This is a genomic window from Paenibacillus silvae (assembly GCF_014639235.1).
In the GTDB taxonomy this organism is placed as follows: Bacteria; Bacillota; Bacilli; order Paenibacillales; family Paenibacillaceae; genus Paenibacillus; species Paenibacillus silvae.
Window position 1 is genome coordinate 693,933 of sequence record NZ_BMFU01000004.1, and the last position, 50,082, is coordinate 744,014.

Consider the following 50,082-nt stretch of genomic DNA (forward strand, 5'->3'; position numbering starts at 1 on the left):
AAACTACATCAGCTGCTTAATCAAAAGTCACTTCATATCAACAAGAGCAAAATTTTGGTTTTGGGTGTCGCGTACAAACCGGAAGTCAATGACGATAGGGAGTCTCCTGCTTTGGAACTGATCAAGTTATTAATAGACGAGGGTGCTCATGTTGATTTTTACGATCCTTATGTAGAATATATCGAGCTTGAAAATGGTCGTACCTTGTTTTCAGTCGATTACGATGTTAACGCATTTAAACAGTATGAATGCTGCATTTTAATGACCGCGCACAAGGCTTTCCGTTATGAAGAATTGAAAGACTTGCACGTGCCTATTTTTGATACGCGGAATGCATTTTCTTCCTTTGATGACAGTCATATTTATAAACTTGGAGCCGGTTTGCTCCATGCTGGGAAGGATCAGGAGCAAGAGGAAATGCTTCAAAAAGTAACTGTTGCCCAAGGCTAACATAAATGTGAAAAAGGGTGAGCATTGTGAGTCAAGCGAGTGTCATTATGCCAACATATAACAAGGCAGAGTATCTAAAGCTAACGCTTGCTTCGTTTGCAAGTCAATCGGTTCAGGATTTTGAAATCATCATTATTGATGACGGCAGCACAGATGATACAAAGCAGGTTGTTGATAACTATAAAAACCTGTTAAATATTCGATATGTTTTTCAACAAAATAAGGGAAGATCCAGAGCAAGAAACACAGGTCTGCAGTTAGCTGAAGGGGATATTATCATTTTTAACGATGATGATCGCATTGTGCTACCGGATTATATCGCCAGCCACATCGACCAGCTTACGGAACAGGACGAAAGAACAGTCGTCATAGGCTGGAAAAAAAATATGTTATCTATCCTCAAGCCTCGCTTGCCCTTTAGTGCAGAGGATATGCTGGTGCTTGTTCGCCAGAATCCTGAGTTTGCAGCTATGGCAACGGATGTAAAACCGGGAGTATCTGTTCCTTTAATTACAGAAGAACATTTGAATCCATATCACAGTGAGCGGGTTGAACGATATACAACCGTGGACGGTTATGATAGTTTTCCTGAGATTTTCGCCGAATATGGAGAAGATCTGAAAGATTTTCAGCTTAAATGGGTTTTGGGTACAACCGCCAACATGTCGCTGTATCGTTCTTTTCTTCAGGAGATTGGCAGTTTTGATGAGCAATACAAAGGCTGGGGAATGGAAGACACGGATCTATCTTATCGTCTGTATAAAGCTGAAGGCTTCTTTCGCTTCTGTTCAAACCTGGTCAATTTGCATCAGTTTCATCCGAGAGGGAACGCATTCCAGGCAGAGAAGGATTTCAGAAGGAATTCTTTTTATTTTTGTAATAAGCATAAGAGTTTGGAGGCGTATCTGTTTTACCGATGGACTCATGAAGAAATCGAATTAAAGACTGCTAACAATATACTCCAACTAGCCAATCATGATGAATCTGTTGCGGAAGAGCTGACAAATCTGTATGCGAAAGGGTTTGCTTCCGGTAGGGAAGAGTTGTATGGCAATAAATAGCTAAACTTCTAATGAACAAAATACACTAGATAAAGGTGGTTCCGCTTATGATAAGAAAAGCTATTATTCCTGCAGCAGGTCTAGGTACACGTTTTCTTCCAGCCACAAAGGCCCAACCGAAGGAGATGCTTCCCATTGTAGATAAACCGACAATTCAATATATCGTGGAGGAAGCCATAGCCTCAGGGATCGAGGACATCATGATTGTAACCGGTAGAAATAAACGGGCTATAGAGGACCACTTTGATCGCTCTGTTGAACTGGAGCTCGCTCTTCAAAAAAAAGAAGAACTGCTTGAAATAGTTCAGGAAATTTCCAAAATGGCAGATATTCATTATATACGCCAGAAGGAGCCTCTCGGATTAGGACATGCCGTTTTGTGTGCCAGGAAGTTCGTTGGAAACGAGCCTTTTGCTGTACTGTTAGGGGACGATATTATTGATAGTGAAGTTCCATGTTTGAAGCAATTGATTCGAGTATATGAACAGGAACACAAATCTGTGGTGGGTGTACAACGAGTTGACTGGAATGAAACTCATAAATATGGAATTATCGAGCCGGGAGCTCAAAAATCAAATCAGAGTGAGGTGCTGGATTTAATTGAAAAACCTAAGGTCCAAGCGCCTTCTAATATTGCAATAATGGGACGTTATATACTAGATCCACAAGTATTCACTTATTTGGAACATACTTTACCTGGGGCTAATGGAGAAATACAATTGACAGATGCTTTGCGCGGAATCGCTCATAATCAAGGATTAATTGCTTTGCAGTTCCAAGGCAGCAGATACGATGTGGGTGACAAATTTGGTTTTCTTCAAGCAACTGTGGACTTTGCGTTAAAAAATAATGATTTGCAAGGAAGGTTCAGGGAATATCTCATCGAGCTTAGTCGAGAATTTTCAAGTATATCATCATAACAATTATTATTCTCTTTTGGGTTGACCTGAATGTCACATATGTGGCTACAGGTCAACCCATTTCTGTATATGCGTGAAATTCTCCTTATAACGTCTCTGTGTTATGATGGAGGACAGGATGCAGTGGAACATTAACGGTTTGGAGTGAAGAAGTATGCTCGTTGCAGAACGATATGAGAAAATTGTGGAATGGGTGGACGCGCAGGGAAGCATGCGTGTAACCGAGCTAAGTGAACGCTGCGGCGTAACGGAAGAGACGATTCGCCGTGATCTGGACAAGCTGGAGCAGGCGGGAAGGCTCAGGCGCTCACATGGCGGAGCGGTAAGTGTGAAGTACAAGGACGAGCTTCAGTCAGAGATTCCATATCCAGAACGTGCTGTTGCGCATGCAGAGGAGAAACGCCGGATTGCAGAGGAAGCGGTGAAGCTGGTGGAGCCCGGAGACCGAATAGCTCTGGATGCCAGCACAACGGCATGGTATATGGCGGCGGGACTGCCGAACATTCCGCTAACGGTACTGACCAACTCGATCAAGGTTGCGGCCGAGCTGAGCTCAAAGGAGCAGATTCGTGTTATTGCCACAGGCGGGCAGCTTGCGTCGAAATCGCTGTCTTTTGTCGGGCCGCTCGCCGAACGTTCATTGGATGCGTATCACGTAGATAAAGTGTTTTTGTCCTGCAAAGGTGTGCATCTGAGTAAAGGCATCAGCGAGTCAAATGAACTACAGGCTCTGGTGAAGCAGAAGATGATTCATATTGCAGATGAAGTGATTCTGCTGGCAGACTCGAGCAAGTTTAACATTCAGGCGTTCACCCGAGTGGCGGCGATGGAAAGTGTGCATAAGGTGATTACGGATCAAGGCGTACTGGAAGAGCATGTTGATGCACTGAATGAGCTTCATATTACGTGTATACGTGTGTAGCCTGAATGCTTTTGAAGAATGACAACGAATATGCGAAAGCTCAATATAGAAAGGATCGATAGCAATGAAACATCCGTTTCACTTGAAAGCCGTATGGAATGGCGGGCGTAACAGTGAGGGTACGATTGATGCAGGGGGGTTGAAAACGGTCATTTCCATCCCGCAGGAGATGGGCGGGCCGGGCACTGGAACCAATCCTGACGAAATGCTGCTGGGTGCAGCGTCAACCTGTTATCTGATTACTTTGGCTGCAATGCTGGAGCGTTCAGGCATTACCCCCGATGAGCTGACGCTGGAGTCGGAGGCTACGGTGGATGTAACAGATAACGTATTTACGTATGAACGAATTGTTCATCGGCCGCGGATTGTGCTGCCGCTGGAAGCATCCGAGTCCGATCAGAGCAAGGCAGAGCGTCTGGCGCACAAAGCGGAAGCCTCCTGTATGATATCCCGCGCTGTAGCAGGTAATGTGGTGATGGAAACGCAGCCTGTGATTATAACCACTGGTGCTGACGCAGTGTGATATAATGGGGGATAGGCGACAATATTCGTCATTTGTGCAAAATAAGGAGAAATTCAGGATGAAAAACCGGAAGCGCAAACCTAATCGACTGGCACGTTTGACTCGTGCGATGAAGCTGAATTTTCTCAAACTTTTACGTGCTCCGGGTGGTGCTCACAAGGTGTCTACCGGATTTGCCATAGGTTTCGGTCTTGAACTGATTGTGATCTCGACCGCATCCCTCATTTATCTTGTGTTTTATCCGATTGTGCGTTTGTCTGGAGGTTCCATGCCAGCAGCCATTGTGGGCAATGTCGTGGGCAAGCTGACGTTTCTGCCTATTGTTCTGATGCCGCTTGCGAAGCAGATTGGTTCATGGATTTTGCCAGCTCACAGTATGGGGCAGGGTCCTGTGCATGAGAGTGCATGGATGGAATTGTTTCGTGGTAACTGGTCAGCAGTAAGTGAACTGCTGCTGGGCGGGCTGGATATTTTGACGGGCATGAGTGTGTTTGGCCTGATTCTGGGCATCATTTCGTACTTCGTCGTTAAATTCTTCTATGTCAGAGCATTGCATCGGCGGCACGAACGCCGGGTGGAGAAGCGCCGCCAAGCAGCGAACGCTTCCGGTGCTGCCACAGCGCCTGTGCTGATCAGGAAAACATCACAATCATAATCGGCAGGATGAGCATGGATGCTGCGGTTGTCCACAGAATGCAGCGAGAGACAAACTGCGGGGATGCTCCGAACTGTTCAGCCAAAATAACCGCGTTCACTGCCGTTGGCATAGACGCCAGAATAAGCAGCACCGGGAACAAGGTTCCCTCGACGTGCAGTGCTTTCAGAATAAGCCAGGACAGGAGCGGTGCTGCCGCCAGCCGCACGACGAGTCCGGCCCAGAACGCCCGGCGAACGTTAGCCTGCCATGGCTCGCGGTCTCCTTTGGAACGCAGCATCTGCGCGCCCAGAATGGCAAGCACGATCGGTGCATAACCTGTGGCAACCATGGACACGCCACCATCCAGTGCCTCAGGTAAACTGATGCTGAAGGTTCTCAGCAGGATCGCAATCACAGCTGCATATATTGTGGGCATGCGGAATACGGACCCGATGGCCTTTTTGACCGTGAATTCCGATCTTGCCGCGAAGAAAATACCTACGGTATTTACGATAATCATCTGTCCAATAACATATACCGAAGCCTTGTCCAGTCCAAGCTTACCGAAGGCAAGCAGCACGAGCGGGAGCCCGTAATTGACACAGTTCGTAAATGTCGATACGAGGGTGAGGCCTGCTTTTTCCGGTGCACCCAGACCAAAAATCCGGCTCAGCAGCTCGGCAAGGGCCCAGAGGGCAATCAGATTAAGAATCGAGAACCAAAAGGTGCTGGTGACATCCGTCCATGTGATCTCTGCATGCAGCAAGGTATGGAAAATGAGCGCAGGACTCAAAATATAGAGTGAAAATGCCGATAGCGGCCGCGTATCCCAGGCTTTGAAATGTTTTAACAGCATTCCGCCTATGACAGGCAGGGATATGGGGAGAAATACATGGTAGAGCGTCACTACAAATGAGGTAAACAATCTGTTCAGTCCTTTCCGGTTGAAAAACCTATCTTATCATATCAGGAATTGCATTTCAGTTGAATGCCTGACTGTTGACACGTACGGAGAATACCCTTGTTTGGCGCTGGAAATAGACTGACTGAGGGCAGTGAGCACCGTGCCTCTGATTGCTATTTTGATATGACAGATTTATTATAGAAGAGGTGCAGCAAGACTACATACACATAAAGGAGGAAACTGTAATGAGTGAATCAAAACGTTTGCTTGTATTAGTGGGCTCTTATGCCGAAGCGGAAAATGAGGGCATTTACGCATATGAATTAAATGAGGACACAGGCAGTCTGGCGAAGCTGGACGGCATTGCAGGTGTGAAAAATCCGACATTTGTTAACGTGAACGCAGAAGCGAACAAGCTGTATGCGATTGGTGAAACGGCATCTGCCGAAGGCAATAAAATGTCAGAAGCGGTGGCGCTGAGCGTTGATCCTTCGACAGGCAAGCTGACGCTGCTGAATCGCAATGATTCCATCTCTGCTCCGCCTTGCCATATTCAACGGGACCCCTCCGGTAAATATTTGATCCTGTCCAGCTATCACGGCGGACTGGTAGGACTTCAGGAGCTGACGGACAACGGCGAGGTTGGTGCGCTTCTGGACGAAAAGAAACATGAAGGTCATGGCGCACATCCTGAACGTCAGGACAAGCCGCATGTGCACTCCGCATTTTTCAGCCCGGACGGCAAATATATGATGGTACAGGATCTGGGCGCAGATAAAATTGCGATCTATTCCATCGATGCAGCGAGTAACGAGCTTGTGCTGCACAATGAAACGAAGACACATCCAGGTGCAGGACCACGTCACTTGGCGTTCCACCCGAACGGTCAGTTTGCGTATGTGATCAATGAAGTGGATTCTTCGATCACATCCTACAAGTATGATGCGGCGGCGGGCACGTTGACAGAGATCTCTAACATTTCCACTCTGCCTGACGGTTATGATGGCGCGGAGAACACAACAGCAGAGATCACTGTTTCCAATGATGGTCGCTTTGTGTATGGTTCCAACCGTGGACATGACAGCATCGTGGTGTTCGCGGTAGATGCAGACAAAGGCCATCTGACCCTGGTGGAGCATGTCTCCGCAGAAGGACAGCACCCGCGTCATTTCGCTTTGACACCAAACGGTAAAATGCTGATCGCAGCCAACCGTGATACGAACAACATGGTCACATTCACTGTGGATCAAGAGAGCGGTCGTCTGAAATATACAGGTCACAGCACAGGTGTATCCAAGCCGGTATGTGTAAAGCCCGTTTATCTGTAATTTGAAACAGGTTTAAATTCAATAAAATCAATCTCTATACATTAGGCTTGTACAGGTATAGAGATGCAACGTGAACCCCGCCTTGAACATAGGCGGGGTTTTCTTTCTTCTAAAGGTTATCCGACTTGAGGTGATCAACAAGAAGATTACTGGATATTGTTCATCTGTGATTTGCAAGTCATCGTAAGAGACATAAAAGATTCATAAGTGATTCATAAGTAGGTCGGATGTAGTTTCGATGAAGCGCTCGGTTTAATCCTAAAAAATCATATGAAGTTCATTTAAGTTCATATAACAAGGTATTAATTTCATTGGTTTCTTCCACGTAACTACCTCACTTCAAAGTGCGTACTTCCTGAAAAGACTGCTGGGGTCTACAATTTAGTCATACTTGAACAACAAAGGAGAAAAAAATAATGAAATTGCAGCTCGCACTTGATTTGGTTAACATCCCTGATGGAATTGCACTGGTTAAAGAGGTTGAATCCTATATTGATATCGTCGAGATCGGTACACCGATCATTATTAACGAAGGGCTGCACGCTGTTAAGGCGATGAAAGAGGCCTATCCTAATCTGCAGGTGCTGGCGGACCTGAAAATTATGGACGCTGGTGGTTATGAGATTATGAAGGCAGCCGAGGCGGGTGCAGACCTCATCACCGTTCTGGGTGCAAGCAACGATATGACGATCAAAGGCGCAGTCGAGGAAGCAAAAAAACAAAACAAGGAAGTTCTCGTTGACATGATCAACGTTCCTAACCTGGAACAACGTGCACGTGAAGTTGACGCGCTGGGCGTAGACTACATCTGCGTTCATACGGGGTATGATCTGCAAGCGGTTGGACAAAGCCCGTTCGAAGACCTGCAAACGATCAAAGGTGCGGTAAAAAACGCAAAAACCGCAGTTGCTGGCGGTATTAAGCTGGACACATTGCCAGAAGTAATCAAAGCACAGCCTGATCTTGTTATTGTTGGCGGTGGTATTACTGGACAAGCGGATAAGGCAGCAGTGGCCTCTGAAATGCAGCGTCTTGTAAAACAAGGGTAAGCTCATGAGCAGCAGACAATACGCCGAAGTGATCCTCAAGGAATTGGGACGCACGTTAAGTCAGCTTGATGATACGGAAATGCAGACGTTGGCGGAGCAGCTGCTGGCGGCGAAGCGGATTTTTGTAGCCGGTGCAGGCCGTTCGGGTCTGATGGGCAAGGCATTTGCGATGCGATTGATGCAGATGGGACTTGAGGTGTACGTAGTAGGTGAGACGGTGACGCCAGGCATCAGTTCAGCGGATTTTCTGCTGTTATGCTCCGGTTCCGGAGAGACGGGCAGTCTGGCATCTATGGCCCAGAAAGCGAGTGGAGCGGGTGCATCCGTAGGTTTAATCACAATTAAGCCTGAGTCCACAATTGCCCGGTTGGCGCAGACGGTTGTTGTTGTTCCAGCTTCGGCCAAAGAGGATACAGCAGCAGCCGGAGGAGATGTGACGATGCAGCCGATGGGCTCTTTGTTTGAACAAAGTCTGCTGATCGGTATGGATGCCCTGATTCTCACCATCATGGAGATGAAAGGCATGACAGGTGCCGACATGTTCAGCAAACATGCCAATCTGGAATAGCTTTTAGAAAGAAACCCCTGACTGAGATGAGGCTATAAAAATAAGAAGCAGGTCGTGATCTTTGCTGATGCAAAGGTTGCGGCCTTTTCTGGTGAGAAGGGGGGCCTCGCTTTTCATTACGAAGCTGCTATAGTACAATAAATGATTAGACATGAAGTAATAAAGATGAAGTAATAAAGATGCTGTACAGCGGGCGTGCGGAAAGCAGGCTTGGAATTCAGCATGGTTTAAATCTGAATTATTTCAGAATTACTATAGAGGTATCCGTTTAAGAGAATAAAGGGGGCTTGGATGATGGCATCTGAGGTCAAGGAACGTATTAATCTGAAAGAAATCAACTGTGAGAAGGAACTGACGCTGGCGGTGATTGGCGGCAAGTGGAAGCTCATTATTTTGTGGCATCTGGGTCTTGAGGGCACGAAGCGATTCAGTGAGCTGAAACGTCTGATTCCCCATATTACACAGAAGATGCTGACCAATCAGCTGCGTGAGCTGGAGGAGGACAAACTGGTGGAGCGCAAGGTGTATGCCGAGGTTCCACCGCGAGTGGAATATTCCCTGACGGATCATGGGGAGAGTCTGATGCCCGTACTGCACGCCATGTATAACTGGGGCAAAAACTATGGAGAGAATGTGATTTGGAAAGACCTTTAAAAGAAGGATTTAACCCAATGTCATGAAGGGACTTAACTCTTTGTCATGAAAAGAATTAATAAATGTCATGAAGGGGGTTAACCTAGTGTCGTGGAAAGATCTATTTAAATTTCACGAAAAGTTTTAACCAAACGTCAGGGAACTGGACACGTCCAGTGCTTGGCGTTTTTTTATCTTTTTAGAGGGAATGAAAAGAAACGGTTGGTTGGAATCTGAAAGCATAGCCGTTTAATAATTATCAAAAGTCCTTTCATAATCTCGTCCATGAATTGCCGCCACGTTATTGTGATACGTTGCTGACCCCGCTAACGAATCCAGGAAACGTTATTTACACAATTTAGACCCTCCTGAAATTCTAACGATTTCACGAGACGCTATTTGGCCAAAATGACGTCATTCCCGCCACTTTTGCATGGTTTCCAGCGAAATAGCGTTCCTACAAATCGTTAGATTTTCAAACGACCCAATTTGCACGGAATAAGGCTTCTGGGAATCGTTAGCGGCCTGAGCGAGTCACATCACCTGATATCGGCGGGCTTGAGATGGCTCACATCCACCTAACTGCTCTGATGCTCAGCCGTGCGGCCAAGCCTACATGCTTTTTACCAAACTGACTGCTCTTTCCTGCCAAACTGGCTGACAACCAACGAACAACAAATGCTGTTGGTTAGTTCGATTGAACGCAGCTGAAGCAAGCCGACTAATCCAGCTTGATCTTCTATTAACGAACCCGGCTCGACCTTCTACAAACGAACTCAGCTCACTTCTGTATAAGATGAACGATTCATTTTCACGTAACGGAGAGGAGGAGAGGACAAAAAAACTAAAAAACTGAGCGGACACCTGAAAGGTTTCTGTAAGAAAGCTACATTTAAAGCATAGCATGCGCTTATCACCGGATCTTCCCCTGTGGAAAAAGAATTGAAAAATACCGGGGATAACAGCTACTCTCCAGGTTGTTCTATCATCGGAGTGATGCCGTAAAAACCTCAGAGTGGATTGTATAAGATCTCGGAGTGGATCGTGTAAAATTTTTAGTTCAACTCTTATAGCCGGGATTGATTTGTACTTGTAAACCAAAAGACTCATTCTCAGTTCATGTCATGTATAGATAAGCAGAGTATGATACGATGAGAGATATTGGAAAAGTTTGAAAGAAGAAGCTTATGATTTTAAGTATGATGTGAAGAAGTATGGTGGAATGTTGAGAAAAAGTATGGAGGAATGTTAAAGAAGAAGTATGATGGACTGTTGAGAAAAAGTATGATGGATTGTTGAAGAAGAAGTATGTAAGGAATGTTGAAAGAGTATGAAAGCATGTTGAGGAGGATTATGTTATAGATTTCAAGAAGAAAAACGATGAAGGATGAAGAACGAAGGAGCAAGCTGATGATGAATATAGGGAAGGAGACAGTGAAAATGGTGAAAATACGTACACGTGCCGAGGTTATGGAGGAAGCTACCTGGGATCTGCGAGACTTGTTTGCAACAGATGCGGAATGGGAGCAGGAGCTCATGTCCCTGCCTGAGGCTGCTGCTCATATCGAGACATTCCAGGGTTCATTGGGTCAAGGTGCACAGCAACTGCTCGCTTGTCTGGAAGCTCGTGAAGTTCTGCAGGAGCGGATTGGCAAAGCTGCTGCCTATGCCCGTTTGAAGCAATCGGAGGACAGCATCAACCCGGCAAACATTGTGAATGCTGCCAAAGCAGGAGATATTGTGTCCAGTCTGTCTTCAAGTCTGTCCTTTATCTCTTCCGAGATTGTCTCGCTGCCGGACGGTACGATCGAGCGGTATGTAGAGGAGCTCCCGGCTCTGGAGCCGTACAAGCGCAGCCTGGAGCGATTGATTGCGGAAAAAGCACATCGCCTTTCACCGGAAACGGAGAAGGTGCTTGCTTCACTCAGCGAGGTCTTGGATTCACCATATCGAATCTATCAGCGCGGTAAGCTGGCAGATATGACGTTTGAGGAAGCGCTCAATGGTGAGCATGAATCCCGTCCGCTATCCTGGTCTTTATACGAAAATAATTATGAGATGTCAGCAGATACAGAGCTGCGTCGATCGGCTTATGCTGCATTCAGCGAATCATTGAATAGCTATAAAAACACATTTGCCGAAGGATACGCCGCCGAAGTGAAGAAACAAGTGGTGTTATCCCGGCTGCGCGGATATGACGACGTAACGGATATGCTGCTTGCTCCGCAGCAAGTGAGCAGGGAGATGTACAATAACGTGCTTGATATTATTCAAAAGGAGCTTGCTCCGCATATGCGCAGACTGGCTGCGCTGAAAAAGCGTGAGCTTGGACTCGACAAGCTGATGTTCTGTGATCTCAAGGCTCCGCTTGATCCCGAATTCAGTCCGGCCATTACATATGATGAGGCCTGCACGCTGATTCGTGAAGCTTTGGAAGTGCTCGGTTCCGAGTATGGAGAGATTGTAGAACGGGCCTTTACTGAACGTTGGGTGGATTACGCGGAAAATGCAGGCAAATCTACGGGAGCATTCTGTTCCTCCATTTATGGTGCACACTCTTACATTTTGATCTCTTGGGCGAATAACATGCGCGGGGCGTTTACGCTGGCCCATGAGGTTGGGCATGCAGGTCATTTCATGCTGGCTGGCAAGTATCAACGACTGATAAATACACGTCCATCTCTTTATTTTATAGAAGCGCCTTCGACGATGAACGAGATGCTGCTGGCAGATCACCTGCTCAAGCGTTCCGATAACCCGAGAATGCGGCGTTGGGTCATTTTACAATTGCTTAATACGTATTATCACAATTTCGTTACCCATCTGCTCGAAGGTGAGCTGCAGCGCAGGGTGTACGCACTTGCCACCGAGGATACACCCATCACGGCGAAGACGTTAAGTGAGCTGAAAGGTGCAGTCCTCTCGGAGTTCTGGGGTCCTGAACTCATTGTTGACGAAGGAGCCAAGCTCACCTGGATGAGACAGCCGCATTATTATATGGGTCTGTATCCGTATACATATGCAGCCGGTTTAACCGCGTCAACAGCAGCTGCCCAGAAGATCAGGGAGGAAGGTCAGCCTGCGGTAGAGCGCTGGCTTGAAGCACTGAAAGCTGGCGGCAGCCTGGAGCCGCTGGAGCTGATGAAGCTGGCAGGGGTGGACATGTCACAGCCTGAGCCGATTCGCACAGCTGTTGCTTATGTTGGCACACTTGTTAACGAACTTGAACGTCTGTATTCGTAATCCGGCTCATATAGTATAAGGACAAGGCAGAGCGGGTTATCTGCATGCACTGTTCTCTGAGCGGGGATTGGTGAACTGTAATTTTGCAGATGGAAAGGAACGATGTATTATGGCGGTGACGGACTTATTCTCATCCTTGGGCCGATTGAGTATAGATGGCTTCGGAGGTTTTGATGATATGAGTGGTGTACCGGGATTTGAGGGCAATCAGAGCGGCTTTTTTTCGGGCTTTAATGAATTTGGAGCCATGGGTGCATTTGTTCAAATTGTTATCGCCATTGTGTTTCTGGTGGTAGCGGGCGGCATCGTTTATGCTATTTTTTCCGGTGTTCGCACTTGGTCCTCCAACAATGCGGCTACGGTGCTGACACTGCATTCCAGAGTGGTGACCAAACGAACCGAGGTTAGTGGGGGAAGCGGAGACAGCAGCGCTACAACGAGGTACTATGCAACCTTTGAGTTTGATAACGGGGAGCGGGTGGAGCTGAATGTTGGCGGGCAGATGTACGGTATGCTTGTGGAGCAGGATCGTGGCATGCTGACGTATCAGGGCACCCGCTTCAAACATTTTGAACGGGATATCCAGCCGCAGTCCGGGCAAACCGAAACCAGAAGTGGGCAGTTTTATATGTAGAAGCATGCAGCGGCTCCTCCCCAACAGGGAGCGGGCCGTTTTGTTGTGGGAGCAGAAAAGCGAATTCATGGGTATTCAAACGCTTACAATGATGATATACTCAGAAAATAAAACTAAACAGTATTAAACAAACATAAACAAACAATTTTCGAGGTATAAGTAAAGAGTTACGGGCGTTGATGCTTGAAACTATAACGTGCCGAAAAGGTGGGAAAAGCATTGAGTGTACTTGCTTATGATTTGGGTGCAGGCAGCGGCAGGGCCATACTCGGGCATTTGAACGATCGAGGCATGGAAACCCGCGAAATTCATCGTTTCAAAAATGAACCGGTGAAGGTTGGCGAGCGTATGCATTGGGATATTTTGCGGCTGCATCATGAAGTGCTTCAGGGATTGACGCTTGTAAAACAGCACGGTGAAGTGCCTGAAAGTTTGGGAATCGACTCCTGGGGTGTGGATTTTGGTTTGCTGGGCAGCGGCGGCGAACTGCTTGGCAACCCCTATCATTATCGTGATATACAGTTTAATGGCATGATGGATCAGATTTGTCAGGAAGTATCGGCAAAACGTATTTTTGAACGTACAGGCATACAGTTTCTGCCGTTTAACACCTTATATCAGCTGGCAGTGCTGAAACGGAGTGCGTCTCCGCTGCTGCGTGAGGCTGAGCGTTTTCTGATGATTCCTGATCTGCTGCGTTATTTCCTCACTGGAGAAGCGGTGAATGAGTTCACCAATGCTACCACTACCCAGCTCTACAATCCGATGCTTGCCGAGTGGGACGGGGAATTGCTTGACCATATTGGTGTCTCCAGGCAATGCTTCGGTGAAGTTGTAATGCCGGGTACTTCGGTTGGACAGCTGCGCAGCAGCATACGCCATGAACTGGGTCTTGCATCCATTCCTGTCATTGCAGTAGCAGAGCATGATACCGGCTCCGCTGTCGTGGCGGTTCCGGCGACGGAACGAGCGTTTGCTTACCTTAGCTGCGGAACATGGTCACTGATGGGCACCGAACTGAATCAGCCTGCGATAAGTGCCGAGAGTCTTGCGCTGAACTTTACCAATGAGGGTGGAGCGGGAGGCACGTATCGCCTGCTCAAAAATATTATGGGGCTCTGGATTTTGCAGGAAAGCATGCGTCAGTGGGAGCGCGAAGGAAAAGGCATCAGTTATGCAGCTTTGCTGGCGAAGGCAGAGGCAACGCCTCCGTTTGCGAGCTTGTTTGACCCGGATGATGATCTGTTTCTGCCCGCAGGAGATATGACGGAGCGCATTCGTCAGTATTGCCGCAACACGGGGCAGGTGGTACCCGAGGATCAAGGTAGTATAGCTCGTGCCATCCTGGAGAGTCTTGCGCTCAAATACCGCAGAGTACTGGAATGGACAGAACAGCTGTCAGGTCAGTCCTTCCATGGTTTACACATGGTGGGCGGAGGCATTCAGAACCAGCTGCTGTGCCAGTGGACGGCAAACTCGATCGGCAAGCCGGTATGGGCCGGGCCAGCGGAGGGGAGTGCCATCGGCAATATGGCCGTGCAATGGATGGCGAGTGGGGCATTCAAGGATATATGGGAAGCACGCCGCGTCATTCGCGATTCATTTCCGGTAGCGGAATATGAGCCACAGGACAGATCCGTATGGGCGGAAGCTTATGAGCGATTTATGCGAATCACGGCTGCCGCATCCCCTGTATCACCAGATTCAGACAGCGGGAGCGAGGTGTAGAGATGCTGGCGGCAGAGCGATATGACCGAATTGTGGAACTTGTGAATATCAAGGGCAGCATGCGTGTATCAGAGCTCAGCGAGCGCTGCAGTGTAACGGAAGAAACCATTCGCAGGGATCTGGACCGGCTGGAGCAGGCCGGGCGACTGCGCAGGTCACACGGAGGCGCCGTCAGTGTGAAGGAGGATCAGCCGGAGATTCCTTATCGAATTCGGGAAACGACACATGCGCTGGAGAAAAAACGGATTGCAGATGCAGCCTTGGCCTTCATTGCAGCGGGAGATCGTATTTTGCTGGATGCCAGCACGACGGCAGGGTACATGGCAGCCAATATGCCGGATATACCGCTGACGGTGCTGACCAATTCCATTCAAGTCGCTACGGAGCTGAGCAGCCGGGACAACATCGAGGTCATCTCCACTGGAGGACAATTGGCGGCTCGCTCTTTATCCTTTGTTGGCCCGCTGGCAGAGCGTTCACTGGAAACCTACCATGTTGACAAACTGTTCTTGTCCTGCAAGGGGGTTCATGTGGAGAGCGGCGTCATCAGTGAATCAAGTGAACTCCAGGCCAGATTGAAACAGAAGATGGTGGGAATCGCGGATCAGGTGATTCTGCTGGCGGATGCAAGCAAGTTTGGTATTCGGGCTTTCGCACGTGTAACGGGACTGGAGGCGGTGCACACCATCATTACGGATCAGCCTTTGAGTGAAGAGCAGAAGTCCTTGTGTAGTGCCTATCATCTGGAGGTCCATACGGTGTAACGGAAACAGGATGCGGCTGGCTTGATTCGGACATTCGTTGATGTCAATAAAGCAATGAGCGGCTGCTTTTCAGTATAAGCGGCATGAACAATATATTGGTTAAGTCGGAGGTGGGATGATGAAGGTTTCGAAGCAAGAGAAGATGAAGGTTTCCTTGTTTATAACCTGTCTCAGCGATGCCATCTATCCCCAAGTGGGAGAGGCGATGGTTCGTTTGCTGGCGGCCTACGGTGTTCAATTGGAATTTCCGCAGGTGCAGACCTGCTGTGGGCAGCCCTCCTATAACAGTGGATACTGGGATGAGACAAGAACAGCGGCCAAAACCATACTGGAAGCGTTTGATGACAGTGATTTTGTTGTCTGTCCATCAGGCTCATGCACTTATATGATTCACCATTATCCCGAGCTGTTTGCAGAGGAGCCGATCTGGCTGGAAAAAGCGAAACGGCTTCAGGACAAGGCGTATGAATTTACGCAGTTTCTTGTGCAGGTGCTGGGCATTACCGATATCGGAGCTTCCTTTCCCCATAAAGTAACATACCATCCTTCTTGTCATGGCAGTCGTCTGCTCGGCGTGAAGGATGAACCGCTCGCCTTGCTTGCCAATGTCAGGGGACTGGAATTGGTTCCACTGCCTCACGCTGAAGATTGCTGCGGATTCGGAGGTACGTTTGCTATTAAAATGTCTGATATCTCGGGAGCGATGGTAACGGAGAAGGTGGACCATGTTAAAGAAACACAAGCGGAGGTGCTCGTCGGACTGGATATGGCCTGTCTGATGAATATTGCGGGCAATCTCAGGCATAGAAATGAACCTGTGCGCGTGATGCATCTGGCTGAGTTGTTATATGAAGGGGTGCAGACAAGATGAGCCAACCTGGCGTTATGGCTGAAACGGTCAAATCCCGAGCGGAATTGGCGCTGAATGATGATTTTCTTCGCAAAGCCGTGAAGTTTACAACAGAACGTTTGCGTAACGGCAAGAAAGCCGCTTCGGAAGAGCATGGCAACTGGGAAGAGTGGCGGGAGCGAGGACGCCAGATTCGGCTGCATACGATCGCACATCTCGATTATTACTTGAATGAATTTGTGAACAACGCACGTGCGAACGGTGTGCATATTCATTTTGCAGACACTTCTGCAGAAGCGGCGGCCATTGCGCTGGATATTGCCGAGCACAAGCAGGCTTCAAGCGTGGTCAAATCCAAATCCATGGTTTCCGAGGAAGTGCATCTTAACCATGTGCTGGAGGAGGCTGGCATTGAAGCGATCGAAACTGATCTTGGCGAATATATCATTCAGCTTGCGGGTGAAGCCCCGTCTCATATCGTTATTCCAGCCATTCACAAAAACCGGTATCAGATCGCAGAGCTATTGTCCAAAGAAGCCGGTGAAGTGCTGGAGCCGGATACAACCGTGCTTGCCGGGTTTGTTCGCAAGAAGCTGCGCGAGAAATTTCTGGAGGCCGACATCGGCTTGACGGGCTGCAATTTTGCTATAGCTGAGACGGGCTCGATGGTTTTATTTGAAAATGAAGGCAATGCCCGCATGGTATCTACCGTTCCCCGGACTCAGATTACACTTATGGGCATGGAACGGATTATCCCGTCCTGGGCAGACCTGGAGGTGATGGCTACTCTGCTGCCACGTTCGGCTACCGGACAAAAGCTTACGATGTACATGTCCGGCATTACAGGTCCTCGCCGCACGGCAGATGGAGACGGACCTGACGAGATGCACATCATTATCGTGGACAACGGCCGTTCGCTGCAGCTTGGTGATCCCGAGTTCCAGGAGCTGCTGAATTGTATACGCTGCGGAGCCTGTCTTAATGCCTGTCCAGTGTATCGCCATATTGGCGGCCATGCCTACGGCGGGACCTACAGCGGACCTATTGGGGCAGTGCTGACCCCGGCATTAAACGGCAACATTGATGAATGGAATGATATCGCGAGTGCATCCAGTCTGTGCGGGGCCTGTTATGAAGCGTGCCCTGTCAAAATTCCACTGCATGACATGCTCGTCTATTTGCGCAGGCGCAAGGTGGAGGACGGCCATGGAAACAAGCTGGAAACGATGGGCATGAAGGGCTTCGCTGCTGTAGCGGCGAACTCCAAACGTTTCGCTGCTGCGATCCGGCTGGGACAGCTGGGACAGAAGGCTGTGGTGCGGAACGGGGGCATTACGTTAAAGCTTGGGCCGCTGAAAGGCTGGAACACCTACAGAGTGGCTCCAAGTCTGGCGAAAAAGTCCTTCCGGCAGCAGTGGAGCAAGCTGGAGCAGGAACTGAGTCAGCAGCCTACGGTTATGGATTCCGCTGTACATGAGCGAATGCAGCAGATCATCCGCGAGCGCGGTGAAGGGGGCGGGAAGCATGGAAAGTGAGCATCGGCAATGGCTGGAAGCCATGGAGGTAAAATCAAAGCGCAGGCAGGAGCAGTTCATGGAGGACATCGCTGCTAAGTTAAGAAGACCCAGACAGCGCAGCGCACCAGCTCATGCTTTTCGAGGGGCCCCGGACTTCTGGAACGAGCTGGAATGGGATTTGGAGAAGCGAATTCAGGCGTTTACAGATAACTTTGTCAGTGTGGGTGCCCATATCGCGAGGGTTCAGAGCATGGACGAGGTTGCACAATTTATCACCAATAAAACACATGAATTAAGTGCCAGATATCTGATTCGTCAGAATGAGCAGGCACTGACCGCTCTGGGACTGGAGGAAAAGCTTTCGCATGTACAGGTCTCTGTCTGGAACAGTGAGCCTGGTGTGAACTGGAGAGCACGGGCGGCAGAAGCGGATATTGGTGTAGTGATGGCTGATTATGCCACAGCCTATACAGGCTCGGTTACCGTGCTTTCTTCCCCGGAGAAAGGCCGCTCCGTCAGCTTGCTGCCAACGGTGCTGATTTTGATCATTCCGGTCGAGAGGCTGCACACCAGATTGGGTGAGACACTGGATCGCTTTGACGAGGCGGGAAGAGAGCAGCTGCCTGCGGGCATTCACTTTATATCCGGTCCCAGCCGTTCCTCCGATATCGAAAATGATCTGACCATCGGAGTTCACGGCCCCGGAATTGTTTACGGTCTAATTGTAGGCTAGCAGGGCTGAGTAGCATATAAATGTTGAATTTCATGACTGTCCCGATGGCGTTTTATCGCCATGGACAGTTTTTGCATTTTTTTACATATATCAAAACGAGCCTCAGGACCTACGACTTTGGTGGAGTTGAAGATTGAAACGGTAGATGCTATTGTAAAGATACATAAAGAGAAACGCCCATTTTTTTTACTCGAAAATGACTGGATTACGAATTTGGTCAATCGGTACTGTCAGTAATATTTTAGAAATACGATTGATCATGCATCAAGTAAAATGGGAGTCACCATGCTATAAGCCGAAGGGGAAATGCACGCAAGGTTGCTATGTCGCAGCACTCATCATTTACATTTTTTGATAAAAAGAAGGAGTGAGAGTTATGCCATCCGTTTCTGTGCCTCAACCCAAAAAGTACGGTCCACTGGGTAATCTGCCCCATCTGGATCTGGAGAAGCCAACGCAATCTCTGGTCAAATTAGCAGAAGAATATGGTCCTATTTTTCGAATGGAGTATGCAGGGCGAAGTGAGCTGTACATTTCAAGCGAGAAGTATGTAGCCGAAGCCTCGGATGAATCCAGATTTGATAAAAGAGTATGGGCACCGCTTGCCAAGGTACGTGCTTTTGCAGGAGATGGGCTGTTCACGAGCCGTACAGATGAACCTAACTGGAAAAAAGCGCATAATGTGCTGCTCCCCAGCTTTAGCCAGCGGGCAATGCAGGGTTATCATACGAAAATGGTGGACCTTGCTGTGCAGCTTGTCCAGAAGTGGGCAAGACTGAATCCGGATGAGACGGTCAATGTGCCTGAGGACATGACTCGGCTTACGCTGGATACGATCGGTTTGTGCGGATTCAATTATCGTTTTAACAGTTTTTATCGGGAAGAGCCACATCCCTTTATTGGAAGCATGGTCCGTGCGCTTGATGAATCGATGAGCTCGCTGCAGCGTTTGCCTTTGCAGGATAAGCTGATGTTCGCCAAAAAGAAGCAATTTAAACAGGACATTCGCTCTATGTTCGAACTGGTGGATCACATCATTGCAGAGCGCAAGGCGCATCCGCAGGAAGATGCAGACGATCTGCTATCCCACATGCTCAGTGGTAAAGACCCGGAAACCGGGGAAACGCTGGATGATGAGAACATCCGTTATCAGATCATTACGTTTCTGATTGCAGGACATGAGACGACAAGCGGTTTGTTATCCTTTGCGGTATATTATTTGATGAAAAATCCCGATAAGCTGGCAAAGGCTCAGGCCGAAGCGGATCGGATTCTGAAAGATCCGGTTCCAACCTATAATCAGGTTCGGCAGTTAAAGTATGTGCGTATGGTGCTGAATGAAGCGCTGCGTCTGTGGCCAACAGCCCCGGCATTTTCTCTGTATGCGAAGGAAGATACAGTGCTCGGAGGTCAATATCCGCTGCAGAAGGGCGACAGCGTTAACGTGTTGATCCCCAGATTGCACCGGGACAAGGAAGCCTGGGGGCACGATGTGGAGGAATTCCGGCCTGAGCGCTTCGAAGACCCGAGTAAAGTACCGCATAACGCCTACAAGCCGTTTGGCAACGGACAGCGTGCATGTATCGGACAGCAGTTTGCCCTTCAGGAAGCAGCGCTTGTGCTGGGCATGGTACTGAAGCATTTTGATTTCATTGACCACATGAATTATCAGCTCGATGTCAAGGAATCTTTGACGCTTAAACCGGATCATTTCATCATTCGTGTGCGCGCTCGTGGAGGGCAGCCAGTGATGGCTGTGCCTGGTGGCGGTGGTGCGGTGCAAGAATCGACTTCAGCAGCCAAAAAGAGTGAAATGCAGGTTGTGTACTCACACGATACACCCTTGCTTGTATTGTACGGGTCCAATCTGGGTACGGCGGAAGGCATTGCTCGTGAAATCGCTGATACTGCCACGTACCAGGGCTTCCGCAGCGAAGTGGCTGCCCTGGATGAACGGGTAGGCACACTTCCAAAAGAAGGGGCTGTCGTTATTGTCAGTGCATCGTATAATGGTCAGCCGCCGAGCAATGCGAAAAAGTTTGTAGAATGGATCGAACAGGCGGATAGCGACGCCTTTAAGGGTGTGAAGTATACAGTGCTGGGTTGTGGTGACCATAACTGGGCCAGCACGTATCAGCGCATTCCACGTCTGATTGATGAGCATCTGTCCTCACGCGGGGCGAAGCGGCTTTCCTCCCTTGGTGAATCGGATGCCAGTGGTGATTTCGAGAAGCAGGTGGAGGATTGGACCGAACAATTATGGCCAGACCTTGCGCGTACGCTGGAGCTGAAGCTGAATACCCGGTCCAATAATGAACGCAGCTCCCTGTCCGTGCAATTTGTTACCGGGATGGCTGTTACGCCACTGGTAGATACGTATAATGCTCATACAGCTTCCATCGTGGAGAACAGAGAGCTTCATGACGAGGGCAGCGAACGCAGTACAAGACATCTTGAGATTCAGCTGCCGGAGGGCATCACATACAAGGAAGGGGATCATCTGGGCATACTGCCGAAAAATTCACCTGAGCTTGTGGAACGTGTACTTCGCCGCTATGGTTTTACGGGCGCGGAACATCTGGTACTGGATGCATCAGGCCGAAGTGCAGCTCATCTTCCGTTACAGCAGCCAGTGAATCTGTACGATCTGCTCAGTCATAGCGTGGAGCTGCAGGAAGCAGCAACGCGCGCACAACTGCGAGAGCTTGCCGCCTACACTGTTTGTCCTCCGCACAAGAAGGAGCTTGAAGCGCTGCTGGATGAATCGTTGTATATGGAGAAAGTACGTAACAAACGTATATCCATGCTTGATTTTTTGGAAAAGTATGAAGCCTGTGAATTGCCGTTTGAACGTTTTCTTGAATTGCTGCCTTCATTAAAGGCCAGATATTATTCCATCTCCAGTTCACCGCAGGTACAGTCGACGCAGGCGAGTATCACGGTAAGTGTAGTGCAAGCACCTGCATGGAACGGTAAAGGCATCTATAAAGGCGTAGCATCCAATTATCTGGCGGGTTTGGAGGCTGGTGATGAGGTTGTGATGTTTGTCCGCACCCCTGAATCCGGCTTCCAGCTGCCAGAACGCTCAGAGGTACCGATTATTATGGTAGGTCCTGGAACCGGCGTGGCGCCATTCCGTGGTTTCCTGCAGGCCAGATATGTAATGAAGCAGCATGGGCAGAAGATTGGCGAGGCTCATCTCTACTTTGGCTGCCGCAATCCTGAACATGATTACCTGTACAAAAACGAGCTCGAAGCTGCAGAGCAAGAGGGACTTGTCCAGCTTCATACGGCATTCTCCCGCATTGACGGGCAAGAGAAGTGTTATGTACAGCATCGAATGAAGCAGGATGCTCAACTGTTGATCCCTTTGCTGGAGAGCGGTGCACACCTCTATATCTGTGGAGATGGCAGCCATATGGCTCCTGATGTGGAAGCAACACTCAAGCAAGCTTATGCCGATGTTCGAGGCAAAACTTCTGAAGAGGCACAGGTCTGGTTTGAGCAGCTGGAGGAGCAGGGCCGTTATGCCAAGGATGTGTGGGCAGGCAACTGAGCGGAGATACGGGTGTGTTGAGAGGTAACTGACGGAGGTCAGGTGGTGTGTTGTCACGATAAAATGATCCATGATCGTGGCATATTAACGACAGGTGGCATGCCACGCGGTGGGAACTGGAATGAACCGGTTCCCACCGCTTTTTGCTGGAGCCGTTTCAATTGAGCTTGGAAAAGGATACCTGCTCTAACGTTGGCGGATACAAGTACGTTTCAGCTTATAGCTTCGTCGGAAGGGGCGATAGATCGACTCCACACTGGAGAGTGGAAACAGAATGCGGGAAGGGACTCTGCCTTTGCCCTGCAGCTCGATATAGTCAATTCCCACACCCACCAGTCTGATATTCCGGAACGCGTTGCGGGAAGGGAAGGTCGTACGAATCCCTACTCTTTCACCTCTCCGCGTGCGCGGTATATCGAATACACGAATGGAATTCAGGCTCAGCGGAATAAATAATTGATGATTTACTTTGATAAAATTACGCGGGAATACCTTCTGAATGCGTCCAGGCTCCAGACCGGATCGCGGGGTGTTCAGTTCAGCGATATGCCCCTGGAATTGGGCCAAGCGCTGTTGAAGGGTTTTGCCTGTACGAAGATGATGCCAGCTCATAAGTCATCCTCCGTTCATCATTTATAGCTAGTATATGAATGAACAGGGGAGGAAGGTGAGCAATTGACAGCCCATGTTCGTAGTGCTCTGTTTATATTGAGCTTGGAAAAAGTGAATAAGGAAAAACGAATAAGAAAAGGTGCAAGCTAGAGATAAAACCTCTCTAAAGCTTGCACCTTTGTTCAGGTTCAGATAATCAGGTCTCAAAGACACGTAACGAGACTAAAATTGAACGAGCGTATCTACCTTGACCGGAAGACCGGTTGCAATTGCACGATTGGCTGCAATACCTGTCAAAATCGAACGGGCGCCGTCCACGTGATCTGCCGCGCGATGGAATGGATCTTCTGCCGGCTCACCAAACAGGTCGTTCAGCAGCACAGGATCACCGCCGCCGTGACCGCCTTCCTTTTCCTCCACTTCAACTTCATAAGGAGCACCGAACATGGGAAGCACACGTAGTGTTTTGCCGATTAATGCCCCTTCCTTACTCTTGTCACCCAGCGAGTTGACGTAGGACTGTTCTACAATGTTCATCTCCAACCGGCCTTTTGTGCCGTTGATGGCGATGTGATAACCTTCCCATGGCTGGTAAGCGACAAGGGAGTAAGTCAGAATGGCTTTGTTGCGATACTTGACAAGCACACCCATCGTATCTTCAATGTTGATGCCATCTCCGAATACACTTTGATCCCGCTGATATCCGTCCTCGGTTTCGGCATCCAGATACATCGATTTCAGATGTGCATCCGAATCCAGATGCAGGGCGAACGGGTCTTCCTGCGCAAGCGGGTTGCCTGTTGCACGATTATAAAATTGAGTCACGCCGCGATCCTCGGCGTTTTCTCTGCCGTAGAACATCAGATCTCCGAAGGCAAATACCGTCTCAGGCTGCGAACCGATCCAGAAGTTCACCAGGTCAAAGTGGTGAGTGGATTTGTGCACCAGCAGACCGCCGCTATTGCGCTTGTCCCGGTGCCAGCGCCGGAAATAATCTGCGCCGTGGCGGGTATTCAGCAGCCACTCGAAGTGCACGGAGGTTACTTTTCCAATCGTATCGTTCAGAATAAGCTCCCGGATTTTGGTGTGATGCGGTGCATAACGATAGTTAAAGGTTACGCGTACATGCTGTCCTGTACGTTTAACGGCGTCCAGAATCTCCTGGCATTTCTCTTCGTCAATGGTCATCGGTTTCTCGGTAACAACGTCACAGCCCAGTTCCATCGCACGAATAATGTACTTGTGATGCGTCCGGTCTACGCTGGTAACAATGACGTAGTCGGGCTTCTCTTGTTCAATCATCTGATCGAACTGATCTGCCGTGTATGTTGGCACTTCAGGGTAGTTATACTTTTCTCGCAGCAGCTGATTGGCATAATTCATACGAACCTGATTAATATCGCAAAAGCCGACGAGCTCGGAAGTTTCGCTGAAATCCCGGGTCAAGGCTCCATAGAAAAATTCAGCCCGGCCGCCAGTACCGACCAATACATATCGTTTCTTGTTACCCACGCATATCGCCTCCTTGAATATAGGTCTAGCCTATAACAAAGGAACACTTCTTTCGCCGCATTTTTTGCGTAACCGCTTTCAAACACCGCATATTTTGCTATAATTGTGGCAAAGGAGAGACCGAATATGACAGAAGCCATTCGTGCGGAATACCGGGATGAAACGGGTTATTTACATATGGAATACGATCGTCGTATCGGGTATTTTTCCATGACGGACGATCATTTTCATGACCATTATGAGCTTTATTACCTGCTGTCAGGTGAACGTATTTATTTTATCAAGGATCGCTCTTATCGGGTGAAGGCAGGTGATCTGGTGTTTGTCGATCGCAACACGGTGCATAAAACACTTGAAAGCGGCATGCCTGACCATGAACGGATTGTTCTGTATGTGAAGCCTGAGTTGTTTGCCGCAATGGCCGTTGAATCAGCATTGACAGATGCACTGACAGAGCCGTTTCGCTGGGATGTGCCGATTGTCAGGCTGCCCGCTCAGAGCGCGAAGGTGACTGAGGGAATTGTGACCGAAATACTGAAGGAGATGCGTCATCCTGATGAGGGTACGAGCATGGTGCTTCGTCACAGGACGCTAGAGCTGCTGCTTCATACGTATCGCTACCGTCACTTGGGCCGTATACATATGAGTGAGCAGGACCCTGTTCTTCACCCGAAGATCCAGACCGTAGTCCGCTATCTGAATGACCATTATGCTGCGGCATTGACATTGCCGGAGACCGCTGCCCGGTTTCGAATCAGTCCACATTATCTCAGCCGACTGTTCAAACAAACGACGGGTTTCACCTTCAGCGATTATTTGAATTTGCTGCGGGTAAAGGAGGCTCAGCGTCTGCTGCGTGAAACGGAGCAATCCGTCACAGACATCGCCCTGCTTGCGGGATTCGGGAATTTTTCACATTTCGGCAAGGTGTTCAAGCGTATCGTGCAGTTGTCGCCCAGAGCGTACAGGCAGGAGTTCAAGAGCGGTATGGGGTCAGGAAAATAAAATCAAAACCAGGGGTATATCAAGTTTTGGTGCATTGTGCAAACAACTTTCATGTTATACATCGCATTATATAATCATGTCAGGATGTATTTTATTTAATTGTACATAAAGGAGATGGAATGCTGTTTATGAGTAGAATCGATGCCAGACTGCAGGAGTTAGGATGGAGGCGTAAGTTCTGATGACAGATAAGGGGGCAATTAATTCGATTATGCTGGACTTTCCCGAGAGTATTCAGACGGAAAGGCTGACCATTCGTGCTCCGCGGTGGGGAGACGGCAAAGAGATGAATGAAGCCATTCGGGAAAGTGCCGAGCAATTGCGACCCTGGATGCCCTTTGCCGAGAATATTCCTTCAATAGAAGAGTCCGAAATCGTTGTACGCAAAGCCAGATTGAAATTTATGGACCGCAGTGACCTGATGCTCCAGTTGCGGGATCAAGCTTCGGATGAGTTTATTGGCTGCAGTGGTTTGCATCGGATTGACTGGAATGTGCGCTGCTTCGAGATTGGCTACTGGGTGCGAACTTCGCGCTCGGGTGAAGGGTTAGTCACAGAGGCGGTGCGGGGAATCGAACAATTTGCGATCATGCATCTGCAGGCCAATCGGCTCGAAATTCGCTGTGACTCCCGAAATGTCCGCAGTGCAAAGGTGGCTGAACGGGCAGGGTACACGCTTGAAGGGATTTTGCGCAAGGTCAAGCAGGATCGCACAGGTGCATGGGTGGATATGATGGTTTTTGCCAAAGTCAGAGGCAGTGAGTTTAAATAAAAAGAAAGAAGTATAGAGGAAAATCTAAGTGGGTGTGATATTGTGACCATGCAGAATAAACAAGATCAGGACCATAGGTTCTTACTCAGGGGAATCAATTGAATGGAACGTCAGGAGGACAATGAATTGGAATGCATGGGTCAAGGAAGAACAGCGGAGATTTATCCGTATGCGGATAATCTGCTGCTGAAGTTATATCGTCCAGGTTTTTCAAGGGAAGCCGTAGAAACTGAATTTCGTATTAGCCAACGGGTCTATGAGAAAGGGCTCCCTGTACCCCGTGCAGTGCAGCTGCTGGAAAAAGATTCACGTCTGGGCGTTGTGTTTGAACGTTTTGAAGGCTCGACGCTGTTATCCTTAATGATGCAGCAGCCCGCAGAGCTGGAGCAGCTCTCATCCCGCATGGCGGGCTATCATTACCGACTCCACAGGTTACAGGATGGGAGCAGTACAATGCCTGCGCAGAAAAATATGCTGAAGCATGCCATCCAGCGGGTGTCCAGCTTCTCTGAACGTGAACGGGATTACCTGATCAACTACTTGTCCCGCTTGCCTGAAATGAGTTATATCTGTCATGGTGACTATCATCCTGATAATATCATGCTTGCCAGAGACGGTGAGCAGTATTGTATCATTGATTGGATGACAGGTATGACGGGTGATCCTGCGGGTGATGTGGCCCGAACGTGGGTAATATTAATGAGCGGCAATCTGCCGGATGATGAAGCACCAGCCATTCGGGAAGCATTCGATCGGGCCCGCAGCATCATGCTGCAGCATTATTTAGAGCGGTATATTGCTCTTTCAGGAATCACTCGTGAACAGATCGAAGCCTGGATGCTGCCTGTAGCAGCGGCACGGCTGGATGAAAGTCTGCCGCCCTCGGAAGCCGCGCAGTTGCTTGAATTTGTGCGAACCCGATTACGGCCGCTGCCCGAATCAATATAAACAACTCTAATATCAACAACATCATGAGATAAAGAGGTGAGGCTTCATGCTGCACGCGCTAAAAGCAATCCAAATGTACAAATCTAAATCAAAAGATACACAGCAGCATATAACAGCCGAGCCGCAGTGGCTGCAGCTGCTGGCAGCGGCAGAGAAGCCGCGCATTAATCTGGAGCGTGTTCACTCGATGGCTGAGCTTGAGCACACCAATGCGGTCATGGATTACACGGAGCGCACACTTCAGATACTGGAGGGACTTCGGCTTTCCTTTTGGATCCGTGAGCTGCTCGAGGAGGTGCTGGCCTGGTCGGAGACAGCGAAGGGTGGTTCGTTGGAACAGCGCAGAGCTTGGCAGCAGCAGGGCATTAACCTGTTTGTACATAATATTGGCTCAGCCCAGTTATACGAGCTGTATGCAGCATCTGCGATCCGGACACCAAGACATGAGATCATTCGCATCCTGATTGCAACGCATGGACTTATTGGACAGTATATTCGAGGCGAGATTCCATTTGTGGAGAACCTGCCTCTGCGCTCACTGACTGCCGAAGGCTGGGTTACCGATGGTGAACTGCGTGAAATATTGATGGCCTTGAACGAATGCATCATTGCAGGGGTGCATGAAGAGCTGTGGGGCCAGGTTCGGGACGAGGTGCAGCAAATCATAGGCTGGATTGTGGATGGAGCGGAGCACAGGGATTGGACTGTGAAGGAGCGTTTGTCCCGCCTGAGAAGCGGCTCGATCAGGCATGGTGAAGCTATGGACAAAACGTATGCCGAGCTTGGAAAGCAAATTGCTGTAGAGCAGCAGTTAGAACCTCTTGCTTCGCGTACCCTGTGGTACGTCGAGTCAGCCATGCGGGATTTTTCGCTGGAAGAGATGGTCAAAGTGTTCATGCTGGCACTTCACAGTGAAGAATGGAACCAGGGAAATATGAAGCACACGATAAATACGGGGAACGCGAAGAAAGCGGAAATCACGGAGAGCAAACAGATAGAGCAGCAAGATGAAGATTGTTCTGCGACTTCAATTCATCATATCAGCTTTGAGACGTTAATGAACACGATGTATTACGACTATAAGGGTGTCAAAAAGCTGAATATTTACAAGAAACGCATGATTGAAAAATATTTGGAGCAGTATTCGTGGGAACAGCTCATTATGGGGCAGCAGCTGCCTTATCCGCATCTCAAACATCGCATTGAACGATACCCGGACGTGCCGGATACGCTGTTTGTGACGTTTGAATTCTCACCTGCCGCAGAAAAACTGATTGCGTTCTGTATCGAAGCTGAGAAATCTCCATTGTATGAGCAGGCTGTGCTGTTGTTATTTGACCTGTTCGGGCTGCGCCGGGATGCATACGACCGTTTCCACAATGAGGAAACTTATCTTGCAGATATGAACAGCTCGGGGGATTACAAGAAGGTGCTGATCGACTATATTGTTGGCAAACGTGTGCTTGACATCGGTCCAGGCGGGGGTGTTTTGCTGGATCTGATTGAACAGGAAAAGCCCGAGGTGGAGCCGATCGGCATTGATATTTCGTCCAATGTAATTGAAGCGCTGGAACGTAAGAAGCAGCTGGAATCCCATCGCTGGCATGTAATGAAGGGGGATGCCCTGCAACTGGATCAATATGTCGAGGCTGGCACGGTAGATACGGTCATTTTTTCCTCGATTCTGCATGAGTTATATTCATATATTGAGCGGGACGGACACAGATTTAATACAGATACGGTGGCCGCTGCGCTGCGCAGTGCTTTTCAAGTGCTTTCTCCGGGGGGAAGAATTCTTATTAGGGACGGCATTATGAGTGAGCCGGAGTCATTGAAACGGCGTATTCGTTTTCTGGAGCCGGATGGCATGCAATGGCTGGAACGTTATGCTGCGGATTTCAAAGGCCGTGTGATTACGTATGAACGTCTGTCGGATCATGAGGTTATGCTCCCGATTAATGATGCAATGGAGTTCCTGTACACGTATACCTGGGGTGAGGAGGCTTATGTGCACGAGATTCAGGAGCAGTTCGGCATATTTACACCGCAAGCTTATGAGCAGTGCATCCGGGAGACGCTGGGCGAAGAAGCAGATATTTTGATGCTGCGTCATTTTCTGCAAGATGGCTATACCGAGGCGTTGGCAGAGCGGATCATGATCATGGATGAGCACGGTGAGCCTGTGTCCTTGCCGGACAGCACCTGTCTGATTGTGATTGAGAAGAAGGGAAGGATACGTGCATGAGCCAGGAAGCTCACACACGTCTATATTTTGTAAGACATGCGGAATCCCGATACGTCGAGGACATGGAGCGTGAGCGCGGGCTGACGGAACAGGGGTGTCTGGATGCCCGGAAAATTGCCAATCTCATGCAGCAAGAAGCTGTAGACATTTTTTACTCCAGTCCATATCTCAGAGCTGTGCAGACCATCCAGATTTGGGCTGAGTTCTGCGGGAAAACGGTGTGCGTGGAGGAGGATTTACGTGAGCGAACGCTGTCAGGCCCTCATGTGAAACATGAGCATTTTCATGAAGCCAAACGGCGTTTGTACCTTGACGCTTCGTTTGCTTTTCCAGGTGGAGAATCAGGACAACAAGCGCGGACAAGAGCAATAAGCGTAATAGAACGAATTGTGCAGAAGCATGCAGGAGAGAGCATTGTGATCGGTACACATGGGGATGTGATGACCCTTATTTTCCAGCATTTTGACCCGGCTTACGGGTTCGAATTCTGGGAAAGCACAACGATGCCGGATATATACAGACTGGATCTGGATAGGAATCACCACATGCTGCGGATTGCTCGAATGTGGAAATGATGACAGAATGGAGCAGCTCATATGAAAATTACATTTGAATCGGATACATATACAGTCGAAGGCCTTAGTGTAAAACCGCTTCAAGACAGGACGTACTGTATATTTGATCTGGAAGGAACCGGGATCGATATAGCTGTGGAGAGTGTGACGCAGTTTGGTGCGATGTATTACAAAAGGGGAGAAGCGGCCGATAAGGCAAGCTTTGCTTCTCTGGTTCGGGCGTGCAAACCGATACCGGAAGCAGTAGAGAAGCTTACAGGCATCAAGAACGAAGCGATGCTGCAGGCGCCACATTTTGATGAGGTATATAAGCAATTTTGCAGTTTTATCGGGGATCAGGTGCTGGTGACTCATGCGGGATATGAATATGATCTGCCCATGCTGGAGCGTCATTGCAAGCAGTTTGGCTTAAAGATGTTCACGAATAAAGTGCTGGATACGAAAGCAATGTTCACTTATATTCATCCCGAGGTAACGGATGTGGTATCTACAGATTTTCTTATTCATTATTACAATCTCAATACAGAAGGCATTCATAGACATGATGCACTGGAGGATTGCGGGATCATTGCCCGGATTTTCGAATGTGTACTGGAGGAATATGAGCAGCGTGGTGTAGATCATTTTACAGCGGATTCAGGAAAACGAATGAAACGTTTTGTCATACCGGAGATGTATCTGACAAAAGAGAAAGGAGATTGAACAGCATGAAAAGAGACGATGTACACACCCTGCTCGCGGAATTGAAGGATGGACATCTGCTTGATGATCAGAACTTCAAAGGGCTGGATGTAGATGCGTATCTGGATGAACGTGATGAACCTTCCTTTGCAGACGAATGGATGCAGGCTTATGAACGATATGCGGGTGATTCGGCTGTGGCCGAGCAAGAGGTGCTGCGGAGTATTCGAGAGACAGCATTTAAACGCACGATTACGTTGACAGGTGAGCCGGAGCTGGCGGGGTATGTTAGCGATGACTTTGGGCTGATCGGCTGTTATTTGCTGCAGAAGCACGAACAGAATGATTTTGTGAAGCAATTGTTAGGAAGTTATCGTCAAGGAAAGCTGCCCCTGGGTTGATACCAGGGGTTGTTTTGTTTCATCCCTCTGCTGTATTTGTATAAAAAAGAGGCTTCAAATGTGTATTGTGTGCTGATGCCAACTTCATGTACAATTCACCTATCACGTTACATGAGAATGATTATCATTATAAATTAAACCATTCTCATAAGCACGAAAACAGATTAGATATAGGGGGAAGGGCATTATGGCAAGGCTAAGTTACAATATTCAAGGGTGGTTACTTCTGCTGCTGATCGCAGGATTGGTGTTATCCGGGTGCGGAGCAAATACAGCTTCACCTGCTAATCAACAGGGGGATGGCAGCAACAGCAGTACGGAAGCGCAACCGACGAATGCGGAGACTCGCGTGGTTCAGGATGAATACGGGGAAGTTACGATTCCGGTCCATCCTCAGCGAATTGCAGGCATATACGTAGAGGACTATCTCAAAGCTCTGGATATCACTCCGATTGTGCAGTGGTATCATCCCATGTGGGGAGTACAGGATTATCTCAACCTGGATGTGCCCCAGTTTGATATCACAGGAAGTGTAGAAGCACTGCTGGAATACAATCCAGACCTGATTATTGTGGATGGCGGGGTAGATGCTGCACAATACGAACTATACAAAAAGGTGGCACCCACCTATCGTATACCGGAAAAGGTTCTTGAGGACTCCAATCAAGTCCTGGCAACCGTTGCTGATGTCGTAGGGCAGCCAGAGAAAGGCAAAGCATTTAGCGAGCAGTTTAAACAAAAAATTGCAGATGCCAAAAATGCATTGCATACTTCCATTGGAAATGAAACCGTTGCTGTTGTAAGGCTTAATGTTGCGGATAAAGGGCTGGCATTATTCGGAGCCAAGAACAGGTATACAGGCTTCATCTATTCTGATCTTGGGCTGACACCTCATCCGCTGGCTCGGGATATGCAGGAATCTCAGGAAATTCTGTCCGAAGAAGCCATTCCGAGTCTCGATGCCGATCATATCATTGTGTTTCCTTCCAATGGAACCTGGGATTCCAAAGAAAACCAGGAGGCTGTTCATATATTGGACGGAAAACTGTGGCAGTCCCTTCCTGCAGTCAAAAACAAACAGGTGTATTTCATGGAAAGATCCCACTGGCAGTCAGGAGCAGTTATTGCAAACTCGATGAAGATCGATGATCTGTTGAGTAAGATGACACCATAAAAGAAACGTTCTGGCTAAGGAAGTTCTTCAGTTTATATTGAAGAGCTTTCTTTTTTCGTTTACACTCAACTAAATGATAACTATTCTCAAATGAGGAAGATGAATAAACATGCACTCGCCATTGTTACACATGACAAACACACCTTGGCTCTTTTCCCTGCAAGCGATACAACATATTGAATTTTCATCGAATACGTATGCAAAGTATGCCTGGAATGCAGACGACATTTATTCGTTTATCGTTGTCATTCAAGGAAAAGGCGTTCTGGAGTACAAGGATGATAAAACAAGCATAGATCCGGGTTCTGTCTATATAGCAGCGGGGCCAGAAGATGTGGAGTTCTCTGTAAGAGCTGATTCTGGGGCAGAGTTGGCATTGAAATTGTACAAGATCGATATGCAAAACATGGCTGACAAGTATCGTAGACATCCGGAGCCGGGTGAGAATGCTTGGGAACAACATGATGTTGTTAACCCCAATGTTAGTGCCAATGTTGATTCAGATGCTGGTCCCACACTGAGCACTGCAAGCATTCCAATGGTCAAGACGTTTGCTTATGTGCCATGGAGTGCATGTCTGGAGTATATAGAGCAGCTATACCGTCAGCAATTCTCTTCAGATTGTTATGAAAAATGGGATGTACAGATTCGGTTTCAACAGTGGTTCCGGGATATGGTTCGTCAAAATGATGCCGGGCTTGAGGTGCATAATGATCGCCTTTCTCTACAGGAAACCGTTCATTACATTGATGCACACTATGATCAAATGATTACAGTGGATGAACTGGCTTCACGCGCTGGTCTTTCCAGAGCAAGTTATACACGCCATTTCAAGAGATCGACGGGACAGCTTCCACTCGACTATGTGAACCGGGTTCGACTGGAGCGATCCAAGCAGCTTTTACAAGTAACCGCTGATCGCTTGCATGAGATTGCGAGTCGTGTGGGCTTCAGCAATGAATATTATTTCAGCCGTCGTTTCAAACAGTACACGGGTGTTTCACCTGGTGTATACCGCCGCAATCATCGGCAGGAAGTGCGTGTGTTTGCTCCTTATCTGGAGGATTTTCTGCTGGCGTTGGGAATCAAGCCGATCATTCAGGGCTCACATCGTGCTTGGGGGAGACAGCGTTATTTGCAGCTGGATGATGTACCTGAATTTGACGTAAGTCAGCTGGATGCTGGTTTTCATGCAGAACATACCCCCGAATTCATTATGCTGGACATGGGATATAAGACGTGGAATCTGGATCGCCTTGAACAGGTTGCCCCCGTTTATTATGTAAATCATGACGGAGAGGACTGGCGTACAATCCTGAAAGCAACGGCGGACATTCTTGGCAGAACTAACCGGGTGCAGGACGTTATTGAAACGTATGAACACAAGGTTTCAAGAGCGAGAAGACATCTGCATGACCGACTGCGTAAGGAAACGGTTGCTTTCCTTCGAGTCTCTGCTTCCGAGATCACGCTGTATGGTGATGAATGCGGTTATGTTGGGCCAATCATCTATCAAGACCTTGGCCTCCGCCCGCATCCATATGTGCAGAAGTGGACACGGGGTAAGCGCGGAGTGAGCATTGGGCTGGAGCAGTTAAACCAGCTGGATGCTGATCATCTTTTAATTACCTTTGATACACGTAATTCATGTGATTTCGGAGAGGAACGCCGTCTGCTGGACAGACAGGAATGGAAGCAGCTTCCTGCAGTGAGGCGCGGCAACGTTTATGAGGTAGATTTTATGTCATGGATGAATTACGGTGTGCTCTCACACAACAAGAAAATCGACGATATACTGCGGTTTATGGGGTAAAGCACGCAGGCTTAATTCAGGCTCTTTCAGCGTTGGCTGAGGGAGCTTTTTGTTTATTCTTTTTAATGAAGATTTGATTTTTACAAAAATAATGAATTACGCAGACAAAAACCTGAACCGATAGTCCTTGACGCTGGCTGTGCAACATAACATTAGAGAGAAGGCAGATATGCATAAGTGAAGCTGCCAATCATTCACAGCCACGGACGGCAGACAGGAGAGCTGCAATGATAAAACGGGTAATGCTGTTAGAGGACGGTACGGCAGAGATGAAAGGGATAACTCCTAGTATCGGAGCTGCTCTTGCAGCGCTAAGGGAAGCAGGATGGTCTGTTCCCACGGGAATGGTCGTGACGACAGATAGCTGCCGTGCATGCTGTGCCCGTCCTGGAGAGCTTTCGGATGAGATGAACGGGGAAATAGGCAATGCTATCAGGCAATTGGAGCAGCAAACGGGCAAGCTTTTTGGCCATACAGACCATCCGCTGCTGCTTCATGTACAGGCAGATTCATTGGTTGCTCCAGCTACGGCTGAAGCATGTGTCATCCCATATGTCGGCTTGAATGACGATACGGTGGAAGGTTTTGCCCGTCAGACAGGCAATCGGGTGTATGCGCTTCAATGTTACCTGACTGAAATACAGCACTATGGGCACATCAAGTATGGCATCGCCTATCCAGCCACAGTGCAGCCTATTGATGTCCAGCGTTCTTCTGGAGAAGCGGAGCTCGAATGGTCCATTGCCGAGTGGAAACAGTTAATTCAGAAGAAGAGTGGCCATCCGTTTCCGCAGGATGTGCGGCTGCAGCTTCAAGCAGCGATACATGGGGTGTCTTTTTCCAAATCGAAACAAGGGTTGTCTTTTTCCAATCAGAAGGAAAGTTCCGTTGAGATTTTAACATCACAACCGGAGCCTACAGCTTGGCCCGTGTTTATACATGCAGTCAGTCAAGGTAAATATAGCGATTTGAAAGGTAAAGGCAGCGTATATACACGTAACCCGGCAACGGGAGAAAGAGGCATAATAGGAGACTACTTGCCAGCTGAAAGCCAGTCGGGCATGCTGCACGCGCTCTCTTATTTGAAACGGCATGATTCAGAACGGTATACAGAGCTTGAAATGATCTGCACAGAATTGGAGAAACGAACAGGGACAGTGCTGGAGATCACCTATACGGTAGATTCGGTATCCATCTGTTTAGAGCATATTCGGTCCGCGTTGTTAAGTCCGGCTGCTGCGATCAAGAGTGCAGTAGACCTTGTGATTGAGGGAGTAATTCAACCAAAACATGCTATTCTACAAATGAGATCAGACCATGTAGCGGAGGGCATGAAACAGGAAATACCGGAAATGAAACGGCTGCTGGAATGGGCTGATGAAATAAAAGATATATCGATTCTCGCAAAAGTGGAAGAAACGGCTGATGCCTTGCAGGTTAAGGCCTGGGGGGCCGACGGAATTGGCTTGTGTGTAACCGATGCGATGTTCATGTCTCCACATAGAAAACCTTTTGTGCAGAAGATGATGCTGGCAAATACGGAAGAAGAACGCAGGCGTGGTCTGGAACGATTGCTGCCGATGCAGCAGTCCGACCTGGAAGTTCTTTTTGAAGCCATGAACGGTCGTCCGGCAGCGATTCAATTGTTTGATTTTTCTCGCTTCGAGCAGGTTCCAGGTCGAGGTGAGGGAGATCAGCATGGCGACCAGTTGCACATTGATCTATTTGAATTGTATGAAATGCAGCTTGAAGCTGTTTTCCGGGCGGCTGTACGATGCATTCGTGAAGGGTTATGGGTACGTCCCGAGATTCTCATTCCGCATGTCGAGCATGCACAGAAGATGCAGGACATAAGAGAACTGGCAGATCATGTGGCAGTACAGGTGCTTGGTGAGGAGAGGAGGCACTGCATATATAAGGTAGGCGCTGTAATTTCCTCACCAAGAGCGGCATTGACAGCGTCACAGATTGCGAGATACGCGGATCTTATTTTGTTTGCCGGAGATGAGTTGAGCGAAACGACTCCGAGCTACATGCCTGAGGGAGCGGAGCAGCAGCAGGAGGATTACGCAACGATGTTGCAGACGGAGCCCGCCCCTTTACGGAAACTTGATATCGAAGGCGTTGGTCGTTTGGTTGAACACGCGGTGGCTCAGAGCCGATTGCGCAAGCCGCATCTGAAAACGGTCATATCAGGTGAGCATAGCAGAGACGTGCAGTCGATGGCATTGATTCAGCAAATCGGACTTGACGCAGTATGCGTCAGACCAGAGCACATACCATGGGCCCGGGTTGCAGCAGCACAGGCGGTGATCCGACAGGTAAAAGAGAAACAAAATACTAGCGAGGATGAGGATATATCAACCATTGCCTAAATCTTCATTTTAAAAAACACTGATCCAATGTGGACCTTAATGGAACAGTACCCCGAAAACTGTTATACTGAAATATGCGTTTTGTAAAATGAACGTAAAATATTTCAGATAAGGGTTGAAATCGACCATGTTTACATCGACTAAAAAAAGCGGGCAGACGTCATCACGGGCCTTATTCGCCGTTTTGTTTATTTTAATGCTGCTGAAGTTATCGCTTCTGCGGTATTTCTTTTTCAACGGACTGTCGGGCTTGGGGCTGTTAACAGATGCACTTGCTGCGCTCACCATTGTGTGTGTGCTTGACCTCATTGTGCCGCTCAGCTGGAAACGCACGGTGTACGCGATATTTAACGTGCTCTTTTCGCTAATCCTGTTTGCAGCGACACTTTATAACGCACATTTCAGTTCGGTTCCTACCTATACCGCTCTTAGCGAGCTGGGGCAGGTTGCGCAGGTGAGAGGAAGTATAGGGCCGTTGGTTCGGCCGACACACTTTTTGTTTTTTGCAGATATCATTCTTGCTGTGCCGATCTGGTGGATCAGACGCCGACGCATTAGACGCAGCAATGCATATCACAGCAGTTATAGCGACAGCCATCTGACATTTGGCAGAAAACGCAGCAGCTATTGGGGCAAGCTTGGAGTTGCACTTACCGCGGCCTTCTGTATTATCTGCTCAGGCAGCTTTATCGTCAAAGGAGAAACGATTGACAACGAGCTGGTGCGAGCCGAAAATCTCGGTTTTCTGAACTACCAGGTATCCTCGGCTATTCTGACAAGCAAGGAAAATGAAGCGATCGCTAACGGTAACATTAACGAAACGATTGCCAAAATCAATGAACTGGTAAGCAAGTACCCTTATCAGGACAAAGCAAAGAACGGTGCAGCCGTAAAAGCAAAATATTTCGGCCAGGCCAAAGGCAGCAATCTGATTGTGCTTCAGCTGGAGTCCTTTCAGAACTTTCCGATTAACGCTTCGCTGAATGGTCAGGCATTAACGCCAGTTTTAAACAATCTTGCGAAAGAAAGCTATTATTTTAATCATTTCTTCCAACAGATCGGGCAAGGCAATACATCGGATGCGGAGTTCATGTCGAACACATCGATCTATCCTACGGGGGTTGTGCCGATGTCAGCGGGGTATAGTGATCGTGATCTTCCTAGCTTGCCCAAGCTGCTTGCCAAGGAAGGGTATGAATCCGAGACGTTTCACGTAAACGACGTGACCTTCTGGAATCGTAACAAAATGTATCCTGCCCTTGGTTTTACACGTTACTTTGATAAACCAAGCTTCACCAATGACAAATTTAACGATTTTGGTCCATCGGACGAAGAGTTATATCGGGTCGGTGTGGAAAAAATGACTGCGCATCAGGCTGCGAGCCAGCCGTTCTATGCCCAGTTTATTACGGCCTCGAGCCATTCGCCGTTTACCGTGCCAGCAGACCGCGCGCGAATTGAAATTCCCGCGACGATTACCAATAAACTTCTGCATGATTATCTGCAAGCGATCAATTATACCGATTATGCGGTTGGTCAGCTCATTCAGGAATTGAAGGCAAATGGTTTGTGGGACAACACAACTCTTGTCCTATACGGAGATCACTTCGGCTTACCTGAAGAGGAGGAAATTACGCAACAGATTCAGGCTAATCTCAATATCCCGTATGACGGTAAAGTAAGCCGCTTCAACATTCCGCTGATGATTCACACTCCTAAGCAAACGAAGGGGCAAGTGATAGAGCAGCCGGGTGGTCAGCTTGATATCTTACCCACAGTAATGAACCTGATGGGCGTCTCGCTGAAGCAGGAAAACTTCACTGCATTCGGGCATGACCTGCTGAATATGGATCATAATGCATTTGGTATTCGTTATTACTTGCCAACAGGCTCGTTTGTCAACAATGACATCATGTTTATCCCTGGTGCAGGCTTTGATGACGGGACAGCTTACTCGCTTAAAACGTTTGAGCAGGTGACAGATCTGGAGCCATACCGTTCAGACTATGAACATGTGCTGAATCTGATGAAGCTCTCTGACGAGTATGTGAAGCTGCTGCCGAAACGAACACCATAAGGGAATGAACGGTAGGATCAGCAAGCGAGCGTTTCGAACGCTGCCAGCATAAACGCTGGCAGCGTTTTTTATGTTTTTAGCACAAAGGAATGCCGGAATTCTTTCTTTGAATTGTTTGTGCATATCTCTTTTTTCAACTGGCATGAAGAGCCATAACGTTTGAAACTGTAATTTTTAATGTTACAATGAACAAGTAAGAAAAATAAAGACGACATACTTCACGAGCGAGAGGAATGAATATATATGAAACTGAGCGTATTGGAGCATGGACACATCAGTGAGGGACGTCAGGTACAGGACGCCTTGCAGGAGGCTGTTACGTTGGCACGACATGCCGAGCAGCTGGGATATTCCCGATTCTGGATGTCAGAGCATCACGGCGGCGGAGCATTGTCCTTCTCCAGCCCGGAGGTTATGATCGCACATGTGGCTGCTCATACGGAACGTATTCGGGTAGGCTCAGGAGGCGTGATGCTGCCGCATTACAGTGCGTATAAGGTAGCCGAGAATTTTCGTCTGCTGGAAGCCCTGCATCCGGGCCGGATTGATCTCGGCATCGGACGGGCGCCGGGAGGCATGCCACTCGCCAGTCGGGCGCTGAATGAAGGCAAAGCCTCCAATATACACCTTTTCCCGCAGCAGATTGCTGACCTTGGCGGTTATTTCCATGAGCAGCTGCCCGAAGACCATCGGTTTACTTCTCTTGTAGCCGGTCCTTCCGTTTCCACCGTTCCCGAGGTATGGCTGCTCGGTTCCAGCTCGGAAGGGGCAAGAATTGCCGCGGCACAAGGTACAGCGTATGCTTTTGCCCAGTTCTTTGGAACTCCGGGTGGTGAGGAAGCAATGAAGCATTATCGCCGTCACTTCAAACCTTCGATTCTGAACGACAAGCCGCATAGCATGATTGCGGTATCGGCCTTCTGTGCAGAAACCGAAGAAGAGGCGGCCGAGCTGGCCCGCAGCAATGAACTGTTTTTCCTGCGCCTTGGGCGGGGACTGGAGCAGCGCTCGTTCCCTTCGCTGGAGACGGTGAAAAATTACCCTTATACAGCGATGGAGCTGGAGCAGATTAGGCAGCGCCGTTCCTTCTCCATCATCGGTACACCGGATCAGGTGAAGGAAAAAATTATCGCTATGGCTGAACGCCACGAAGCCGATGAAGTCATTATTGCATCGGCCATTCATTCGTTTGAAGCACGTCTGCGCTCGTTCAGCCTGATTGCAGAAGCGTTCGGACTCAAGCAGGAGTAACAGGGTCAGAGCGGGAATGGTATATTAATGATAGAATGGAATGCTGCTTGTTTTGTTCTGGGCAGATCAGCAGCATTCCCGTTTTTATTTTTTGGCTGCTTCAGAGAGAGAGGAGATTACCTTGCGCAGATGTGTTATAAGTGACATTCACGGCTGTTATGATGAATTCAATGCATTGCTTGAGCAGGCTGGTTATGATCCTTCGCAGGATGAGTTGATTTTACTGGGTGACTATGTGGATCGAGGTCCAAAGAGCAAGCAGGTCATTGAACAGATTATGCAGCTGAGGCAGGAGCACGGGATCGTTGTACTTAAAGGCAATCATGATGCCATGATGGTTAAGGCTCTGCAGCATGACGTGCAGGAGTATGATCTGCACTGGATTCGCAATGGGGGCTTGCAGACGCTGGCCAGTTATCTGCAGGTGTCTTACGACCCGGAACAGATGGATTGGCAGGCTTATGCTCAGGATAAAGAATGGATGCGCTCTCATTACAGTGAACATCTGCACTTTCTGGACAAGCTTCCGCTGTCGTATGAGATCCCGGGTTACATTTTTGTACATGCCGGGATTAACCCGGATGAAGCCGATTGGAGAAGCCAGTCTGAACGGGATTTTATCTGGATTCGTGAACCTTTTTACACTAGGCCGACAAATCTTCAGGAAGTGGTTATTTTTGGACATACACCTGTCATGAACCTGCATGATGAGCATGGAGTGTGGATGGACCCGCGAGGAGACAAAATAGGGATCGACGGCGGCTGTGCCTATGGCGCACAGTTGAATCTGCTGCAGATTGACGAAGAGGGCAGGATCGAGACTTTTTATGTGAAAAAAGGACAACAGGCTCCAAAGCCTGAAAATGAACTGTAAATATCATTGCACGAACCTGGATTAATGTGCTAATTTATAGTGTTATACATGTTGTCTGTGTAATCTATCAGGATACATATTATATTGATGTGAGGGGAATGAAGCGAGCTTGGCTATTTATAATCTGGATCACTTGCAGCACCATATTTTACTCTGTAACGGCGGAACATGCATGCGTAATGAGGGGGAAGAGGTTACTCAGGCGGTGCGGGACGAAATCGCGAAACAGCAGGCTGGAGGATTTATTCATACAACGCGCACCAAATGTAATGGCCGCTGTGACGACGGGTGTGTAACGATCGTATATCCGCAGGGAGACTGGTATGGTAAAATGACGCCGGAATCAGGCCGGGAACTCGTGCAGGCTCTGTGTAATGGGGACAAACTGGACAAACATCTGATTGCTAACGTAGCCAAAACCTCTGCTAACTAGCTGGCATGGTGCATTTTAATTATAAGGCCGCCCTTTGCATGACATGTAATTAATTCGCTGTAAAGGGATTGGAATTAAGACGTATAAGCGCTATAATCAGTAAGGTATGATTTAATATAGACTAGAATTGAACTTAAATTCGAATTGACGGAGGGCAATGAATATGGAAAAAGCATTAATTTTCGGCCACAAAAACCCGGATACAGACACGATCTGTTCAGCGATTGCTTATGCAGACCTGAAAAGCAAATTGGGACAGGACGTTGAAGCGGTTCGTCTGGGCGAAGTGAACGGTGAAACCCAATATGCGCTGGATCAATTCAAGGTTGCAGCACCACGCTTGATCAAAACAGCAGCGAACGAAGTAAACAAAGTCATTCTGGTGGACCACAACGAACGTCAGCAAAGCGTAAGTGATATTGAAGACGTAACGGTTGTTGAGGTTATCGATCACCACCGCATTGCGAATTTCGAGACAAGCCAGCCTTTGTATTTCCGTGCGGAGCCTGTAGGCTGTACGGCAACGATTCTGAATAAAATGTACAAAGAAAACGGCGTGGAGATCAGCGCACCAATCGCGGGCCTGATGCTGTCGGCTATCATTTCCGATTCCTTGCTGTTCAAATCCCCGACTTGCACAGAGCAGGACGTTGCAGCCGCGCGTGAGCTGGCAGCGATTGCTGGTGTAGATGCTGACAGCTACGGTCTGGACATGCTGAAAGCCGGAGCGGATCTGAGTCAGAAAACAATTGCTGAATTGATCTCTCTGGATGCGAAGGAATTCGCTATGGGTACAGCCAAGGTTGAAATCGCGCAGGTAAATGCCGTTGACGTCAATGACGTGCTTGTAAAACAACCAGAGCTTCAAGCGGCTATTGAAGCGATCATCTCCAGCAAAGGACTTGACCTGTTCTTGTTTGTTGTAACAGATATCCTGAACAATGACTCTGTTGCCCTGGCTTACGGAGCATCCACCCAAGCGGTAGAGAAAGCGTACAACGTAACACTGGCAGACAACAAAGCACTGCTGAAAGGTGTTGTATCCCGCAAATCGCAGATTGTACCTGTGCTGACGGAAGCGTTCAACACACTGTAATTCGAAAAAGCAGTATAATTGATAACAAACAGCACAATAATGAAGCCTGCTCTGATCTTTCATCGATCAGGACAGGCTTTTCATGTCAAGGAGGAAGCAACTATGGCTCAGATTATTAAAAATGAAAAAATCAAGGCAGCCGAGGTACAGCTCACGGGTCTGAATGGAGAAGATCTGGGTGTCATGTCCACACGGGAGGCACTGGCGCTGGCTAAACAACATAAAGTAGATCTCGTATGCACGTCCCTGATGAGCAGCCCGCCGCCCTGCAAGCTAATCGGAGCCGGTGCGGCGCGTGAGGAAGCACAGCAGGCGAAGAAACAGGCGAGCAAATCCCCGGACAAACGCAAAGTAAAGGAAATTCGGCTGCAGCTCCAGATGGAGGACCATGACCGTGATGTTAAGCAGTCACAGGCAGAGCGTATTCTGAAAAAGGGAGATTCCGTGAAGTTTGTTATTCAGGTTCATGGTGTCAAAGAGGGCGAAGCAGGCAAAGCCTGGGCTGAAGAGCTTTGCAAAGCACTTAAAGATGTTGGAAGCAAGACGACGGGTATTCAGGTCAGCGGAAAACAAGTGGTTGTGCAGCTTGATCCGGTTAGCTGAAGGAGCTCGATTTAATCGCTAAACGCTTGCAAAAGGGTACGAACTCGGGATACGCAAATACCGACGACCGCCTACTCTCACATATAGTTGACCGGGCAGCACGGGAGAGGAGGCATCCGGATTGTCAGCGGAGCTGTTTTTGGCATAGCGGGATAAATACAGAAAGTCGGGATAAATAACCATATCCATTAAATATGCAGATACCCGGCTGCCCGGAAAGCGGAACTGATTCAAGGTTTGAATAATCTGCTCACCGCTTGCAATGCCGATTCCATGTCCGTAATACCAGTTCTCCCGCAGCATAATCGTATTTTCACCCTGCCATTCAGGTGTTGCGGGAGATACGTCGGGATTTTTGAAATACAGCACATCTCCAGGCAGGGCCGTTTCCTTGCCATTTTTTTCGATCAAACGAAGATCACTGTCATAATGCCAGTCAAACAGCAGGAGGTTACGAAATAAAGAATTAAAGGCGTCCTCACGGATGCTTCCAAGCACTCCTCCATACAGTACAATGACGGCGGCAGTTGCACATTCAAATGCGTATAAATGCCCGTTGTTCCATATATCTCTGATCCCGTTTGCAGGTGTTACATCCGGTCGAAGCTCAAACCCACCCTCGGCATTCCGATTCCAGAACACAGGATTACACCTGGAATTCTCGAAGGAGGCGAAGCTGACTCCGCTCCGATCCAGTCCTTCAGCTGCATTGACGAGAGATTCCCTTAAATGCCATTCAAAGTGCAGATGCTCCATAGATTGATATACGTATCGTTCCGGCCGGTTTTGAAGCTGCTGTAACCAATACCATTCGAAGGCTGACCACTCAGAGGGTGATAATTGAACTGCTTGATTAGCAACAATAATCATGGGGCAAAAAACCTCCGTTCTTAACTTACTTTTGTTAATACGGCAGGAGTGAGGTTAAATGTGAACATGTCGAGTGCTGCAAGATTTTTTTATATCGGTTTCGGTTTAATGTTCGTGGTATTTGGGGTACTACTCTCTTATAGATAAAGTTATGTTCAAATTGATCTGTTCATACGAATAACATTTTATCTTCTTATCAAAGGGGGATACGTAGTGTCGAACTCCATCACACAGAGTCGCTCTCTGTTCGAACAATTATATACACATGCGCCAATCGGCATTGCTGTCGCTTCTCACGTTAATGGATTGTGGGTGCAGCTGAATCCAGCTTTTTGCGAGATGATCGGATCAACGGAAGAGGAATTGCTGAATACATCAATAGTACATATGATTTATGAAGAAGATCTCAGGTACGAGGAGTTCCGCAATAACTTCTGGAACATGACCAATCATGAACAGCCGATGTATGAGACGGAAGTACGTCTGAAACGGAAAGACGGTACACTGGTGTGGACTACAATCAGAGCCTGCATCGTTCGGGACGAGAAAAGCGGTGAACCGTTATATCTATTAGTACAAGCTGCGGATATCAGCAAGCAAAAGGAAGCGGAGCAAAGACTACTTGAACAGCGCAGACAGCTGGAGGAGAGCAGTCGTATTTCACGTATTCTGGCTGAATCCTCCATGGATCTGATTGCAATTCATCAAGCAGATGCCGAGCGCACGTTTAAATATGTATCTGATGCCAGCAGAAGCATGCTTGGTTACGAACCGGAAGAAATGGTGGGACAGTCCGGCATGTTCTGCATATATCCTGATGATGTTCCAACCGTGAAGGCTTACATCCGTGAACAGATGAAGGGACTCGCACCGGAGCGATTCAGTTATCGGCTGCAGCACAAAAATGGCTCCATCGTATGGGCAGACACGCTGACCCATTATGTGTATGATGCATCCGGAGCGGTGCAGGAGATGGTTGCCGTTACGCGTGATATTACACAGAGCAAACAGCAGCAGCTGAGTTTACAGGAATATAAATCGTTATTTGATTGCAATCCGCTTGGAGTTGCATCTCTTGACAGGGAAGGAAACCTGCTGAAAGCAAACATCGGGCAAGAGCAATTGACCGGTCATACACGGGAAGAGCTGTTAAGCCGTCCTTTTGATCATCTCATCGATCCGGTGGATCTGGAGAGGACACGGTATCATTTTGAAGAGACAGTGAAAGGAACCGCGCAGAGCTACGAGATTGGTTTGATTCACAAAAATGGTCAGCGCATTGAAACCAGTGTCATTAACGTTCCGATTTTGCTGGAAGACAAAGTGGTTGGGGTGTATGGCATCACAAGTGATGTAACTGCGGCGAAGCGTTATGTAGAGGAAATCGAAAATTTAAGTTATGAGCGGGCTCTGATTCTCAACAGCATGTCCGAAGGTGTCATCGGCCTTGATCTGGATGGAAACGTGAATTTTGCCAATCCTGCGGCAGCGGAGATGATACATATCTGTCCAAACGAGATGAACGGTCAGCCTTTGGAACAGATGATGCTTCAGATGCAGAGCGAGGGGATTCCTTTTCCAGGGAAAGGTACACCGATGCTTCAGGCCGTGCGTGAAGGAAGAGCGTTGCCGCGTACTGAGTCGGTATTCTGGCGTCAGGATGGCTCCAGCTTTCTTGCAGAGTTTCAATTGAAACCTATTATGGATCAGGGGCAGACACGAGGGGCTGTACTCGTATTCCGGGACATGACGTCTGTCAAAGAAATTATAAGAGCCAAGGAAGCGGCCGAGCATGCCGATCGTGCAAAATCCGAATTTCTGGCTGTGATGAGCCACGAGCTGCGTACACCGTTAAACGGTATGATGGGTATGGCCCATTTGTTGATGGATACTGAGCTGGACGAGGAACAGCGAGGGTTCGCCGAGATCATGATCGACAGCGGGGAATCACTGTTATGTATCCTGAATGAAATATTGGACTTTAGCAAAATTGAAGCAGGTAAAATGGATCTGGATCATGGACCCGTGGATATTCGCGATACGCTGAACAGTGTAATTGAATTGTTTTCTGTCAAAACTGCGGAGAAAAATATTGACCTTCACAGTGAGATCAGGGGTGAGATTCCTGAGCGTGTCTGTGGAGATGAGACGAGAATTCGTCAGATTCTGATTAATCTGGTCGGCAATGCCGTTAAATTTACCGAGCAAGGAAGCATCACGGTTAGCGTCGAGGCTGTTCATTCGCTAGAATATGGACCCGATCATCTCATGCTGTCGTTCAAGGTGAAGGACACAGGCATTGGCATTGCTCTGGACAAACAGCACCAGTTATTCCAATCCTTCTCGCAGCTGGACCCATCCATCAATCGCAAGTTCGGTGGAACAGGGCTGGGGCTTGCGATCAGCAAAAAGCTGGTGGAGCTTATGGGCGGAGCAATCGGTGTTCAGAGTGAGATTGGCAAAGGAGCAGAGTTCCAGTTTACCCTTGTGTTGGAGAAGTGGAGAGACGTGGTGGTTACAGATGCGGCAGCGGAAATTGCAGCAGGCAGTGCGGTGCTGGACCGCAGCCATCTCGCTCAAGGCATTCGCATATTGATTGCCGAGGATCAGTCCGTGAACAGTCATCTGCTGGAGGAGATGCTGCGTAAATTCGGCGGTGTATGTGATATTGTAGCTAACGGTGCCCAGGCTGTAGAATCGCTGGCAAAAAGGTCATATGATCTGATCTTTATGGATATTCAAATGCCAGTGATGGACGGGATTGAAGCCACTTGCGAGATTAGAAAAAAACATCCTGAAATCCCGGTGATCGCTGCGATTACCGCCTTTGCAGAAGAACGTGACCGTGAGGCCTGCCTGGAATGCGGCATGCAGGATTTCATAAGCAAGCCGTTCCATTCGGCAGAGATCATTCGGGTACTCCAAACGTGGGTGCCATACATTCAGACCAAACTCATCAGATGATACCGATTGGACGTGTTATAGTATGCCCTGAACTGATAAGTGCTTCATACTCCAAAAAAACCTGTATCTCCAGCGGAGGTACAGGTTTTAATGTTGAGAGCTGCAGTAACGCCTGAATCATTCAGCATTTCGAATCACCGCGAAGTGTCTCGAAATGTGATCAAGATCAAGACCATCCTCCGATTAAACCGGAGAGTGTTACACATTCATCATCTTCCAATTCTGCAATCAGCGTAAGCTCTTCTTCATCCAACGGATTCACCGAATATAATTCACGGCGTCCGTCCTCATGTTTGATAATAACGAGCTGGTTGCCGCCTTTTGTATGGAACTGGTACTTCACCCCGATACCAGGCAGGGCGCATTCCCGGATATTCATGAAACTTGTTCACCTCTTTAACTTTTGCTTGGCCAAAATGTTAACCGTTCACACAGTACGGATGTATTCTACTATCCATAACAGCGTTTGGCAAGTTACAAATTAGACGGGTTAGTTGCACTATGCATTACCCGTTATCTTTGCCTCGTTCGTCTGCGACGAATGAAGAACCAGATAAGCAGCGCCAGAATCAACACCAGACCCGGAATGGCGACCAGCAGAATATTTCGGATATTCGGAATTTGTACGGTTAAATCCAGCGTATTCTTCTGCAGGGGGGAGATGTTCCAGATTAACGTTTTGCCGCCATCCTGCACCTCGTCAGCGTTAGAATCTTCAGCCTTGATTGGCAGAGTCAGCTTGAAATCAAATTTCATATCTTTCAACAGCAGACGTTTGAGAAAGCCTGGAACTTTATTGATCTGTTCTTTAATATCCCCATCCGGCATGGATTCCATAAGGTCTGCATCGGCAGTAATATGCATTTTGGACGTAAAAAAGCCTGGAACCGTGGATTGTTCGATATGAATGCCCGTTGGCAGCTTGGAGGCATCAAAGCCGGTCATGTTGCTTTTTTCATAACGGGTAGTTGCTCTCAGCACGTTCTGATCACCCTGTTTGATGACTTCAGCCTTGAAATTGTTTCGTTCCAGAGCTTCTGCCAGCATAGGCATCGCATTCTCCTGTCCTATTTTGGCAAGAGCGGAGTCTGAAACACTAAGGTCCAGCGCTAGATCGGCCGATCCATCCGTATTTACGGTGACATGGGCTTCCCCATTCGCACAGGCCGATAACAAAACAAGCATGAAGATTAACAACCAAGTAAATAATAAATGACGTTTCGTATTGCGAGTTGACATGTGTTCCTGCCTTTCTGCTTAATTCCTATTGTGTAATATGAAAATTCGTCCAATCTAGAAATCTAGTATACAACGGAATGTTTACAGATGCGAATACCATGTATCCCAAGACAAACCTTGCGGTAAGATAAGAGGAAAAATATAATTTTGCAGAGATCATATTCTTAAAGTGACATATGAGGTTGACTAAAATTAAAGATTTCGTATTTTTGTCAATGTTCCGTCAATTCAAACAGCGGTTCCACGTGTAAACTGGTATAGAGATGAATATACGGGCAGGGGGGTTACATTCATGACTTATATTATTATTCTGGCTGCTGTTATGGTTGTGGGCATGATCGGAATGGGATGGTTCTATCAGATCGTTGATAAGGACCAGCATTAATTCGGCGTACTGTGGGCTTCGGCCATATTTGGACAAAGACAAGCCTGTAAGCTGGCTTCGCTGATGCGAGGCTGGCTTGTTTGTGTTTGAGATCGCTTATCGTTGAAAATACCTCACGCCATGATGTGAGCGCTTTGATTTTTATATAAAAACATTTGACCGATGGACAAATATTTTTCGTAAAGTTGGGATTTTTAGGCTTCTCTTTTGTATAATAGGGGATAAGCTTCTTCTCGGGTTTCTCCCGAAATTTGCCAAACAGGAAAGGGTGTACATAAATGAAGTTTAGTGAATACACGTATACACGTCCCGATCTGGAACATATCAAAACCTCTTTCGGTGAGCTGCTGAAGGGATTTGAAGCAGCGGCTACGGTGGAAGAACAAACTGAATTCATGGACAAGATCAATGCGATGCGCAGTGATTTTGAAACCCAGGCACAACTGGTCTACATCCGCCATTCTATTGATACGAACGATGAGTTCTATAAAGCAGAGAATGAGTTTCTGGATGAAAATCAGCCGGTGGTGCAGGAGTACATTACTGATTTTTACCGTGCACTCGTAAACTCCAAGTTTCGTGCGGCACTGGAAGAGAAGCTGGGCTCACAGCTGTTCCAGCTGGCAGAGCTTTCCCTGAAAACATTCAGCCCGGAAGTGATTGAGGAACTGCAAAAGGAAAACAAACTTTCTACTGAATATAACCAGCTGATTGCTTCAGCCAAAATTCCGTTTGAAGGCGAAGAGCGTACACTGCCACAGCTGCATCCGTTTGAGTTGTCAACAGACCGTGCTATGCGGGAACGTGCTTCCGCCGCTCGATATGCTTTCATGGCTGAGCATGAAGCTGAATTTGACCGCATCTATGATGAACTGGTGAAGGTGCGCACACAGATTGCGAAGAAACTCGGATATGCAAGCTATGTGGAGCTGGGTTATGACCGTATGAATCGTACGGATTATAATGCGGAGATGGTCGCTAATTTCCGTGCGCAGGTTCGCGATTATATCGTGCCCGTAGCTACTAAGCTCAGAGAACGTCAGCGTAGCCGGATCGATGTAGACACGCTCTATTTTTACGATCAAGGCTTCAGCTTCAAGACGGGCAACCCAACACCGAAAGGTGATGCAGACTGGATTGTGGAGAACGGCAAAAAGATGTATGCCGAGCTGTCCCCGGAAACCGATGTGTTCTTCCAGATGATGACGGATAATGAGCTGATGGATCTGGTCAGCAAAAAAGGTAAACAGGGCGGGGGATACTGTACCTTCCTGAACGATTATAAAGTTCCGTTTATTTTCTCCAACTTCAACGGCACGTCGGGTGATATTGATGTGTTGACACATGAAGCGGGACATGCGTTCCAAGTGTACCAAAGCCGTAACTTTGCTGTGCCGGAGTATAACTGGCCGACGTATGAATCTGCAGAGATTCATTCGATGAGCATGGAGTTCTTTACCTGGCCGTGGATGGAGCTGTTCTTCAAGGAAGACACGGACAAGTACAAGTTTGATCATCTCTCCTCTGCACTGCTGTTTATTCCGTACGGCGTAGCTGTAGATGAATTCCAGCACTTTGTGTATGCGAATCCGGATGCTACGCCAACAGAGCGTAAGCAGGCATGGCGCAATATCGAGAAAATTTATCTGCCGCATATCAACTACAAGGATAATACGTATCTGGAGCAAGGTGGATTCTGGCATAAGCAAGGGCACATTTTCTCATCGCCATTTTATTATATCGACTACACACTGGCGCAAATCTGTGCATTCCAGTTCTGGAAACGCAGCAATGAGGATATGAAATCGGCATGGGCGGATTATCTGACATTGTGTAAAGCCGGCGGCAGTCTGTCCTTCACTGGACTGGTCGAGCTGGCTGGATTAAACTCACCATTTGAAGATGGCTGTGTATCCTCCGTCATCGGTGACATTGAGGCATGGCTTGATGGTGTGAACGACAAAGCGCTGTAGTCAAGTTAAGGCGACGGTTAACGATCCCCACAGAGCTTATATCGCCGTTTTGATGTGATTTTGTGATCTAACGATTCGTATGGAACTAGAATAAAAAGTGGACACCCGTTAACGGACAGAAGGATAATAAGGCTAACGGAGGTGTGTCCATATGGGAGAACAGCGGCAACGATACAACGAAGAA

Annotated in this window: 42 protein-coding genes (1 of these 42 cut by a window edge); 36 read left to right on the forward strand and 6 right to left on the reverse strand. The window is 48.2% G+C overall.

Annotated elements, in window-relative coordinates; all coding sequences use genetic code 11:
* The 6 genes from IEW26_RS17560 to IEW26_RS17585 all read left to right on the forward strand — a co-directional run.
* Positions 1-450: the end of a nucleotide sugar dehydrogenase gene (locus IEW26_RS17560; RefSeq protein ID WP_188593262.1), read on the forward strand. The gene continues 924 nt to the left of window position 1, outside the view; only the last 450 of its 1,374 coding nucleotides appear in the window; its start codon lies beyond the left edge, outside the window; it ends in the stop codon at positions 448-450.
* Between the two features lie 26 nt (positions 451-476).
* Positions 477-1,511, forward strand: a complete 1,035-nt coding sequence (locus IEW26_RS17565) for a glycosyltransferase family 2 protein (protein ID WP_188593263.1) — start codon at positions 477-479, stop codon at positions 1,509-1,511.
* Positions 1,512-1,558: 47 nt separating this feature from the next.
* Positions 1,559-2,431: a UTP--glucose-1-phosphate uridylyltransferase GalU gene (gene galU, locus IEW26_RS17570; RefSeq protein ID WP_188593264.1), complete on the forward strand. Its 873-nt coding sequence runs from the start codon at positions 1,559-1,561 to the stop codon at positions 2,429-2,431.
* 154 nt (positions 2,432-2,585) lie between these two features.
* A complete protein-coding gene (locus IEW26_RS17575) occupies positions 2,586-3,353 on the forward strand; it encodes a DeoR/GlpR family DNA-binding transcription regulator (RefSeq protein ID WP_111269400.1) in 768 nt (255 codons plus the stop codon).
* Between the two features lie 64 nt (positions 3,354-3,417).
* Positions 3,418-3,876 (forward strand): OsmC family protein, encoded by a 459-nt coding sequence (locus IEW26_RS17580; RefSeq protein WP_188593265.1) that lies wholly within the window; start codon positions 3,418-3,420, stop codon positions 3,874-3,876.
* Positions 3,877-3,934: 58 nt separating this feature from the next.
* Positions 3,935-4,531 carry a DUF2062 domain-containing protein gene (locus IEW26_RS17585; RefSeq protein ID WP_145402616.1) on the forward strand — a complete coding sequence of 199 codons (597 nt, stop codon included), beginning with the start codon at positions 3,935-3,937 and terminating at the stop codon, positions 4,529-4,531.
* Here IEW26_RS17585 and IEW26_RS17590 read toward each other — a convergent pair.
* A complete protein-coding gene (locus IEW26_RS17590) occupies positions 4,509-5,438 on the reverse strand; it encodes an AEC family transporter (RefSeq protein ID WP_188593266.1) in 930 nt (309 codons plus the stop codon). The genes IEW26_RS17585 and IEW26_RS17590 overlap by 23 nt on opposite strands.
* 224 nt (positions 5,439-5,662) lie before the next feature.
* Here IEW26_RS17590 and IEW26_RS17595 point away from each other — a divergent pair, with 224 nt between their 5' ends.
* From IEW26_RS17595 to IEW26_RS17650, 12 genes are all read left to right on the forward strand, one after another.
* Positions 5,663-6,745 carry a lactonase family protein gene (locus tag IEW26_RS17595; protein ID WP_188593267.1) on the forward strand — a complete coding sequence of 361 codons (1,083 nt, stop codon included), beginning with the start codon at positions 5,663-5,665 and terminating at the stop codon, positions 6,743-6,745.
* A 416-nt stretch (positions 6,746-7,161) separates the two neighbouring features.
* On the forward strand, positions 7,162-7,794 hold the full coding sequence (gene hxlA / locus IEW26_RS17600; protein WP_111269405.1) for a 3-hexulose-6-phosphate synthase: 633 nt from the start codon (positions 7,162-7,164) through the stop codon (positions 7,792-7,794).
* Positions 7,795-7,798: 4 nt separating this feature from the next.
* Positions 7,799-8,362, forward strand: coding sequence for a 6-phospho-3-hexuloisomerase (gene hxlB / locus IEW26_RS17605; protein WP_145402612.1), 564 nt, complete (start codon positions 7,799-7,801; stop codon positions 8,360-8,362).
* Between the two features lie 294 nt (positions 8,363-8,656).
* Positions 8,657-9,016, forward strand: a complete 360-nt coding sequence (locus tag IEW26_RS17610) for a winged helix-turn-helix transcriptional regulator (protein ID WP_145403742.1) — start codon at positions 8,657-8,659, stop codon at positions 9,014-9,016.
* Positions 9,017-10,435: 1,419 nt separating this feature from the next.
* Positions 10,436-12,238: an oligoendopeptidase F gene (gene pepF / locus IEW26_RS17615; RefSeq protein ID WP_188593268.1), complete on the forward strand. Its 1,803-nt coding sequence runs from the start codon at positions 10,436-10,438 to the stop codon at positions 12,236-12,238.
* Between the two features lie 109 nt (positions 12,239-12,347).
* The gene (locus tag IEW26_RS17620; RefSeq protein WP_229729904.1) at positions 12,348-12,872 is read left to right on the forward strand and encodes a DUF2500 domain-containing protein; all 525 of its coding nucleotides are present in this window, start codon (positions 12,348-12,350) and stop codon (positions 12,870-12,872) included.
* Between the two features lie 219 nt (positions 12,873-13,091).
* The gene (locus IEW26_RS17625) at positions 13,092-14,600 is read left to right on the forward strand and encodes a rhamnulokinase (protein WP_188593269.1); all 1,509 of its coding nucleotides are present in this window, start codon (positions 13,092-13,094) and stop codon (positions 14,598-14,600) included.
* 2 nt (positions 14,601-14,602) lie between these two features.
* Positions 14,603-15,364 carry a DeoR/GlpR family DNA-binding transcription regulator gene (locus IEW26_RS17630; protein WP_188593270.1) on the forward strand — a complete coding sequence of 254 codons (762 nt, stop codon included), beginning with the start codon at positions 14,603-14,605 and terminating at the stop codon, positions 15,362-15,364.
* 142 nt (positions 15,365-15,506) lie between these two features.
* A complete protein-coding gene (locus tag IEW26_RS17635; protein ID WP_188593327.1) occupies positions 15,507-16,235 on the forward strand; it encodes a (Fe-S)-binding protein in 729 nt (242 codons plus the stop codon).
* A complete protein-coding gene (locus tag IEW26_RS17640) occupies positions 16,232-17,749 on the forward strand; it encodes a LutB/LldF family L-lactate oxidation iron-sulfur protein (RefSeq protein WP_111270817.1) in 1,518 nt (505 codons plus the stop codon). The genes IEW26_RS17635 and IEW26_RS17640 overlap by 4 nt, the downstream gene beginning before the upstream one ends.
* A complete protein-coding gene (locus IEW26_RS17645) occupies positions 17,739-18,464 on the forward strand; it encodes a LutC/YkgG family protein (protein ID WP_188593271.1) in 726 nt (241 codons plus the stop codon). Before IEW26_RS17640 ends, IEW26_RS17645 begins: the two co-directional genes overlap by 11 nt.
* A 376-nt stretch (positions 18,465-18,840) precedes the next feature.
* Positions 18,841-22,020, forward strand: coding sequence for a bifunctional cytochrome P450/NADPH--P450 reductase (locus tag IEW26_RS17650; RefSeq protein ID WP_188593272.1), 3,180 nt, complete (start codon positions 18,841-18,843; stop codon positions 22,018-22,020).
* 186 nt (positions 22,021-22,206) lie between these two features.
* Here the strand turns inward: IEW26_RS17650 and IEW26_RS17655 are convergent, their stop codons facing one another.
* A complete protein-coding gene (locus tag IEW26_RS17655; RefSeq protein ID WP_188593273.1) occupies positions 22,207-22,632 on the reverse strand; it encodes a hypothetical protein in 426 nt (141 codons plus the stop codon).
* Between the two features lie 222 nt (positions 22,633-22,854).
* Positions 22,855-24,144: a Gfo/Idh/MocA family oxidoreductase gene (locus IEW26_RS17660; protein WP_188593274.1), complete on the reverse strand. Its 1,290-nt coding sequence runs from the start codon at positions 24,142-24,144 to the stop codon at positions 22,855-22,857.
* Positions 24,145-24,270: 126 nt separating this feature from the next.
* On the opposite strand from IEW26_RS17660, the gene IEW26_RS17665 reads away from it, so the two are divergent.
* The 16 genes from IEW26_RS17665 (at position 24,271) to infC (ending at position 42,467) form a co-directional block, all read left to right on the forward strand.
* Positions 24,271-25,149 carry a helix-turn-helix domain-containing protein gene (locus tag IEW26_RS17665; protein WP_111270812.1) on the forward strand — a complete coding sequence of 293 codons (879 nt, stop codon included), beginning with the start codon at positions 24,271-24,273 and terminating at the stop codon, positions 25,147-25,149.
* A gap of 181 nt (positions 25,150-25,330) precedes the next feature.
* Positions 25,331-25,921 (forward strand): GNAT family N-acetyltransferase, encoded by a 591-nt coding sequence (locus IEW26_RS17670; RefSeq protein ID WP_188593275.1) that lies wholly within the window; start codon positions 25,331-25,333, stop codon positions 25,919-25,921.
* A 102-nt stretch (positions 25,922-26,023) separates the two neighbouring features.
* Positions 26,024-26,869 (forward strand): phosphotransferase family protein, encoded by an 846-nt coding sequence (locus IEW26_RS17675; RefSeq protein WP_188593276.1) that lies wholly within the window; start codon positions 26,024-26,026, stop codon positions 26,867-26,869.
* 46 nt (positions 26,870-26,915) lie between these two features.
* Positions 26,916-29,114 (forward strand): class I SAM-dependent methyltransferase, encoded by a 2,199-nt coding sequence (locus tag IEW26_RS17680; RefSeq protein ID WP_188593277.1) that lies wholly within the window; start codon positions 26,916-26,918, stop codon positions 29,112-29,114.
* Positions 29,111-29,689 carry a histidine phosphatase family protein gene (locus IEW26_RS17685; RefSeq protein WP_188593278.1) on the forward strand — a complete coding sequence of 193 codons (579 nt, stop codon included), beginning with the start codon at positions 29,111-29,113 and terminating at the stop codon, positions 29,687-29,689. Before IEW26_RS17680 ends, IEW26_RS17685 begins: the two co-directional genes overlap by 4 nt.
* A 21-nt stretch (positions 29,690-29,710) precedes the next feature.
* Positions 29,711-30,391 (forward strand): 3'-5' exonuclease, encoded by a 681-nt coding sequence (locus tag IEW26_RS17690; protein ID WP_188593279.1) that lies wholly within the window; start codon positions 29,711-29,713, stop codon positions 30,389-30,391.
* 5 nt (positions 30,392-30,396) lie between these two features.
* Entirely contained in the window at positions 30,397-30,771 is a 375-nt protein-coding gene (locus tag IEW26_RS17695; protein WP_188593280.1) for an immunity protein PIM1 family protein, read from the forward strand.
* Positions 30,772-30,958: 187 nt separating this feature from the next.
* Complete coding sequence (locus IEW26_RS17700; protein WP_188593281.1) at positions 30,959-31,945, forward strand: ABC transporter substrate-binding protein; 987 nt, start codon at positions 30,959-30,961, stop codon at positions 31,943-31,945.
* Between the two features lie 109 nt (positions 31,946-32,054).
* Positions 32,055-33,758 carry an AraC family transcriptional regulator gene (locus tag IEW26_RS17705; protein WP_229729905.1) on the forward strand — a complete coding sequence of 568 codons (1,704 nt, stop codon included), beginning with the start codon at positions 32,055-32,057 and terminating at the stop codon, positions 33,756-33,758.
* 227 nt (positions 33,759-33,985) lie between these two features.
* Positions 33,986-36,133 carry a putative PEP-binding protein gene (locus IEW26_RS17710; protein ID WP_188593283.1) on the forward strand — a complete coding sequence of 716 codons (2,148 nt, stop codon included), beginning with the start codon at positions 33,986-33,988 and terminating at the stop codon, positions 36,131-36,133.
* Positions 36,134-36,260: 127 nt separating this feature from the next.
* Positions 36,261-38,210, forward strand: coding sequence for an LTA synthase family protein (locus tag IEW26_RS17715; protein WP_188593284.1), 1,950 nt, complete (start codon positions 36,261-36,263; stop codon positions 38,208-38,210).
* Positions 38,211-38,453: 243 nt separating this feature from the next.
* Entirely contained in the window at positions 38,454-39,461 is a 1,008-nt protein-coding gene (locus IEW26_RS17720; RefSeq protein WP_188593285.1) for an LLM class flavin-dependent oxidoreductase, read from the forward strand.
* 40 nt (positions 39,462-39,501) lie between these two features.
* Positions 39,502-40,335, forward strand: a complete 834-nt coding sequence (locus tag IEW26_RS17725; RefSeq protein ID WP_229729906.1) for a metallophosphoesterase family protein — start codon at positions 39,502-39,504, stop codon at positions 40,333-40,335.
* Between the two features lie 109 nt (positions 40,336-40,444).
* Entirely contained in the window at positions 40,445-40,768 is a 324-nt protein-coding gene (locus tag IEW26_RS17730) for a (2Fe-2S) ferredoxin domain-containing protein (RefSeq protein WP_184186802.1), read from the forward strand.
* A 163-nt stretch (positions 40,769-40,931) separates the two neighbouring features.
* Positions 40,932-41,864: a manganese-dependent inorganic pyrophosphatase gene (locus tag IEW26_RS17735; protein ID WP_111270799.1), complete on the forward strand. Its 933-nt coding sequence runs from the start codon at positions 40,932-40,934 to the stop codon at positions 41,862-41,864.
* Positions 41,865-41,975: 111 nt separating this feature from the next.
* Positions 41,976-42,467, forward strand: a complete 492-nt coding sequence (infC, locus tag IEW26_RS17740) for a translation initiation factor IF-3 (RefSeq protein WP_145403738.1) — start codon at positions 41,976-41,978, stop codon at positions 42,465-42,467.
* Between the two features lie 18 nt (positions 42,468-42,485).
* On the opposite strand, the gene tgl is transcribed toward infC, so the two are convergent.
* A complete protein-coding gene (gene tgl / locus IEW26_RS17745; protein ID WP_188593286.1) occupies positions 42,486-43,337 on the reverse strand; it encodes a spore coat transglutaminase TGL in 852 nt (283 codons plus the stop codon).
* 213 nt (positions 43,338-43,550) lie between these two features.
* On the opposite strand from tgl, the gene IEW26_RS17750 reads away from it, so the two are divergent.
* Positions 43,551-46,301 carry a PAS domain-containing hybrid sensor histidine kinase/response regulator gene (locus tag IEW26_RS17750; RefSeq protein ID WP_188593287.1) on the forward strand — a complete coding sequence of 917 codons (2,751 nt, stop codon included), beginning with the start codon at positions 43,551-43,553 and terminating at the stop codon, positions 46,299-46,301.
* A gap of 166 nt (positions 46,302-46,467) precedes the next feature.
* Here the strand turns inward: IEW26_RS17750 and IEW26_RS17755 are convergent, their stop codons facing one another.
* On the reverse strand, positions 46,468-46,680 hold the full coding sequence (locus IEW26_RS17755) for a cation:proton antiporter regulatory subunit (RefSeq protein WP_111270796.1): 213 nt from the start codon (positions 46,678-46,680) through the stop codon (positions 46,468-46,470).
* 134 nt (positions 46,681-46,814) lie between these two features.
* Positions 46,815-47,540 (reverse strand): hypothetical protein, encoded by a 726-nt coding sequence (locus tag IEW26_RS17760; RefSeq protein WP_188593288.1) that lies wholly within the window; start codon positions 47,538-47,540, stop codon positions 46,815-46,817.
* A 663-nt stretch (positions 47,541-48,203) separates the two neighbouring features.
* Between IEW26_RS17760 and IEW26_RS17765 the strand changes: the two genes are divergently transcribed.
* Positions 48,204-49,898, forward strand: a complete 1,695-nt coding sequence (locus tag IEW26_RS17765) for a M3 family oligoendopeptidase (RefSeq protein WP_184186816.1) — start codon at positions 48,204-48,206, stop codon at positions 49,896-49,898.
* Positions 49,899-50,082 lie beyond the last annotated feature (184 nt).

Coding starts and splice junctions, on each gene's coding strand:
- galU (WP_188593264.1), top strand. CDS start 1,559: ATGATAAGAAAAGCTATTATTCCTGCAGCAGGTCTAGGTACACGTTTT.
- IEW26_RS17575 (WP_111269400.1), top strand. CDS start 2,586: ATGCTCGTTGCAGAACGATATGAGAAAATTGTGGAATGGGTGGACGCG.
- IEW26_RS17580 (WP_188593265.1), top strand. CDS start 3,418: ATGAAACATCCGTTTCACTTGAAAGCCGTATGGAATGGCGGGCGTAAC.
- IEW26_RS17585 (WP_145402616.1), top strand. CDS start 3,935: ATGAAAAACCGGAAGCGCAAACCTAATCGACTGGCACGTTTGACTCGT.
- IEW26_RS17595 (WP_188593267.1), top strand. CDS start 5,663: ATGAGTGAATCAAAACGTTTGCTTGTATTAGTGGGCTCTTATGCCGAA.
- hxlA (WP_111269405.1), top strand. CDS start 7,162: ATGAAATTGCAGCTCGCACTTGATTTGGTTAACATCCCTGATGGAATT.
- hxlB (WP_145402612.1), top strand. CDS start 7,799: ATGAGCAGCAGACAATACGCCGAAGTGATCCTCAAGGAATTGGGACGC.
- IEW26_RS17610 (WP_145403742.1), top strand. CDS start 8,657: ATGGCATCTGAGGTCAAGGAACGTATTAATCTGAAAGAAATCAACTGT.
- pepF (WP_188593268.1), top strand. CDS start 10,436: ATGGTGAAAATACGTACACGTGCCGAGGTTATGGAGGAAGCTACCTGG.
- IEW26_RS17620 (WP_229729904.1), top strand. CDS start 12,348: ATGGCGGTGACGGACTTATTCTCATCCTTGGGCCGATTGAGTATAGAT.
- IEW26_RS17630 (WP_188593270.1), top strand. CDS start 14,603: ATGCTGGCGGCAGAGCGATATGACCGAATTGTGGAACTTGTGAATATC.
- IEW26_RS17635 (WP_188593327.1), top strand. CDS start 15,507: ATGAAGGTTTCCTTGTTTATAACCTGTCTCAGCGATGCCATCTATCCC.
- IEW26_RS17640 (WP_111270817.1), top strand. CDS start 16,232: ATGAGCCAACCTGGCGTTATGGCTGAAACGGTCAAATCCCGAGCGGAA.
- IEW26_RS17645 (WP_188593271.1), top strand. CDS start 17,739: ATGGAAAGTGAGCATCGGCAATGGCTGGAAGCCATGGAGGTAAAATCA.
- IEW26_RS17650 (WP_188593272.1), top strand. CDS start 18,841: ATGCCATCCGTTTCTGTGCCTCAACCCAAAAAGTACGGTCCACTGGGT.
- IEW26_RS17655 (WP_188593273.1), bottom strand. CDS start 22,632: ATGAGCTGGCATCATCTTCGTACAGGCAAAACCCTTCAACAGCGCTTG.
- IEW26_RS17665 (WP_111270812.1), top strand. CDS start 24,271: ATGACAGAAGCCATTCGTGCGGAATACCGGGATGAAACGGGTTATTTA.
- IEW26_RS17670 (WP_188593275.1), top strand. CDS start 25,331: ATGACAGATAAGGGGGCAATTAATTCGATTATGCTGGACTTTCCCGAG.
- IEW26_RS17675 (WP_188593276.1), top strand. CDS start 26,024: ATGGAACGTCAGGAGGACAATGAATTGGAATGCATGGGTCAAGGAAGA.
- IEW26_RS17680 (WP_188593277.1), top strand. CDS start 26,916: ATGCTGCACGCGCTAAAAGCAATCCAAATGTACAAATCTAAATCAAAA.
- IEW26_RS17685 (WP_188593278.1), top strand. CDS start 29,111: ATGAGCCAGGAAGCTCACACACGTCTATATTTTGTAAGACATGCGGAA.
- IEW26_RS17690 (WP_188593279.1), top strand. CDS start 29,711: ATGAAAATTACATTTGAATCGGATACATATACAGTCGAAGGCCTTAGT.
- IEW26_RS17695 (WP_188593280.1), top strand. CDS start 30,397: ATGAAAAGAGACGATGTACACACCCTGCTCGCGGAATTGAAGGATGGA.
- IEW26_RS17700 (WP_188593281.1), top strand. CDS start 30,959: ATGGCAAGGCTAAGTTACAATATTCAAGGGTGGTTACTTCTGCTGCTG.
- IEW26_RS17705 (WP_229729905.1), top strand. CDS start 32,055: ATGCACTCGCCATTGTTACACATGACAAACACACCTTGGCTCTTTTCC.
- IEW26_RS17710 (WP_188593283.1), top strand. CDS start 33,986: ATGATAAAACGGGTAATGCTGTTAGAGGACGGTACGGCAGAGATGAAA.
- IEW26_RS17715 (WP_188593284.1), top strand. CDS start 36,261: ATGTTTACATCGACTAAAAAAAGCGGGCAGACGTCATCACGGGCCTTA.
- IEW26_RS17720 (WP_188593285.1), top strand. CDS start 38,454: ATGAAACTGAGCGTATTGGAGCATGGACACATCAGTGAGGGACGTCAG.
- IEW26_RS17725 (WP_229729906.1), top strand. CDS start 39,502: ATGCTGCTTGTTTTGTTCTGGGCAGATCAGCAGCATTCCCGTTTTTAT.
- IEW26_RS17735 (WP_111270799.1), top strand. CDS start 40,932: ATGGAAAAAGCATTAATTTTCGGCCACAAAAACCCGGATACAGACACG.
- tgl (WP_188593286.1), bottom strand. CDS start 43,337: ATGATTATTGTTGCTAATCAAGCAGTTCAATTATCACCCTCTGAGTGG.
- IEW26_RS17755 (WP_111270796.1), bottom strand. CDS start 46,680: ATGAATATCCGGGAATGCGCCCTGCCTGGTATCGGGGTGAAGTACCAG.
- IEW26_RS17760 (WP_188593288.1), bottom strand. CDS start 47,540: ATGTCAACTCGCAATACGAAACGTCATTTATTATTTACTTGGTTGTTA.
- IEW26_RS17765 (WP_184186816.1), top strand. CDS start 48,204: ATGAAGTTTAGTGAATACACGTATACACGTCCCGATCTGGAACATATC.